The organism is Stenotrophomonas sp. YJH_SMC_53 (assembly GCF_059369995.1).
In genome coordinates, this window is sequence record NZ_JCAFTF010000011.1 from 1 (window position 1) to 55150 (window position 55150).

Below are 55150 nucleotides of genomic sequence, written 5' to 3' on the forward strand. Positions count from 1 at the left end.
CAAGTACTACAACCAAGAGCGAATCAGATTGAAATTGAAGGGACTAAGCCCGGTAAAGTACCGGGAACAGGCCCAAGCAGCCGCCTGACCCCACCGTCCAAGTCTCGGGGGTCACTTCAAGGACGGGTTTACGGCGTCCCCCGCAACCGGGCCCACCCCGCCAACCCACGGAATGCCAGCTTTTGACGTTGCTCTGGCTCAGGCTCCGGCTCCTGCGGGTGCAGGGCTGCAAGCCCTGCAGACACCCCCTCGTGCACAATGGAGCCGACCCCGCCTGGACACCGTCCTGATGTCGAGCAAGCCGCATTCAGAAGCCTGCGAGCGCAACCGCGAACCCATCGCCACCGCACTCGACCCGTGGATGGGCGACCGCCATCGGGTGCTGGAGATCGGCAGTGGTACCGGCCAGCACGCAGCCTTCTTCGCCGAGCGCTGGCCGTGGCTGCGCTGGCAGCCCAGCGACCATCCGGACCATCTGCCTGGCATCGAGGCGTGGCGCGCCGAGGCGGCTCTGCTCAACCTGCTGCCGCCCGTGGCGCTGCAGGTGGAACTGCCGCCGGCAGTGGGCCTGACCCTGCCGGAGGGCAGCTCGTTCGATGCGGCGTTCACTGCCAATACCCTGCACATCATGGGTTGGGAGCACGTGCGGGCGCTGTTCGCCGCGCTGCCGCCGCTGATGCGCCACGGTGCGCTGCTGGCGGTCTACGGCCCGTTCAATTACGGCGGCCGCTACACCAGCGACAGCAACGCGCAGTTCGATGCCTGGCTGAAGGCGCGCGACCCGCGCAGCGGTATCCGCGATAGCGAAGCGGTGCAGGCGCTGGCGGCGGACAACGGGTTCACCCGGTTGGGTGACGTGGCAATGCCGGCCAATAACCGGCTATTGCTGTGGCGGTTGGGGTGATCAGGTAGCGGATTGTTCGAATTGCCGCAGGCAGTGCTGGCAGCTTGCACTGATGCCATCCACTAAACGTTCCAGAACCGGGTGGCGCATGCCCTCTGCCTGCAGTTCCGCAAGCAACGCCCGGGCGATGCCGGGCAGCTGTGTTGCCATGTCGAACAGGCCCGACAGTGCTTTCTGCGGGTCCAGCGTCATTCCATCAGCGGTGGCCTCCCAATCCGCCAGGCGGACATCCCACCAGCGGTAATGGCTGCCGATCTTCATGGCCATCTTGATCTTGCGTTGCTGCAGGTGTGCATAGGGCAGTGCACTTGAGATGTCATACAGCGGGGCAAGGCGAACGTTTCCTTGTGCGCCGATCAGCAGCGAATAGTTCTTGGCATGCGCGTCGGTGCCGCCAATGAGATAGTTGAACTGCAGTGCCTGCAGCAGCCTTTCGACATCCGCTCGCGGCTTGCTGGAATGTTCCCAAAGCACGCGCGCCAGATCGGCCGGCCCCGGTCCGCCTTGGTTCTGGTACTTGATGTGTGGCATGACACCCAGCGCTTGGCAGAAGTCTTCCTGGTGAACGCGTTGCCAACCCTGTGCTGTTCGTACGCGGTCGAAGCGCGTCACCGCAATGGCCTGTGCGTCCTCCATGCAGATCATTTCAGTGGACGCAGCCGACATGCCGAGTTGACTGGCCAGGCGCAGACAGAAGACCTCGTTCTCCACGAATCCGTCATAGTCGCCACTGGGGGGTTTGAGGATATGCGTGGTGGGGATGCGACCGGCCGGAATTGCCCAACCTCCGTCGTCGCGTTGCATCAGGGCGATCTTCGGTTGCGCCCCGGCCAGGCTGAACTGGCCGACATCATCGGGTTGCCGCGCTGCAATCTGGTCCACTCGGATCCGCTGAAGGCGCTGGGCGACCTCATGGAGGGACAGCGCCTCCTGCCGATCGTCCTCACCGGCAAGTACGGCGGCGAGCCGTTCGCGTCGTACGAACTGGACCGCACCGGCACAGTCTTCACCGACATGTGACAGCAATGCGACCGGGTTGCGGGACGAAACTTGGAACCGGGAAGCCCATCGCTGCAGAAGGGCCTCGTTGTCGGGCAGCAGCCCCCACAGGACCGCAGAGAGCGTGGCAGCGGGCGCGCTGTTCTCTGTCAATGGAAGTGCAAGTGACAAGGGATAGGCGCCCGGCGTCTGGCGCCAACTGTCTGCATACCGGAATGTCGGATGGCCATGTGCATCCTGTCCCAGGTATCCAGCCAGTCTGTTGGAAAGGAGTACGTTGAGGTCCATGCGGGAGGCACGATGTCCGGGAGGAAGGGGCTGTCAGACGGCCTTGTGGGGCTTTCTACGCCCCAACGTCATGGCAGTCGCGCGGTGCTCGTCCGGGCGCAGCCCGTTGCCATCCACGATAGTGTCGATATCAGGCAGTTCCAGAGGCATTTCCGACGATGCAGCGGAGGAGGCCATTCCCTCGACAGTGCCCGTAGCCAGTATCAGGCCGAGGACGTTGAGCGTCCGCAGCACCAGTTGCAGCTCCACCCGTGGCTTGCCCTTCTCCATTTCGATGACCCATTGCCGACTGACGCCTACGCGTTCGGCCAGCTGGGCCTGATCCCAACGGAGTGCTTTGCGACGCTGGCGGATGACCAGGCCCAGGTCTCGGGACGTTCGCAGGATGTCCATAGGCGGAATGTATGCGCTCGGCAACATTTAATCAAAAGTCGCCGTTCGATAACATTTCGAGAATGTCATGGAACGGCGACAATTTCTGAAATGTCGACGTTCGCTGGCATGGATCGCCAGCGCTTCCGGCTCTAGATCCTTTCGGGCAGTCGGCCAAGGGCCGGTAGGGCCCTGCTGCCGGTTACGCCACCTGCACGATATGCAGCGCCTTCGGATTGCGCCACTGCGCCAGCAGGGCCGCTTCGCGCGCCTTGGCCTGCTCGAAATGCGCTTCCTTGACATGGCCGAAGCCGCGGATGTGCTCGGGAATGCTGGCAATCTCCACCGCCAGCGACAGACGGTCATCCTCCAGCCCGTCCAGCAGCATCTGCACCGTCGCCTCGTAATCAGCAATCAGCTTGCGCTCCATGCGGCGCTCCTCGGTGCGTCCGAACACATCGAAGCGGCCGCCACGCAGGAACTTCAGCTTCGCCAACAGACCGAAGGCCTTGAACATCCACGGGCCGTATTCCTTCTTCAACAGCCGTCCCTGCTCGTCCTTCTTCGCCAACAGCGGCGGTGCCAGATGGAAGCGCAGCTGGTAGTCGCCCTCGAACTGCTGCTGCAGGCGGCGCTGGAAGTCGCCGCTGGTGTACAGGCGCGCCACTTCGTACTCGTCCTTGTAGGCCATCAGCTTGAACAGGTACCGCGCCACGGTCTCGGTCAGCGCAGTGGAACCGCCGATGCGGTCGGCTTCGGTGGCGCGTACGCGCGCTACCAGGTCACGGTAGCGCTTGGCGTAGGCGGCATCCTGGTACTCGACCAGGAACGCGGCGCGGCGCTCGATCATTTCATCCAGCGAGCGCGACAGGCGGGCGTCGTCCAGCGGCAGGAACGCCACGTCGCCACCGTGCGAGGGCAGGCCACGCAGTTCGCGTTCGTCGCCGGTGTTGCGCGGTGCCGCAGTGGCACCCCATTCATTGCCCTCCCACTCGCCTGGCGGCAGCGGATGCAGCGGGCCCGGGGTGGATTCGGTATCGGTATGGCGGTTGCGCACCAGGCCGGCCGCCTGCTGCACGGCCTGCGGATCGACCACGGCCAGGCGGCCCCAGGCGAACGCCTGCTGGTTCATCGCCACGGCGGCGCCATTGAGCTCGATGGCGCGCATCAGTGAATCGAACGAGAGCGGCACCAGGCCCTGCTGCCAGGCATAGCCGAGGATGAACAGGTTGGCGGCAATGGCGTCGCCCAGCAGCGCGGTGGCCAGCTGGGTGGCATCGAGCAGCAGCGGCTCCTGGCCGCCCAGTGCCACGCGCACGCCGGCGATGATGTCGGCGGCGGGGAACTGCATGTCCGGGCGGGTGGTGAAGGTGCCCGGCATCGCTTCGTAGGTGTTCAGCACCACCTGCGAACGGCCGGCACGCACCTTCGACAGCGCCCAGTAATCGTTGACCACCACCATGTCGCAGCCCAGCACCAGGTCGGCCTCGCCAGCGGCGATACGCACGGCATGGATGTCTTCAGGGCGACGGGCAATGCGGATATGCGTGGTTACCGCGCCGCCCTTCTGCGCCAGGCCGGTCTGGTCGAGCACGGTTGCACCCTTGCCTTCCAGGTGGCCGGCCATGCCCAGCAGCGCACCGATGGTCACCACGCCGGTACCGCCGACGCCGGTGATCAGGATGTTCCAGGGCTGTTCCAGGCTGCCGCGGAGGGTCGGCGCCGGCAGGTTGTCCAGCAGCGTGGACGCATCGCGCTTGCTGCCCTTGCGCGGCTGGCCACCGTGCACGGTGACGAAGCTGGGGCAGAAGCCGTTCACACAGGAATAGTCCTTGTTGCAGTTGGACTGGTCGATCTCGCGCTTGCGTCCGAACTCGGTTTCCTTCGGCAGCACCGACACGCAGAAGCTCTTCTTGCCGCAGTCGCCGCAGCCTTCGCAGACCAGCGAGTTGATCATCACCCGCTTCTGCGGGTCTTCCAGCTTGCCGCGCTTGCGGCGGCGGCGCTTCTCGGTGGCGCAGGTCTGTTCGTAGATCAGGATCGAAACACCCTTCACTTCGCGCAGGCGCTTCTGCACTTCGTCCAGCTCGCTGCGGTCATGGAACTCGACGTCGCTGGGGAAGTGCTCGCGCTGGCCGGTCCACTTGCCGATGTTGTCCGACAGCACCACGATGGTGTGGATGCCTTCGGCACGCATCTGTCGTGCGATGTCCGGCACGCTCAGCGGACCGTCCACCGGCTGTCCACCGGTCATCGCCACCGCATCGTTGTAGAGGATCTTGTAGGTGATGTTGACGCCGGCGGCGACCGCCTGGCGGATCGCCAGCGAGCCGCTGTGGAAGTAGGTGCCGTCGCCCAGGTTCTGGAACACGTGCGGGGTATCGGTGAACGGCGCCTGCCCGGCCCAGGTCACGCCTTCGCCGCCCATGTGGGTGAAGGTGTCGGTGCTGCGGTCCATCCAGGTCACCATGTAATGGCAACCGATGCCGGCCAGCGCACGCGAGCCTTCCGGCACGTTGGTGGAGGTGTTGTGCGGACAGCCCGAGCAGTAATGCGGCACGCGCGGGAAGCTGGCGCGCGGCAACGCAAGCTCGGCTTCCTTCTCCTGCATCCACTGCAGCCGCTGCTCGATCGATGCGTTGTTGAAGAACTTCTGGATGCGGCGGCCGATCACGCCGGCGATGGTGGCCGGGGTCAGCTCGCCGGTGGACGGCAGGATCCATTCGCCGCTCTCGTCGTACTTGCCGACGATGGACGGGCGCTGGCCCCAGCTGGCCGGCCAGTTGAAGAACTGTTCCTTCATCTGGCGCTCGATGAAGGCACGCTTCTCCTCCACCACGATGATGTCTTCCAGGCCCTGCGCGAAGCGGGCGATGCCCTGCGGCTCCAGCGGCCAGGTCATGCCGACCTTGTACACGCGGATGCCGATGTCGGCGCAGGCGGCTTCATCCAGGCCCAGGTACTCCAGCGCCTGCAGCACGTCCAGGTAGCTCTTGCCGGTGGTGACGATGCCCAGCCGCGCGCGCGGCGCGTCCATCACCACCTTGTCGATGCCGTTGGCGCGGGCGAATGCCTGTGCGGCCTTCACCGCATAGCGGTGAAGGCGCATTTCCTGGTCCAGTGGCGGGTCCGGCCAGCGGATGTTGAGACCGCCCGAAGGCATCTCGAAGTCTTCCGGCAGCACGATGCGGCGCGCCATCGGGTCGACCTCGACCGAGGCCGACGATTCGACTGTCTCGGCGATGGTCTTGAAGCCGACCCAGCGCCCGGTATAGCGGCTCATCGCCCAGCCCAGCAGGCCCATGTCGAGGATGTCCTGCACACCGGCCGGATTCAGCACCGGCATCATCGCGCTGACGAACTCGTCCTCGCTGCCATGCGGCAGGGTCGAGCTGCGGCAGGCATGGTCATCGGCGGCCAGTGCCAGCACGCCGCCGTAGCGCGAGGTGCCGGCGGCATTGGCGTGCTTGAACACGTCACCGCAGCGGTCCACGCCCGGGCCCTTGCCGTACCACATGCCGAACACGCCCTGCACGTTGGCGCCGGGGAACAGGTTGGTCTGCTGGGTGCCCCACACCATGGTGGCGCCCAGGTCCTCGTTGAGGCCGGGGGTGAACTTCACCTTGGCTGCGTCGAGGTGTTTGCGTGCGCGCCACAGCTCCAGGTCGAAGCCGCCCAGCGGGCTGCCGCGGTAGCCGCTGACGAAGCCGGCGCTGTCGATGCCTTCGTGCGCGTCGCGCAGGCGCTGCATCAGCGGCAGCTTCACCAGCGCTTGCACGCCACTCAGATAGATCCGCCCCTCGTTGCGGGTGTACTTGTGGTCGAGCGTGTAGTCACGGTCGATCAGGTCGGTGGAGGAGGGCGACGTGAGTTGCGCGGTACTGGTCATGGCTGGCCCGGTCAGGATCGGCTGGCACCGGCCGCGTGCAGGCACGCGGCGGGAAAGGCGCGAATTGTAGCAGCGAGGCCCGGCCGCCCCGGCACTCGCGCCGGCGGCCATGCTGGGGTTAGGATCGGGGAGAGAGAGGGAGGCTGCGGTTGCGGCCTGGGGAGAAGGGATGTCAGTTGCAGGAAAGATCCTGGGCAGCATGTTGCTGGTCTCGGGAACGGCCCCGGTGTGGGCCGCGCCGGCGGTGCCGGCACCACAGGAGTTCTACTTCGACAGCGATGCGGCCGCCGTGCCCATGATCGTGGTCCAGTCCGACGGGGATGCGCTGGTGGCGCAGCTGCTCAAGCAGCGCGAGCGCGGCCGGCGTACCGTGGAGGCCACCGTGCAGCTGGCGTCGGTAGCCATTGCCCAGGGCCGTACCGAACTGGGTGAACAGCTGTATCGCGAAGCGCTGAAGGATGCGCCGGTGCAGGGCAGCCTGGGCCGTGGCGTGCGCTGGAACTACGGCTGGGACCTGCTGCGTCAGGGCCAGCCCGAAGCCGCCCTGGAGCAATGGCAGGCCGCTGCCGGTGGTTCGCTGAGCAAGCCGGGCTGGTTGCCACCGACCTATGCGTTGGCGCTGTGGCGGGCCGGGCAGAAGCAGGAGGCGGTGCAGTGGTACGCCGCCGCAGTGCGTACCGAGCCGACGCAATGGAGCGACAGCAGCCGCTATGCGCAGTTGCTGCCGTTGTGGCGCGACGACGAGCGTGCCTCGCTGGCGGAAGTGCAGCAGGCGTGGGCGGCTGCCCCGCCGGCCTGGCCCTGAGGGAGGGGGTTGCGCCGGGTTGCACCCGGCACCCGCAGAGGCAACGGCCGAAGCAACAGCAACAGCAACAGCAACAGCAGGCTCTGAGCTATCTGTGGCTTGGTCGGGGCGGTCTGGGGCTGCAGGACACGCCGTAAACCCCGCTCCGCGGCCCGGCCCAGCCGCTGGAGGCTGGGCGTTCGGGCGCTTGCGAAGCAGTGCTTCGCAAGCAAAGCGCCCTCACCCATGGGGGCTCGATGGCGCCATTCATGGCGCCAACGGTCCTGCAGCCCCAGACCGCCTCGACCCCGACAGGTTATCGGCGGCGGTGGGTAGATCCACGCCATGCGTGGATGAATCCGCATCGGAATCAACTATTCGATATCTGATCGAAATGCAGCCGAGCGTGGGCTCGGCTCTACAGAAAGCGGCCAGCCGACCGGCTTTTGCTTTTGATCATCTTTTTTCTTCTCCGTGGCCGACGCCCCCGGAAACTGTCAGGGGGCGGGTGGGTAGGCTGCGCAGGGACGTACTTGCAGCGCCCCCTGCGCAGCCTACCCACCCGGCCAACCACGACTGTCGCTTTGAGCGACCAACCACGAGGGGCTGCGCCGTTCGCGGGAAACCTCAATCGTCCGCGGAAACCGTCCGCCCCGACGCCCACGCGCGCAAGGCCTCGACCTGCTCGGCCATCAGCACCGACAGCGGCCTCGTCGCGCGGATCTCGTTCATCAGCAGCTCGGTGTCCAGCGGCCGGCCTTCGGCGTGCGCTGCGTACAGTCCGGCCACGATCGCCTGCTCGATCTCCGCGCCGGAGAAACCATTCGCCGCGGCCGCCAACGCCGGCAGTGCAAAGTCGTCCCCATTGAGCTGGCGTCGCCCCAGATGCAGCCGCAGCAGTTCCACGCGCACTTCGGGGGTGGGCAGGTCGACGAAGAAGATCTCGTCGAAACGGCCCTTGCGCAGCAGCTCGGCCGGCAGTTCGTGCACCTGGTTGGCGGTGGCGACGATGAAGACCGGCGCCTTGCGTTCGGCCATCCAGGTCAGCAGGTAGCCGAGCACGCGGCGCGATACGCCACCGTCCTCGCCACCACTGGCCAGGCCCTTCTCGATCTCGTCCATCCACAACACGCAGGGCGCCAACTGCTCGGCCGAGGCCAGCGCCTGGCGCAGGTTGGCCTCGGTCTCGCCGTGGTACTTGTTGTACAGCGCACCCACGTCCAGGCGCAGCAGCGGTACACCGAAGCCGGCGGCGGTGGCCTTGGCCAGCATCGATTTGCCGCAGCCCTGCACGCCCAGCAGCAACATGCCGCGCGGCGGGTCCAGGCCGGCCGGTGCCGAGCCGGCGATGAAGGCCACCCGGCGCTGGCTGATCCAGCGCTTGAGCCGGTTGGCGCCGGCCACGTCGCCGAAGCGTGCGCTGTCGTGCTCGAAGAACAGGTGGCCGCTGCGGTTGAGCAGCTCGAACTTCAGCCGTGCCAGCTGCGGCAGGTCGTCGTCGCGCAGCGCGCCATCGGCGTAGATCAGCTGGCGGGCGATGCGGCGGGCATCGACCAGGCTCAGGCCCTGCAGGTTCTTCAGGATCTTCTTCACCGCCTCGCTGTCGACCTCGACACGGCGGCCGCCGTGTTCGCGCGCATAGGCGTCGGCCTCCTCGCGCAGCATCTTCAGCAGGGCATTGGCATCGGGCAGGCGCGGGTTGAAGCGCACCGCCAGTGCTTCCAGCTCGGCCGGCAGCTCGACCTTGGCGCCGATCAGCACCAGCACGTGCGGTTCGCTGTGGCGGCGCTGGATCAGGTCGCGCAGTGCGCGCTGGTGGCTGGCATAGCCCAGGTAGGGGTGGAAATCGAGCAGCAGGTAGACACCGCGCTGATCAGCCTGGCGGATCATCTGCAGCGCGGCGCTGGCATCGGGCGGGCCGACCGGCGGATCCTCGCGGTCCAGGTCGATGCGGCGCAGGCCCTCGGTGATGGACCAGCGGTGCAGGGCCCGCCACACGTGCATCAGCGTCTGCCGGAACAGTTCAACGATGCGCCCCTCATCCTGGGTCTCGATCACGATCAGGGGGGTATTGGCGCGGATCAGTGCGCTCAGGTCCTGCAGTTCGCTCATGCCGGTTCGATCCTTCGGGGGCGCCACGATAGCAAAGGCGATGGCCACTGGTTCAGCACGGCGCTACCTCCCGTCACCACCGCCGGTGTACGCTCGGGGCACGTACCCGGAAGCGAGGCTGGCATGAAGACGATCCTGGTGGCCGGTTCCAAGGGCGGGGTGGGCAAGACCACCGTCGCCACCCACCTGGCCGCGTACGCGGCATTGCAGGGCAAGGCCACGGTGATCGCCGATGCCGACCCGCAGGGCTCCAGCACCCGCTGGGCACAACGGCGTGCCGGGCTGGAAAGCGCGGTGCTCCCCATCGATGTGTATCGGAAGAAGCAGTGGGCGCAGAAGCTGCCCGACGGTACCGATACCGTCATCATCGATGCACCCGCCGGTGCGCTGGCCGACGATATCCCCCATTTCCTGGACGCGGCCGACGCCGTGGTGGTGCCGGTGCTGCCCTCGGCGCTGGATATCGAAGCCATCGTCGGCTTCCTCAACAGCCTGGCCCAGAACCCGCGCGTGCACAGCCGCAAGCTGCCGGTAGGGCTGGTCCTCAACCGCACCAAACCCTGGACCCAGACCTCGCAGCAGGCATTGCAGATGCTGGCCGAATGGCCGTACCCGGTGGTCGCGCAGCTGCGTGACAGCCAGAGCTACGTGGTCATGACCGGCCTGGGCCGCAGCCTGTTCGACTATCGCTCCGCCCAGGTGCGCGAACACCAGGCGGACTGGGAACCGCTGCTGTCCTGGCTCAAGCTTTGATGCCTGCCTCACTTCTCCTGCTGCATCCTCTTCTCCATGGAAACCCGCGATGCGTGAACTGATCCTGCTGCGCCATGCCCATGCCGAACCCGCCGTTTCCGGCCAGGCCGACCTCGACCGGCCGCTGTCGCCGGTGGGGCTGGCCGAAGCTGAAGCCGCCGGCAAGTGGTTGAAGGAAAACAACCTGCTGCCGGACTGCGTGCTGTGCTCGCCGTCGCGACGTACCCGTGAGACCCTGGAAGCGGTGATGACGGCCATCGGCTATGTCGAGAAGCGCTTGGAAGACCGGATCTACGAAGCCACCCCGGGCACCCTGGCGGCGCTGGTGGACGAACGTCGCGACCTGGACCGGGTGCTGATCGTGGGCCACAACCCGGGCCTGGAGCAGCTGGTGGCCCTGATGACCGACGGCACCAGCAGCGACTACCGGGGCATGCCGCCGGGCGGCGTGGCCGTCCTCGGCTTCCCGCGCGAGGTCTCGATCGAGCCGGGCGTGGCCAGCCTGAACGCGTTCTGGTGGCCGTGATCCGATGAGCCAGGCGCGGCGCAGCCGCTTCCTGCTGCCCGCGTTGCTGGCGCTTGGCCCGGCCTGGGCCGCTGTGCCCCCACCAACCCCGTTGCCGCCGGTGTCCGCCGAAGCGCCGCGGGTACTGCGCCTGGATACCCAGCGCTCGCGGATCGGTTTCGAGGTGCGGACCCGTTTCGGCCAGCGCATCGAAGGCGTATTCCCGCACTTCGAGGGGCGCATCGAGATCCTGTCCGACGGGCGCCACCAGGTGCACCTGAAGATGTTCACCCGTTCGGTGGAGATCCCTGGCAAGGCGCGCTACACCGGCTGGATGCGCGGCGAAGAGTTCTTCGATGCAGGGCGCCATCCGGTGGTCGAGTTCGACTCGCTGCCGTACTGGCCTGAGACGGTGGAACAGGGGGGCGACATCAACGGCCGGCTGACCCTGCGCGGCGTCAGCCACCCCGAGTCGCTGCGGGTCGAGAAGGCGGAGTGCGCCCGACCCGGCTATGATTGCGATGTCGTCAGCCGCGGTACCGTGCAGCGAGGCCGGTATGGAATGGACAGCTGGCAGCTAGCCCTGAGTGATCGAGTGACCTTCGTATTGCGTGCGCGCCTGAGCGAGGCGCCGAAACCGTGAACCTCCTGCTGCGTATACTGGCGCTGGCAACGGTGTTGCTGGGCAGCGGTTGTGCATCGCTTTCGCATGCCGAGCGCGACCGTGCCGAAGCGATCGCCGTGCAGGCGCGCTCGACCGTGGTCGGCTGCCAGCGCGCCGACCGCTGCGCGCAGGACTCACCGCTGCGTGCGCTGGCCGGCCGGGCGTTCACCGAATCCACCCCCGAACAGCCGCGCCACTACGCCACCCTGCTCGACGAGGGCGAGGGCGCCCTGGTGGCGCGCCTGAACCTGCTGCGCAGCGCCACCCGCAGCATCGACCTGCAGACCTACATCTTCGACAAGGACGACAGTGCCCGGCTGGTCATCGACGAGCTGCTGGCTGCATCGCGGCGCGGGGTGAAGGTGCGCGTGCTGATCGATCAGCTCTCGGCGATCTCCGACCTGCAGATCCTCGGCGCGCTGTCCGGCGCGCACCAGAACTTCCAGCTGCGGGTCTACAACCCGACCTTCGGCAAGGCCCGGCTGAACTACTTCGACTATGCCGGCAGCGTGCTGTGCTGCTTCCGCCGCTTCAACCAGCGCATGCACAACAAGCTGCTGGTGATCGACGATGCGATCGGCGTGGTCGGTGGCCGCAACTACCAGGACGACTATTACGACTGGGACCGCGAGTACAACTTCCGCGACCGCGACGTGCTGATCGCCGGCCCGGAGGCGCGGGCGATGGCCGCCAACTTCGATGCCTTCTGGCATGCCAGGCGCAGCGTGCCGGCCGAGCGCCTGAACGATGTCGGCCGCACCCTGCTGCGCGAGGGCGTGCCGACCCTGCCGCCGGCCAGCTTCCGCCGCCCCGAGCGGGTGCAGCGGGTCAGTGCCGAAGCCAATGACATGGACTTCGTCAGCCGTTCCTTCGTCGATACCGCCTTGCCGGTGGCCTCGGTGCGCTATGTCGCCGACCTGCCGCGCAAGCACCGGCGCGAGAAGGCCGATGCGCCACTGGCGGGCCAGCACGTGACCGAGCCGCAGCTGGATGCGCTGATCGCCGGCGCGCAGGAGGAGGTGATCCTGCAGACGCCGTACCTGGTGTTGTCCAAGCCGGCGCAGAAGCTGTTCCGCGAGCTGCGCAAGCGCCCGCAGCCGCCGCGGGTGGTGGTGTCCAGCAACAGCCTGGCGGCCACCGACAACCCGATCGTGTATGCGCTGTCGTACAAGTACAAGCGGCGCAACATGCGCGAACTGGGCTTCAACATCTTCGAATACAAGCCGTTCCCGCTGGATGCACCGGTCGACTACCGCAACCTGTTGCCTGATCCGATCGCCGCGCCCGGAGGTGACGACGACGGCGGGCGCAATCCGCTGATTGGCGGCAGCGCCGCGGGCAGCAATGCCGGCGACAGCCGCGATCGCGATGAGCACCCGGCACCCACCGGCAAGCAGGGGCCGGTGAACCACCCGCGCACCGGCAGTGCCTACCAGAACGCGCGCGAGCGCCGCCGCGCGGCCGGCAGCGAGGTCGAGACCCGCCTGCTGCGCACCGAGACCCGGCCCTCCTTCCTGGGCAGCAAGGCGGTCAACAAGCCGTTGCCGGTCACCCGCAAGGGCGCGCGCATGGGCCTGCATGCCAAGTCGCTGGTGGTCGACCGCCGCATCGGCGTGGTCGGCACCCACAACTTCGATCCGCGCAGCGAGAACTACAACACCGAAGGTGCGGTGATCATCGACGACCCGGCCTTCGCCGAGCAGCTGGCCGAGAGCATCCTGCGCGATACCCACCCGCAGAACTCGTGGACGGTGGCGCCGCGGGCCAAGCCGCCGGTGCTGTCCGGGCTCAACTACAGCGTCGGCAAGGCCTCCGAAGCACTGCCGATCCTCGACTTCTGGCCGTGGCGCTATGCCACCGACTACGAGTTCAAGCCCGGCCCGGACTGCCCGCAACCGCTGCCGCGGCAGAGCCCGGATTTCCATCGCTGCTACGTGCCCGTCGGTGATTTCCCCGAAGTGAACGTCGGCCCGAAGTGGCTGCTGGTGCGCATGCTGACCGCATTCGGCGCCGGCCTCGTCCCCATTCTCTGAAGGTGCTTGCATGACCCAGGTGTTCCGCGACGCTGTTTCCATCGACCAGCTCAATGCGCTCAGCCGAGGCACGGCCATCGATACCCTGGGCATCGCCTTCACCGCAGCCGGTGATGACTGGCTGCAGGCCACCATGCCGGTCGACGAACGCACCCGCCAGCCGTACGGCATCCTGCACGGCGGCGCCTCGGTGGTGCTGGCCGAAACACTGGGCAGCAGCGCCGGCAACCTCTGCGTGGATACCGCCAAGCAGGTCTGCGTGGGCCTGGAGATCAACGCCAACCACGTTCGCGCCGTGCGCAGCGGCACCGTCACCGGCACTGCGCGTGCGGTGCACGTGGGCCGCAGCACGCAGCTGTGGGAGATCCGCATCGAAGACGAACAGGGCCGGCTGGTGTGCATTTCGCGGCTGACCCTGGCGGTGGTGGCTGCAGGCCACGGCTGAGGCAGATGTCCGGGCTGCCTGCTCCCGCCGTGCTGCCGCTGCGGATCATCGCCAGCGGTGCCTGCCTGCCGCGCCTGCGGGTGCCGTCGCAGCACTTCGACCAGCGCTGGAACAAGCCGGACGGCTGGGTCGAACGGCACAGCGGCGTGGCCAGCCGCGGCCATGCAGCGGCCGATGAGCGGGCCTCCTGGATGGGCGCGCAGGCCGCGCGCCAGGCCCTGCAGCAGGCCGGCCTGGCACCCACCGACATCGACTGCATCCTCTCCGCCTGTGGGGTGATGGAACAGGCCATTCCCTGCCAGGCCGTGCTGGTGCAGCGCGCCCTCGGCCTGGGCGACAGTGGCGTGCCGTCCTTCGACGTCAACGCCACCTGCCTGGGCTTCGTGGTGGCGCTGGAAATGGCCGGCAGCCTGCTGGCGCTGGGCCGCTACCGGCGCGTGCTGATCGTCTGCAGCGACATTCCCAGTGCCGGGCTCGATCCGGATGACCCGCTGACCGCGCCGTTGTTCGGCGATGGTGCGGTGGCGATGCTGGTCGAGCGGGCCGGCGACGGCCAGGCCTCGGCGCTGCTGGCCACCCGCCTGCGCACCTATGGCGACGGTGCCGAACTGTGCCAGGTGCCGACCTGCGGCACCGGCATGCGCCTGTTCGACGATATTGATGCCTACCGCGCGGCCCATCATTTCCAGATGCAGGGCAAGGCGCTGTACCGCGAAGCGGCGCGGCGCCTGCCCGGTTTCCTGCAGGATCTGCTGGACAGTGCCGGCACCAGCCTGGCCGCGTGCGATGTGATCGTGCCGCACCAGGCAAGCGGCCAGGCGCTGGATCACCTGCAACGCGTGCTGGGCCTGCCGCCGCAGCGGCTGGTGCGCATCCTGCGCGAGCACGGCAACCAGCTGGCCGCGTCGCTGCCGATGGCCCTGCACCAGGCCCTGATCGACGGTCGCCTGCCGCGCGGTGGGCAGGCCCTGCTGATCGGTACCGGTGCCGGCCTGGCGCTGGGCGGCGCGGTGCTGCGCTACTGATGGCCAGAGTCCTGGTCACCGGCGCCAGCGGCTTCATCGGCCAGCATGTCGCGCTGGCGTTGGCGGCACAGGGCTGGCAGGTGCGCGGCAGCGGGCGCGATGCGCTTCGGCTGCAGGCGCTGGCCGCGCGCGGTATCGAGGTGGTTGCTGCCGATCTTGCCGAGGATGCCCTGGCGCCGCTGCTGCGGGGCTGCGATGCGGTGGTGCACTGCGCGGCGATGTCGCAACCCTGGGGAACGGCAGCCGCATTCCAGCGGGCGAACGTGCTGGCCACCACGCGCCTGCTGCAGGCCGCGCAGGCGGCCGGTGTTGCCCGCCTGGTCCACTTGGGTTCGCCCAGCATCTATTTCCGCTTCGCCGACCAGTACGGTCTGGATGAACGCTTCCAGCCGCCACGGCGCTGGATCACCGACTACGCGCGCAGCAAATGGGAATCGGAACTGGCCGTGGCCGCTGCCGCGCGGCAGGGACTGCACACCGTGGTGCTGCGCCCGCGTGCGGTGTTCGGGCCCGGCGACCGCGCGATCCTGCCACGCCTGCTGGCGGTGGCGGCCAGCGGCCGCTTCCCGCTGATCCATGGCGGCCGCGCGCTCATTGATGTCACCCCCATCGACGATGCGGTGCAGGCGGTGAGCCTGGCGCTGCAGGCGGACGCGCGCTGCAGCGGGCGCGCCTACAACATCAGCGCCGGCACCCCGCTGCACGTGCATGCGCTGGTCAACGGCCTGTTCGCAGCGATGGACCTGCGGGTGCGCCTGCGGCCGGTGCCGCGAACGTTGGCGTTGGCCGCGGCCGGTGTGGCCGAGACCGTGGCCCGCCTGCGCCCGGGCCGCCCCGAGCCGCGCCTGACCCGCTATGGCGTGGGTGTGCTGGGCTATTCGCAGACCTTGGACATCAGCGCCGCGCGGCGCGATCTCGGCTACGACCCGCGCACCGGCGTGCAGGCCGCGCTGCAGGCCTTCGCCACGCACTGGAAGCAGCACACCTGGACGCAGCACGGGGGCAGCGATGGCACGGCTTGAGTGGGAGCTGATCGAGGCCGGCCACTGCGTGCACCCGCAGCGTGCCGTGCGCCAGGGAGCCAGCTGGCACCGCTGCGAATTCCCGGCGCTGGTGGCGTTGCTGCGGCATCCGCTGCGCGGCCTCATCCTGTTCGACACCGGCTATTCGGACGCGTTCCTGCAGGCCACCGCGCGCTTCCCCGAGCGCCTCTACCGCTGGGTCACGCCAGTGCACCTGGGCCCGGGCCAGAGCGTGCGCGCGCAGCTGCAGCAGCGGGGCATCGGCGCGGCCGACATCGGCCTGGTGGTGCTCTCGCACCTGCATGGTGACCACGTCGGTGGCGTGCTCGATTTCCCCGACGTGCCGCTGCTGTGTTCGCGCGCTGCGTGGCAGGACCAAGCCGCGCGCGGGCGCCTGCGTGCGCTCAGCGTGGGTCTGCTGCCCGCGTTGACCCGCGATGCGGCGCCGCGCATGGGCTGGCTGGAGAGCCTGCCCGAGGTGGACCTGCCGCGTCCCTTCGATGCCTTCGGCCGTGGCCGCGACGTGCTGGGCGACCGCAGCCTGCTGGCGGTGCCGCTGCCCGGCCATGCGGTGGGCCAGCACGGGCTGCTGTTCGAAGCGGGCGATGGCCGCCCGGTGTTCCTGGTGGCCGACGCCGCCTGGTCCAGCGCCGCCATCACCGATGGCGTGCCGCCGCCGTGGCTGGTCACCGCCCTGCTCGGCCACACCGGCACCTACCGGCAGACCCTGCAGCGGCTGCAGCACACCCAGCGCCAGGTCAGCGACCTGCAGCTGGTACCGGCCCATTGCGGGCAATGGCGGCCGGCCGCGACCGCGTAGCGTCGAGCCATGCTCGACGGCTGTTGATGTGGCGCCAGGAGCAGTCGAGCGTGGCTCGACTCTACAAAATGCCAAGGCAAGGCCGGCTCTACGCCCCCCAACAGCCCCGCCAACAGGACACCGTGTTCCCGTCCATGGCCGCGGTCAATAGGACTTATGGCCAGAATCGGCTGGCAGCGGCTGCGGCCCTCCGGTATCGTGCGCGGATGACTTCCCCCACTCCGGCCCCCCGCGGCGGCGTGGCGCGTGTGTGCCGTTACCTGTACCGCGTACCGCTGCTGTTGGTCCACATCATCGTGTTCCTGCCGCTCATCCTGATCGGCATGCTTCGGCCGTGGGGCGAACTGCGCGTGGGCGAGGCGACCCTGGGGGCCAAAGTGGTCAACTGGTGGCAGGGCGGGCTGATGTGGATCTTCGGCTTCCGCCTGGTGCAGATCGGCACGCCGCTGCCCGGCGCCGTGCTGTTCGTCGCCAACCACGTCAGCTGGGTCGACATCTGCATCCTGCACAGCCAGCGCATGATGGGCTTCGTCGCCAAGCGCGAGATCGCCAGCTGGCCGCTGGTCGGCTGGCTGGCCGCGCGTGGCCAGACCATCTTCCACCAGCGCGGCAACACCGAATCGCTCGGTGGCGTGATGCAGGTGATGGCCGATCGCCTGCGCGAAGGCAAGGCGGTGGGCGTGTTCCCGGAAGGGCGCACCCGCGGCGGCCACGAAGTAGGCCCGTTCCATGCCCGCATCTTCCAGGCCGCGGTTGAAACCGGCGTGCCGGTGCAGCCGGTGGCACTGGTGTACGGGCTCAAGGGCGATGCGCAGACCATTGTCGCGTTCGGCCCCGGCGAGAGTTTCTTCGCCAATTTCCTGCGCCTGCTCGGTGAGCCGGCGCGGCGTGCAGAAGTGCACTTCCTGGCACCGATCGGTGCGCAGGACCTGGAAGGCCGTCGGCGCATCGCGGAGACGTCGCGCGCGCGCATCGTGGCGGCCATGAGCACCGAGTGAGGGTGCGGTGGCCCTGATCCCGCCACCCGTCCTGGACGCCGGCACGCCGACGCTGCACGCGGCTGACTACCAGCCCCCGCGCTGGCTGCGCAATCCGCACCTGCAGTCGATGCTCAGCTCCAGCCGCATGCGCCTGCAGCGCGGCCTGCTGCTGCTGGCCGCGACCGGTGCGATCAGCGAAGAACTGATCCTCGACGGCGGTGATGGCGTGCGCCTGCAAGGCTGGCACAGCCACATCGAAGGCCGCGAACCCAAAGGCATGGCCCTGCTGCTGCACGGCTGGGAAGGCAGCGCCGAATCCAGCTACATGCGCATGGCGGCCGCGCGCATGCTCGAACAGGGCTTCGACGTGGTGCGGCTGAATTTCCGCGACCACGGCAATACCCATCATCTCAACCCTGGCATCTTCCACTCCAACCTGATCGACGAAGTGGTGCATGCCGCGGGCGATATCGCCCAGCGCTGGCCGCAGTTGCCGCTGGTGGCCGCCGGTTACTCGCTGGGCGGCAACTTCGTGCTGCGCCTGGCCCTGCGCGCGCCAGCGGCCGGCGTGCCGCTGCTGCGCGTGGCCTCGGTATGCCCGGTGTTGGACCCGGCGCTGACCATGGAGAGCATCGAGAACGGCCCGGCAATGTACGACTGGTACTTCCGCCGCAAGTGGGCCGGTTCACTGCGGCGCAAGCGCGACCTGTTCCCCGAACTGAGCGACTGCGACGACCGCGTACTGAAACTGGACATCCGCGCGCTGACCGCCTGGCTGGTCGAGCGCCACACCAGTTTCGGTTCGTTGCAGGCCTATTTCGATGGCTACTCGATTGCCGGTGATCGCCTGTCCACGTTGCAGGTGCCGGCCGACATCCTGATGGCGCAGGACGACCCGGTGATCCCCTACGCGACCTTCAGCGACTGGCAGCTGCCGCACCAGGCGCATCTGGAAACCGCCAGCTGGGGCGGACACTGTGGCTTCCTGGAAAACTGGCGCGGTGACGGCTTCTCCGAGCGCTGGGTGGCGCAGCGCCTGCAGCGCGTGCTGCAAGGCTGAACCGGCACGGGCGCGCAGGCCGCTACAATGCGGGTTTGCCCTTGAACCGGACCGCCATGCAAGACCAGATCATCCAAGCGTTGCGCCAGAACGAGGCCGACCAGGCCGTGCAGCTGGCCCAGGCGTGGACCCGTGATGAACCCGGCCAGGCCGAGGCCCACCGCTGGCTGGCGCTTGCGCTGCAGCAGCAGGGCAAGGCCGAGGACGCGATGGAGGCCCTGCAGCAGGCGCTGCAGCTGGCCCCGGACAACGCCCAGCTGCACCTGCAGCACGCCGGCCTGCTGCTGGCCCTGCGCCAGTTCGACGGCGCCGGCGAAGCACTGACGCGCACCACCGGGCTGGACCCGAACGCATTCGCCGCGTACCTGATGCAGGCCCACCTGGCGATCGGCCGCAACGATTTCGATGAAGCGCAGCGCCTGTCCACGCTGGCCTCGCGTGTCGAACCGGACCACCCGGAGCTGCTGACCATCGATGGCATGATCGCGCTGCGCCGCGATGATGCCGATCGCGCGCTGACGCTGCTGTCGGCCGCCAACCAGGCCCTGCCCAACGACATCCGCGTGCTTTACGCACTGGGCTTCGCCTACCTGGGCAAGAACATGCTGGCTTTCGCCGAGCAGGCGTTCCGGCGCGTGCTGGAACTGAACCCGACCATCGCCTCATTGCATGGCCTGGTGGTGCAGCTGGCCATGCGCCAGGGCAACCTGGAAGCTGCGGCAGAGGCGATGCAGATCGCGCTGCAGCAGGAAGGCCTGGATACGCCTTCGATGCGCCGCCTGGCCGGCGAACTGGCACTGCGCAGCGGCCAGCCGCTGCAGGCGCTGGAGCACCTGCTGCCGTTGCTGGAATCGCTGCCTGATGACCGCGACGTGCTGCAGCTGCTGCTGATGTCCTGGCAGCGCCTGGGCCGCGAAGACGAGGCCCGCGCACGACTGGATGCCGCCCTGGAGCAGCACCCGCAGCTGCACGACCTGTGGCTGGCACGCCTGGCGGTGGAGGAGGTCGGCAGTGCCACCGCCGCCGCCACGGTCGAGCGCTGGATGGACGCGATGCCGGGCCACCTGCCGGCGCTGGAAGCGCGCCTGCGCCTGCACGACATGGTGGGCGAACACGCCCAGGCCGAAGCGATCGCCGAGCGCATCGTCAGCCTCGAACCGGGCCGCGTCAGCGGCGAAACCCGCCTGGTCGAAGGCCTGCTGCAGCGCGATCCGGCCGCCGCGGTCGCCCGCGTGCAGGCGCTGATCGACATGGCACCGGAAGGCCACCGCGCCGACCTGCGCACCTGGCTGGGTGAGATCCAGGATCGCGCCGGGCAGCACGAAGATGCGCTGCAGACCTGGCTGGCCCTGCAGGCCGACCAGGCCCCGCAGCGCCTGCCGCTGCCGCCGCAGGCCAAGGCACCGCCGAGCTGGCCGGACAAGGGCGAGATCGACGGCGATGCCACCTCCGCGCCGATCTTCCTGTGGGGCGCGCCAGGGTCGGGCGTGGAGCGCGTGGCGACCGGCCTGGCCGCGGCCAGCCCGGTGCTGCGCAGCGACCGCTATACCTCCAACGCACCCGACGACGCGTTCCAGAACTACCACACGCTGCAGGACCTCGCCTCCGGCGTGCTGACCCCGGAGCGGCTGGTGCAGCGCTGGCGCGAACAGCTGCCGTCGCGCGGCGTGCAGGACGACGCGATCATCGACTGGCTGCTGTGGTGGGACAACGCGCTGCTGTGGGCGCTGCGCCCGCAGTTGCCGCAGGGCCGCCTGCTGGTGGTGCTGCGCGACCCGCGCGACATGCTGCTGGACTGGGTGGCCTATGGTGCCGCCGCGCCGCTGGCGATGACCTCGCTGGCCGAAGCCAGCGAATGGCTGGCGCGCGCGCTGGCCCAGGTCGCCGCTTTGCACGAGGACGATCTGTACCCGCAGGTGCTGCTGCGCATCGACCAGATCGGCAACGATCCGCAGGCGATGGCCGAACTGCTGGGCCGACTGTTCGAGCGGCCGATGCCGCCGGCCGCGCAGCTGGGCGCGCCGCGCTTCCCGCCGGGCCACTGGCGCAACTACCGCGACGTGATGAGCGCCGCCTTCGCCAAGCTCACCCCGATCGCGGTGCGCCTGGGTTACCCGGAAGAGTGAGGACACGCCGATGCAACTGAGCAGCCACAGCCTGACCAACGGTGCACCGATCGACCGCGAATTCGCCGCAGGCGATGCGGCGGGCTTCGCACCGGACCGCAATCCGCACCTGGCCTGGAGCGATGTGCCGGAGGGCACCCGTTCGTTCGTGCTGGTATGCGTCGATCCGGACGTGCCGACCGTGCCGGAGACGGTCGGCCGCACCGACATGAGCGTGCCGCGCGACCAGCCCCGCTGTGATTTCGTGCACTGGGTGATGGCCGATATTCCGGCTTCGGTGCGCGAGATTGCCGCAGGCAGCTGCAGCGACGGCTTCGTGGTGAAGGGCAAGACCACGCCGGCCGGGCCGGCCGGCAGCCGCCAGGGCCTGAACGACTTCACCGGCTGGTTCGCCGGCAACCCGGACATGGCCGGTGACTACCTGGGCTACGACGGCCCCTATCCGCCGTTCAACGACGAGCGCATGCATCGCTACTTCTTCCGCGTGTTCGCGCTGGACGTGGCATCGCTGCAGCTGCCGGCACGCTTCACCGCCGCCGACGCGTACCGGGCCATGCACGGCCACGTGCTGGCCGAAGCGACGCTGCACGGTACCTACACCTTGAACCCCGCATTGGCCTGAGCGGGCAATGTGCTTCTGTAGAGCCGAGCCCATGCTCGGCTGCTTTTCCCGATAGACAGCAGCCGAGCATGGGCTCGGCTCTACGACGCACAACGAAGAAGGGCGGCCTTGCGGCCGCCCTTCAAGTGCCAGCCGACTGACAGTCGGCTCTACATCACTTCTCGATGGCCGACTCGACCACCATGTCCAGCACATACGCCTGCGACGGCGCATCGGCCGGCGGGTTCTTCACTTCGTAGCGCTTCACGCGCACTACGTTGCGCACGCCGTCTTCGTGGGTGTAGCCCTCGATGTTGCCGTAGAAGTTCTCGAACTTGCCCGGCTCACCCTGCTTCAGGCCCTTGTCGTCGAACTTCACTTCGCGCACCTGCAGGCACTGGTAGTCCGGGATCAGCGGGTGCGAGCACTTCTCGGTCTTGGCGGCCACTTCCAGGAACACGGTTTCGCCGGCGCCGCCGTAGCGGGTTTCAGCGGTCGGTTCCGGGTTGAACACCAGCACGTCGCCCTTGGCGTTGGTCAGGGTCAGCTTGCCATCGGCATCCTGCTCGGCCTTCAGTTCGCCCTGCAGGCGGCTCGACACGGCTTCGTCCAGCGCCATCAGCGCCTTGTCGGTGCAGGCCATCATGGTCGAGGCCATCGCACTGACCGTCAGCTTGCCGTCGGCCAGGGTGTAGCCGCCGCCCATGCGGTTGCAGGTGTTGCTGACCGACAGGCGGCCATCAGCGAAGTCCAGGGTGACCGGCTTGTCTTCGCGGGCGAACAGCGCGTCGATGCGCTTGCCGTCGGCGCCGGTGGCCTGCTGCAGCAGCCAGTGCTGGCTCTGCAGGCGCTGCGCATCCAGGTGCGCCAGCGTCTGCTGGTCCGCTGCCTTGGTCGCGGCCGGGGCCACGTCGTCGCCGCCATTGCCGGCCGGGGCCGGGGTCTGGCTGCAGGCGGCCATCAGGGCCAGCGGGAGGAGCAGGGTGAGCTTGCGGTTCATGGTGATTCTCCTTGGGGAACCGTGGGGAAAACGGGGTGGGGCCGGCAATGGGGTTACCGTGCGGCCGGCGCTGTTCAGCTGCCGGAAGGCAACCACAGCAGCAACGCGGCGCCCAGCGCGATGCGGTAGATCGCAAAGGCGGTGAACCGGTGCGACTTGATGTAGCCCATCAGCCACTTCACTACGACGAAGCCGGTGATGGCCGCGGCAAGGAAGGCCACGCCCACGTCGGTCCAGTTCTCGCTGCCCAGCTGCCCGGCCTTGGCCATTTCCAGGAAGGTGTAGGCGCTGGCGGCGAACATGGTGGGAATGCCGACCAGGAACACGAACTCGGCGGCAGCGGCGCGACGGCTCAGGCCCAGCAGCATGGCCAGGAAGATCGCCGAGGCCGAGCGCGAGGTACCGGGGAACACGCCGGCCACGACCTGCGCCAGGCCCACGCCGATCGCCACTGTCCAGGTCACCTGGTCGCGGTCGGGCAGGCGCGCGGTGTAGGCCTCCACCAGCAGCATCCAGACGCCACCGATGATCAGTGCCCAGGCCACCGGGCTGACCGTCTCCGGCAGCGACCAGCCGGCCTTGCGCACCACCAGGCCGACCACGGCGGTGACCAGGAACGCAGCGCCCAGCTTGAACACGTACTCACGGTTCTCGCGTTGGTTCAAGCCGGTGGCCAGCTGCAGCAGGCGCTGGCGGAACACCAGCACCACGGCCACGATCGCGCCGGCCTGGATGACGATGTTGAAGAAGTCCGAGCGGGCACCCAGCCAGTGCTGGGCGATGAGCAGGTGGCCGGTGCTGGAGATCGGCAGGAATTCGGTCAAGCCTTCGAGGATGCCCAGCAGCAGGGCGGAGAGCAGGTCGGACATGGACGGTGCGGGCACGCGCGGCGGAAGGAAGAAGGTCGAGAGGATAGACGATCCCTGCTGCACCAAACGGGTGCGTCTGTTGGCGGGCGCACCGGTTTGGTGCGCACCGTTCTGCACCGGCGCGGGGCAGCCATATTGAAATCAACGACTTGCGGGTATCGAAAAGTTGGCACGGTCATTGCTGTACCTCAGCAGGCATTCATCCCCATCCGAGGTCGTACCGATGTCCGTGGAAAACGTTGAGAAGCTGATCAAGGACAACCAGATCGAGTTCGTCGATCTGCGTTTCGTGGATATGCGTGGCGTCGAGCAGCACGTCACCTTCCCGGTCAGCATCGTCGAACCGTCGCTGTTCGAAGAAGGCAAGATGTTCGACGGCAGCTCGATCGCCGGCTGGAAGGGCATCAACGAATCGGACATGGTGCTGCTGCCGGACCCGTCCAGCGCCTACGTGGACCCGTTCTACGCCGATCCGACCATCGTGATCAGCTGCGACATCCTCGATCCGGCCACCATGCAGGCCTATGGCCGCTGCCCGCGCGGCATCGCCAAGCGTGCCGAGGCCTACCTGAAGTCCTCCGGCATCGCCGAAACCGCGTTCTTCGGCCCGGAGCCGGAATTCTTCATCTTCGACTCGGTCCGTTTCGCCAACGAAATGGGCAACACCTTCTTCAAGGTCGACTCGGAAGAAGCGGCGTGGAACAGCGGCGCCAAGTATGACGGCGCCAACAGCGGCTACCGTCCGGGCGTGAAGGGCGGCTACTTCCCGGTTCCGCCGACCGACACCCTGCACGACCTGCGCGCGGAAATGTGCAAGACCCTGGAACAGGTCGGCATCGAAGTGGAAGTGCAGCACCACGAAGTGGCCACTGCGGGCCAGTGCGAGATCGGCACCAAGTTCAGCACCCTGGTGCAGAAGGCCGACGAGCTGCTGCGCATGAAGTACGTCATCAAGAACGTTGCGCACCGCAACGGCAAGACCGTCACCTTCATGCCCAAGCCGATCGTCGGCGACAACGGCAGCGGCATGCATGTGCACCAGTCGCTGTCCAAGGGCGGCACCAACCTGTTCTCCGGTGACGGCTACGGTGGCCTGAGCCAGCTGGCGCTGTGGTACATCGGCGGCATCTTCAAGCACGCCAAGGCCATCAATGCCTTCGCCAACTCGGGCACCAACAGCTACAAGCGCCTGGTGCCGGGCTTCGAGGCGCCGGTGATGCTGGCCTATTCGGCCCGCAACCGTTCGGCCTCGTGCCGCATTCCGTGGGTGTCCAACCCGAAGGCGCGCCGCATCGAAATGCGCTTCCCGGATCCGATCCAGTCCGGCTACCTGACCTTCACCGCGCTGATGATGGCCGGCCTGGACGGCATCAAGAACCAGATCGACCCGGGTGCACCGAGCGACAAGGACCTGTACGACCTGCCGCCGGAGGAAGAGAAGCTGATCCCGCAGGTCTGCTCCTCGCTGGACCAGGCGCTGGAAGCGCTGGACAAGGACCGCGAGTTCCTCAAGGCCGGCGGCGTGATGAGCGATGACTTCATCGACGGCTACATCGCGCTGAAGATGCAGGAAGTGACCAAGTTCCGCGCGGCCACCCACCCGCTGGAATACCAGCTGTACTACGCCAGCTGACCGGGCGCGATGGCGGTGGGTCCCCCCTCCCGCCCGCCGCCATCGCTTCCGTTCTCGCGGCTGGGGAGCCGCAAGGCGGGCGCAGGCCCGCCGTTGTAGAGCGGGTCGCTGGCCCGCTGCAGTACAGCGGACTGCCGGTCCGCTGAAACAGGGGCAAGAGAGACCGGATACGCGACCAGGGCCGCCCTCCCTCCCGCGTCGGTCGTGCAAGGAGAGAGGCACGGCCGTCCCGGCCCTGTACGTGTCCGGTGCAACAGCCACGGTCATCACCTGATGACCCGTGGTTGCCTGATGCCAACGCGCGCTGGCGCGCTGGCCCCATCCACCCTCGGGACATGCGCATGAAACTGATCTCCGCCATCATCCGACCGTTCAAGCTCGACGAGGTCCGCGAGGCCCTGTCCGATGCAGGCGTGTCGGGCATCACCGTGACCGAAGTGAAAGGTTTCGGTCGCCAGAAGGGCCACACCGAGCTGTATCGCGGCGCCGAGTACGTCGTCGATTTCCTGCCCAAGATCAAGATCGAAACGGTGGTCACCGACGAGCGTGCCGACGCGGTGATCGAAGCGATCCAGTCGTCGGCAGGCACCGGCAAGATCGGTGACGGCAAGATCTTCGTCACCGCCGTCGAACAGGTCATCCGCATCCGCACCGGCGAAATCGGTGCCGACGCGCTGTAACCCCCTTCCGGAGACTCCCCCAATGAAGATGCGCCTTCTCACCGGGTGGCAAGCCCGGTTCCACCTGGTGTGCCTGTTGATGCTGCTCAGCGCGCTGGCCGCCGGTGCGTGGCCGGGCAGCGCCCATGCCCAGGCACAGGTGTCGCCGCTGCCGAGCGAAACCGTGGCGGTCGAGCCGCTGCACGATCCGGCCGCCACCGCCGCTGCGCCGGCCGTGGCCGAAGCGGCCGCCGCCTATGATCGTGGCGACGTCGCCTGGATGCTCACCTCCACGTTGCTGGTGCTGCTGATGGTCGTGCCGGGCCTGGCCCTGTTCTACGGCGGGCTGGTGCGTTCGAAGAATGTGCTGTCGGTGCTCAGCCAGATCCTGGTGGTGTTCTCGCTGGTGCTGCTGCTGTGGGTGGCCTACGGCTACAGCGCGGTGTTCAGCGCGGGCAATCCATTCTTCGGTTCGTTCACCGAATTCGCCTTCCTCAAGGGCTTCACGCCCGACTCGGTGGGCAACACGCCGATCAAGGGCCTGCCGGACTACCTGTTCGTCGCCTTCCAGTCGACCTTCGCCGGCATCACCACCGCGCTGATCGTCGGTGCCTTTGCCGAGCGCATCAAGTTCCGTGCGGTACTGCTGTTCTCGGCACTGTGGTTCACCCTCAGCTACATCCCGATGGCGCACATCGTCTGGGGTGGCGGTTACCTGGGTGAACTGGGCGCGATCGACTTCGCCGGTGGCACCGTGGTCCACATCAACGCGGGCGTGGCCGGCCTGGTCGGCGCGTGGTTCGTCGGCAAGCGCCTGGGCTACGGCCAGACCGCGCTGAAGCCGCACAACGTACCGTTTACCTACATCGGCGCCATGCTGCTGTGGGTGGGCTGGTTCGGCTTCAATGCTGGTTCCGCCGCCGCCGCCGATACGGTGGCCTCGCTGGCCTTCCTCAACACCGTGCTGGCCACCGCTGCCGCGGTGCTCGGCTGGACGCTGGTGGAAGCGATCGGCAAGGGCAAGCCGTCGGCACTGGGCGCGGCCTCGGGTGCGGTGGCCGGCCTGGTCGGCATCACCCCGGCCTGCGGCACGGTCGGCCCGCTCGGCGCGATCGTGATCGGCTTCGTCGCCGGCGTGGTCTGCGTGTGGGGCGTGACCGGCCTCAAGCGCCTGCTCAAAGTGGACGACACGGCCGACGTGTTCGGTGTGCATGGTGTCGGCGGCATCGTCGGCGCGATTCTCACCGGCGTGTTCAGTGCACAGTCGCTGGGCGGTACCAAGGCCGATCTGGATATCGCCCATCAGGTGTGGGTGCAGGTGGTCAGCGTCGGCCTGACCGTGGCGTGGTCGGCGGTGATGACCGCGGTCATCCTGCTGGTGGTCAAGGTCGTGGTCGGCCTGCGCGTGACCGAAGAGGCCGAACGCACCGGCCTGGATGTGACTTCGCACGGCGAGTCTGCCTACGAGGCCTGATGCATGACGGGCGGCCCTGCGGGGCCGCCTTTTGCGTTTGGTCGGTGCCAGGCTTGCCTGGCACTGCTCCTGCTCTGGTGGGTGCCGACCGTTGGTCGGCACGGCGGCATGCATCATCGCGCCTGATCGCGCACAATCGGGCCATGCACCCGATCCGCACGTCCCTGATGCTCTCGGCCTGCCTGCTGGTGGCCGCCTGCGCCTCCACGCCGCAGGAAACCCGCAACCCGCTCGCGACCTGGGTGCCGTCACCTAACCAGAACGCGCGCACGCCGGTCATCATCGTCATCCACCACACCGAGCAGAAGTCGGTGCAGCAGAGCCTGCATACGCTGCGTACCGCCAACAGCGGTGGACCGGTCAGTGCACACTACCTGATCGGCGCCGATGGCCATCGCTACCAGCTCGTCGCCGATGAGCGCCGTGCCTGGCATGCCGGCGCCGGGCGCTGGGGCACCATCACTGATCTCAACTCGGCTTCGATCGGCATCGAGCTCGACAACGATGGCCGCAGCCCGTTCAGTGCGGCACAGATCGAATCGCTGATCGTGCTGCTGCGCGACCTCACCACGCGCCTGAACATCCCGCCGCGCCAGGTGATCGGCCATGCCGACCTGGCGCCGACGCGCAAGCAGGATCCGAACCGCTTCTTCCCATGGCAGCAGCTGGCCGAGGCCGGCTTCGGCGTGTGGCCGCGCGCGGCCGACGGCGCGGCACCGGAAGGATTCGACGCGTGGAATGCGCTGGCCCGCTTCGGTTATCCGCTCGACAACCGCGAAGCCACCGTCGCCGCCTTCCACCGCCGGTTCCGTGGCCGCGACGACCTGCCGAAGACGCTGGATGCCGAGGACGCCCGCATCCTGCATTCGTTGCTGCTGCAGATGCCGTGACCCCGCGCATGAACGCTTGACCCCGCGCTGGGTTGCCGCCCAGCGGCCGGCACTCCACCATGGCGGCATGATCGATTCCGCTACCTTCTTCAAGCGCACGCACTGGACCCTGTTGGCAGCGGTGGTGCTCGCAGGCTGTTCCACCACCGCTCCGCGCGCAGGCTCCGAAGCGCCCACGCCGACCTCGCCGCCGGCGGCCACCTACGCCAAGGTCGACTGGAAAGCCCTGCCCGCAGTCTCCGATGCTGATCTGCAGGCCGGCTTCGTGGCTTGGCGCAGCAGCTGCGCCCGCCTGAAGAACGACGCTGTCTGGGCCAAACCCTGCGCCACCGCCGCCGCGGTGTCAGACAAGGACCCGGCCGCGATCCGCCAGTTCCTGCAGCGCGATCTCGATGCCTACGCGCTGCGTGCCGGTGGCCATCAGGCCGACGGGCTGATTACCGGCTACTACGAGCCGATCTACCCCGGCAGTCTTACCCGTACCGATAAGGCCACGGTGCCGGTGTACGGCACGCCGGATGATCTGGTGGTGGTGCAGCTGGAGAGCCTCTACCCGGAACTGAAGGGCAAGCGCCTGCGCGGGCGCGTCGAAGGCAAAGTACTCAAGCCCTATGACGACGCCGGCACCATCGCGGCCAAGGGCGCCAAGGCGCCGGTGCTGGCCTGGCTGACCGACCCGATGGACCTGCAGCTGCTGCAGATCCAGGGCTCGGGCCGGGTGCGCCTGGGCGACGGCACGCAGATTCGGCTGGCCTACGCGGAACAGAACGGCCACCCCTACCGTGCGATCGGCCGTTGGCTGGTGGACCAGGGCCAGCTGAAGAAGGAAGACGTCACCATGGACGCCATCCGCGCCTGGGCACGGGCCAACCCTGCGCGCGTGCCGGAACTGCTGCGCAGCAATCCCAGCTACGTGTTCTTCGTGCGCACCCCGGACAGCCCGGAAGGCCCGCGCGGTTCACTGAATGTGCCGCTCACCGCCGGTTACAGCGTGGCAGTGGACCGCACCGTGGTGCCGCTGGGCAGCCTGCTGTGGCTGTCCACCACGCGCCCGGACGGCAGCCCGGTGGTGCGCCCGGTGGCCGCGCAGGACACCGGCGGCGCCATCGCCGGTGAAGTGCGCGCCGACCTGTACTGGGGCAGCGGCGACGCCGCCGGCAAGCTGGCCGGCGACATGAAGCAGAAGGGCAACATCTGGATGCTGTGGCCGAAGGGCGTGCCCCTGCCGAACTGAACCAGCAGGGGTCGGATCCCTTCCAAAGGAAAGGGCTCTGACCCCGGATGCCTGATAATGGCGCCATTCCGTACTTTCCGGCCGCGCCTGCGGCCAGGGCTCCTGCAATGACCTACGCAAAGCACAACGCAAAATCCGGCGCGAAATCCGCCGCAAAGAAGTACTACAAGCACTGGGCCGAATCGGGCCTGGGCAAGGGCAACGTGCTGATGGAGGCGCGCGGCGAGAAGATCGTGCGGCAGGTGGAAATCTACGGCACCAGGATGGTCTGGGCCGACGAGCATGCCCACAGCGACGACCGCTTCCTGCTGGCCGACCAGCCGGTGTCGTTCCTGGATTTCGACGAGGACGACGAAATCTCCGCGCGTGAATTCGAAGCCGCCTGGAAGAAGGCACGGGAAGCCACCGGCTACCCGGTGTAGTCCCTTCCGGCACCCGCCCTTTTAGCGCCGAGCCTTGCTCGACGCTGCAAAAGCGGGCACATGAAATGTTATATGATTACATTTCATCGCAACCGTCCCTTTCCCATGAAGACTCCCACCCTGGTGGCCGCCCTCGCGGCCGCACCGTTCGCCCCTGAAGCACTCGCACAGTCTGCCGACGCCGCGCTCACCCTCGGCAAGGTGCAGGTACATCAGCACGGCGAAGGCCAGCTCAGTGCGCACCAGGTGCTGACCTCGGTGGACGTCCTGGGTGCAGACCAGATTGAAAACCGCAACGTCTCGCACAGCTGGGAACTGCTCGGGCAGATGCCCGGCATCCAGCTCACCGAAACCCGGCAGGGTGCTGAATCGGGCAAGATCAGCTTCCGCGCCTTCAACGGTGAGGGCTACCTCAATGCCATCAAGACGCTGATCGATGGCATCCCCAGCAACGTCAACAGCGGCAACCAGCGCTTCATCGACATGCTGTTCCCGCTCGACATCAGCTACATCGAAGTAGTGCGCGGTACCAACGATCCGCGCTATGGCCTGCACAACATCGGCGGCAACGTGAACTTCGGTACGCGCCAGGGTGGCAGCTACACCGACGCGCGCCTGGCCTACGGCAGCTACAACACCCGCGATGCGCAGCTGGCAGTCGGCCGTGAAGCCAATGGCTTCGCCCAGAACTATTTCGTCGGCACCCAGGCCAGCGACGGCTACCGCGACCACGACACCTCGAAGAAATATTCGCTGGGCGGCAAGTGGTTCTACGGCTCGCTGGACGACGGCCTGCGCGTGGGACTGACCGCGCGTGCGTACCACCACGAAGCCGACGAACCCGGCTTCATGACCGCCGAGGAACTGCGCACGCATCGCCGTGGCAGCGAGCTGCGCAACGGCAACGATGGCGATGACCGCGACATGCGCCAGATCGCCGTGCACCTTGACCTGAAGCTGTCCGACGCGCTCACCTTCGGCACGCGGCTGTACTACAACCGCTATGAAGACGACCGCCGCGTGACCTTCAGCGACCTGCCCACCGGCAACCTGCCGCGCCAGCGCCGCGTGTGGGACGAGCGGCAGCATGGCCTGCTCAGTACGCTGACCTGGCAGGCCAGCCCCACGCTTACCGTCGAGGGTGGCCTGAACTACGAGCAGCAGGACAACGGCTACCTCCGCGAGCGCTACGCCTACGCCGAACCCACTGATTTCGGCCAGCCCCCGGCGCGGGTGCAGAACAACGATCGCCACAGCTTCGACAACTGGGGTGCCTACGTACAGGCCATCTACCAGCCGGTCGAGGCCTGGAAGATCGTGCCGGCCTACCGCGTCGACCGTTTCAGTGGCCGCACCCACCTGACGAACGGCGTCACCGGCCGCCTGCAGGACTACGGCAGCATCGGCCAGCCCAAGCTGAGCATCATCCACAGCCTGGGCCAGGCCACCCACGTCTACGCGAACTGGGGCCGCACCTTCCAGGTGCTGACCGGCTCCACCGCACCGGCCTACCTCACCCCGGGGCAGGCGCCCTTGCAGCCGTCCACCAACACCGGCATGGAGCTGGGCCTGAAGTTCCAGCCGTTCGCGGGAAGCCAGGCACGCCTGGCGGTGTGGCAGCAGGATGCGGAAAACGAGGTGTCCAACATGCCAGCCACCGGCACCACGGTCACCCTGGGCAAGACCCGCCGGCGCGGCGTGGATGCGCAGCTGAGCCTGCAGCTGGGCGAAGACTGGACGGTGTGGGCGTCGCACGCCTACCAGGAAGCGAAGATCACCCGCGACGACCGCGATGCCAGCATTTCACTGCAGGGCCGCGAAGTGGCCGCCACCCCGCGCCATATCAGCAACCTGGGCGTGGATTACCGCGCCTGTGATGCGCTGCGGTTGGGCCTGCAGGCACGTGCACAGGGCGATTACTACCTGGAAGAGCGTAACGTGGCCGGCAAGTTCGGTGGTTTCGCCGTGCTCGACCTCAGTGCTGCCTATCAGCTCACCCCGCGTTTCAGCGTGGACCTGCAGCTGAAGAACGTGACCGGCCGCGAGTACGCCTACGCCTGGTACGACAGCTTCTTCTGGGACAGCGCCCGCCCGATGTTCTCGCCGGCACCGGGCCGCAGCGTGTTCGTCGGCCTCAACATGAAGCTGTAACCGGCCACGCATGGGGTCGTGGTCGAGCTTGCTCGACCTGCGGCAGGGGGTCAGAGCCCTTTCCAGGCGGAAAGGGATCCGACCCCGGACCCCGCAGCGCATGGGGTCAGATCCCTTTCCGCCTGGAAAGGGCTCTGACCCCGAACCTCGCGTTTTGCACTACATTGGTGCAATGTCCGACCCCGCACCGCCGCCGACTCTTGACGCCCTGGGCACGCCGCTGGCCTGGGCCGGGGCCGATGGCCGCATCATCGGCTGCAACCCGGCCTTCGGGCGCTGGCTGGGCGTCAGCGGGCGCCGCCTGCTGGGCCAGCCACTGGCCGCACTGGAAGTGCAGGGCGAAGCTCTGGCCCACTTCCTGGCCCGCGATGAGCGCGACAGCCTGCGCCTGAACCGGCTGGCGCTGGCGGTGCCCGGCGAAGCGCCGCGCTTCGCCGAGGGCTGGATGAGCCGCCGCGACGATGGTGGCTGGCTGCTGGAGGCGCATCCGGTCGATGAATTCCCCGGGCTGGACCCGACCCAGGCCCTGCCCAGCGCGCTCAGCGCGGCGCTGAAGGGCTTGGCCCACGAGCTGCGCAACCCGCTGGCCGGGTTGAAGGGTGCGGCCCAGCTGCTGGCCCGCCGCGCGGCCCAGCGCGAGGCCAGCGAACGCGAGCTGATCGAGCTGATCGGCTCGGAGATCGAGCGCCTCAACGGCCTGCTTGACCAGCTGTTGTCGCCGGCCCCGGCTGCGCCGCATGCGGAACTGAACATCCATGCCGCGCTCGAGCGCGTGCTGCGCCTGGCCGAGAACGAGGCCGGCTGGGCGGTGCGCCTGCAGCGCGACTACGACCCCAGCATTCCCGAATTCCACGGCGACGCCGACCGCCTCACCCAGGCGGTGTGGAACCTGGTGCGCAACGCGATCCAGGCCGGCGCCGGCAACATCACCCTGCGCACCCGCGTGGAGCATGGCGTGCGCATCGCCGAGCAGCTGCACACGCTGGCGTTGCGCCTGGAGATCGCCGACGACGGCCGTGGCGTGCCGGAGGAACTGGCCGAACACCTGTTCCTGCCGCTGGTCAGTGGCCGCGCCGAAGGCACTGGCCTGGGCCTGGCGCTGGCCCAGCAGGTGGCGCGCGAGCACCGCGGCACGCTGACCTACCGCTCGCGCCCGGGCCATACCGTGTTCACTCTGCTGCTGCCGATCGTCAGTGGCGCCGCCCCGGCCGAGGAGGCCCCGCGCGATGTCTGAGTCTTCTTCGTCCCCGCAGCGCATCTGGGTGGTCGATGACGATCGTGCCGTGCGCTTCGTGCTGTGCACCGCGCTGCGCGAGGCGGGCTACCAGGTTGTCGATTTCGACAGCGCTGCGGCTGCCCTGCAGGCCCTGGGCGAAGGCGCGCCGCCGGCGCTGCTGTTCACCGATGTGCGCATGCCTGGCGACGATGGCCTGGTGCTGTTGGACAAGCTCAAGGCCGCGCTGCCGCAGCTGCCGGTGGTGGTGATGTCGGCCTATACCGATGTCGCCAGCACGGCCGGTGCGTTCCGCGGTGGCGCGCATGAATTCCTGTCCAAGCCGTTCGATCTGGACGATGCGGTGGCACTGGCGCAGCGGGTGTTGCCGGCCGTTGCACCGGCACTCGCGGCACCCACACCTGCGGCGGAAGCGCATAGCGACCAGCCGCCGCAACTGGTGGGTGATACGCCGCCGATGCGCGCGCTGTTCCGCGCCATTGGTCGCCTGGCGCAGGCACCGCTGGCGGTGCTGATCACCGGCGAGACCGGCACCGGCAAGGAGCTGGTGGCCAATGCGCTGCATCGCGAATCACCGCGCGCGCTGGCTCCGTTCGTCGCGCTCAATACCGCTGCAATCCCGTCCGAGCTGCTGGAAAGCGAGTTGTTCGGCCACGAGGCCGGTGCCTTCACCGGTGCGCAGCGCCGCCACATCGGCCGCTTCGAGCAGGCCAACGGTGGCACGCTGTTCCTGGATGAGATCGGCGACATGCCGTTGCCGCTGCAGACCCGCCTGCTGCGTGTGCTGGCGCAGGGTGAGTTCTTCCGCGTCGGTGGCCGCGAGCTGATCCGCGTCGACGTGCGCGTGGTGGCCGCCACCCACCAGGATCTGGAGGGACTGGTCGCGCACGGGAAGTTCCGCGCAGATCTGCTGCACCGCCTGGACGTGGTGCGCCTGCAGCTGCCGCCACTGCGCGAGCGCCGCGAGGACATCGCGCAATTGGCCAGCACCTTCCTGGCTGCCGCCGCACGCAAGCTGGATACGCCGCCGAAGCGCCTGACCGCCGCGGCCCTGCAGGCGCTGCGCGAGCACGACTGGCCGGGCAATGTGCGCGAGCTGGAAAACGTGTGCTGGCGGATGGCCGCGCTGGCCGCCGCCGACACCATCGGCGTGGCCGATGTCGATACCGCGCTGAACCGCGCGCGCGGGCGCCGCAGCAGTACCAGCGCAGCCGATCCGGGGCAGTGGGAAGCGCTGCTGGCCGAATGGGCGCGCCGTCAGCTGGCCGAAGGCGTGGAAGGGCTGCACGCGCAGGTGCGCGAGCGGGTCGACCATGCCCTGCTGGAGGCCGCGCTGCAGATCACCCACGGCCGCCGCGCCGAAGCCGCTGCCCGTCTCGGCCTCGGCCGCAATACCCTTACCCGCAAGCTGGGCGCCGGGCGCCGTCGCGGGGGCCATTGAACGGTCCCTGCACGCGATCCTCGCACCGGCTTGCCGAACCGTTGATCGTTCATGGACGATGCAATGCTTAGTGTCACCTGCAAGGAGTCTTCGATGCGTCTGCCCTTTGCCATCCTGCCGTTGTCCGCCGCCGTGCTGCTGTGTGCCTGTGGCAGTGCGCCGAAGAAGGCCGAACCCACGCCGCCACCGCCGACCGTGGTCAGTGCTGCGAAGCAGGGCGAGGCCAATCTCGCACCGGCCTCGGCCAGCATTGTCAGTGGCCGCATCGCGCTGATGGTGGAGCCCGGTGGCATCCACATCACTGGCCTGGTCGGTGGCCTGCAGCCGATGCAGCAGGCCGGCTTCCACATCCATGAGCGCGGCGACTGCAGTGCGGTGGATGCCAGCAGTGCCGGCAATCACTTCAATCCCGGTGGTGCTGCGCATGGCCGCGCCGGCACCGGCAAGCACCACCTGGGCGACATGGACAATCTGCGTGCCGATGCCCAGGGCCGCGCCAACGTCGATATCCACCTCAAGGGGGTTACCCTTGGCGGAGGCGCCGCCACCGATATCGCCGGACGCGCACTGGTCGTGCATGCCAACGCCGACGACTATCGCAGCCAGCCCGCCGGCAATGCCGGCGTCCGCATCGCCTGTGGCGTGATCCGGGTCGTCCGCTGATCACTGCAGGCATCATCGAGGGAGAGATTCCAATGCGTCTGATCCACACTTCGCTGTTTGCGGCCATCGCCGCGCTGGGCCTGGCGGCCTGCAACCAGCAGCCCGCCGCGCCGCAGACTGAAACCCCGCCGGCCGCGCCGGCCGACGGCGCCACCACCGAGCCGGCTGCAGCCCCGGCACCGGCGGCGGCACCGACGGGCGATGCTTCGGCAACGGCCGAACTGGCACCGACCCAGGGCAACGAGACCAAGGGCAGCGTCACCTTCAAGGTGGTTGATGGCAAGGTCCACGTGACCGGCCAGATCACCGGCCTGAAGCCGGGCAGCGAACATGGCTTCCACATCCACGAGAAGGGCGACTGCAGCGCGCCGGACGGCATGAGCGCCGGCGGCCACTTCAACCCGGGCAAGCAGGATCACGGCAACGTCGCCACCGATCCGCACCACGGCGGCGACATGCCCAACATCAAGGCCGACGACAAGGGCGTGGCCACCATCGACGGCCCGGTGTCGAGCAACGTCAACATCGGCAAGGGTGATGACTTCGACATCATCGGCCGCGGCCTGATCGTCCACGCCGATGCGGACGACTACAAGACCCAGCCGACCGGCAATGCCGGCGCGCGCCTGGCCTGTGCGGTGATCCAGAAGGCCCCGTAAGAAACAAAGAACGCCGGCACAAGCCGGCGTTTTTCTTTGCATCGCTTTCTGTAGAGCCGAGCCCACGCTCGGCTGCTCTTCCGGCGGCCTGAGCCGAGCATGGGCTCGGCGCTACAACACGCGGCGGCCGCTTCCTGTCAGCGCGCCAGCAGTTCGCGCGCGTCCTGGCCGGCCTCGCAGTGCACGAACAGTACCGGCACGCCATGTGCTTCCAGCACCGCGGCCATCTGTCGCTGACGCATCAGGAACTGCTCGTAGATGCCCTTCAGGCGATCGCAGTCGTTCTTGCTGTGGCTGTAGTGCGCGCACCAACCGGCCGGGTCGAACAGCGCCATGCGTGCTTCGCCATGCGTATAGCGCAGCAGCGGCTCGGGCGCGGCATTGAGCCACTCGTCCTCGCCCGGCGCCATGATCGCGGTCTCGATCAGCGGCCACAGTGCGGCCAGGCCCTGGTTGTCGTACTGCATCGACATCATCGCGGCCAGGTCGTTCACGGTGAAATAGCGCGCGTGCTCGATGCGGGCACCGAAGGTGTTCTGCGCCATCAGCGCGGTGTCGGCGTGCGCCATGCCGTTGGCCAGCAAGGTTTCTTCCAGCGCATCGGCGACCGCACTGGTGGTGGCCACGTCGCTGCCGGTCAGCAGGAACGGCACCACGCGCAGGCCACCGCCCACCAGCGTGGCATCGGCCTGGAACGGCAGTGGCACGTCACCTTCGGCATCGGTACCGAAGGCCAGCAGGCGCGGGCCCTGGTTGCGGCCCGGGGCACGCATCTGCAGTTCTTCCAGGCGGCGATGGATCGGCCAGCCCGGACGCAGCACTTCGGCCGGGTCGAAATGCGCGGCGGCGAACACCAGGTCCAGCTCGGCCACCTGTGGCACCAGCTTGGCCAGGTCACGGCCGACGCGTTCGGCCAGTTCACCGGCCTGTTCAGCGCTGAGCACCGCCTGGCGGGGGATTTCGCCGCCGGCCAGTTCCAGGGCCAGCACGCCAAGGGCATTCATCGCGGGGTCGGGTTTGCTCATGGTTCCACGGTTGGCCCATCACAGGGCGGCAGCTACACTTGGCTCCATTATGCCTGCTCCGTCGTGCAGGCCATGTTGCAGACACCCTCATCCATGCCAGGTATCTCCATGCCCAACGCTCGTCCCGTCGCCATCCTCGGTGGCGTCCGCATTCCGTTCTGCCGCCAGAACACCGCGTATTCGGATGTCGGCAACCTCGGCATGTCGGTCCGTACGCTGGGTGCGCTGGTCGAACGGTTCGGCCTGCATGGCCAGCAGCTGGGTGAAGTGGCAATGGGTGCAGTGATCAAGCACTCCAGCGACTGGAACCTGGGCCGCGAAGCCACGCTGTCGTCCGGCCTGTCGCCGCTGACCCCGGGCATCACCCTGCAGCGTGCCTGCGGTACCTCGCTGGACAGCATCATCACCGTGGCCAACAAGATCGCGCTGGGCCAGATCGAATCGGGCATCGGCGGTGGTTCGGACACCACCTCCGACGTGCCGATCGTCTACGGCAAGAAACTGCGTGCACGCCTGCTGGCGGCCAACCGCGCCAAGAGCACCGGCGACAAGATCCGTGCGCTCACCGCCGGCTTCAAGTTCTCCGAGCTCAAGCCCGAGTTCCCGGGCGTGGCCGAGCCGCGCACCGGCAAGAGCATGGGCGACCACTGCGAGGACATGGCGAAGGAGTGGAACATCTCGCGCGACTCGCAGGATGAGTGGGCGGTGTCGTCGCACAAGAAGCTGGCCGCCGCCTACGAGCGTGGCTTCTTCAACGACCTGATCGCACCGTTCCGTGGCGTCGAGCGCGACAACATCCTGCGCCCGGACACCTCGCTGGAAAAGCTGGCCACGCTGAAGCCGGCGTTCGACAAGGTTTCCGGGCGTGGCACGCTCACCGCCGCCAACTCCACCCCGCTGACCGACGGTGCCGCTGCAGTGCTGCTGGCCAGCGAAGAGTGGGCACGCGCGCATGGCCATGAACCCCAGGCTTACCTGCGTGACGCGCACGTGGCCGCGGTGGACTTCGTGCACGGCGAAGGCCTGCTGATGGCACCGACCATCGCGGTGCCGGAGATGCTCAAGCGCAACGGCCTGACCCTGCAGGACTTCGACATCTACGAGATCCACGAAGCCTTTGCCGCGCAGGTGTTGTGCACCCTGCGTGCGTGGGAGAGCGAGGACTACTGCCGCAACCGCCTGGGCCTGGACGCGCCGCTGGGCCGCATCGACCCGGACAAGATCAACCTGCTGGGCTCGTCGCTGGCCACCGGCCACCCGTTCGCCGCTACCGGCGCACGCGTGATCGCCACGGCAGCCAAGCAGCTGGCCGAACGCGGCGGTGGCCGCGCACTGGTGTCGATCTGCACCGCTGGCGGCATGGGCGTGGTGGCGATCGTCGAGCGCTGAGCATCACGGTAGTACCGGCCGCTGGCCGGCAGTGCTGGTACGAAAACGCCGCCCAATGGGCGGCGTTCTTTTTTGCATCGGTGGGTGCCGACCGTTGGTCGGCACGCTTCACGGCAACCTCGGATTACCGAACTCGTCGCGCTCTTCGTTGGCGTCATAAACCGGCGGCTGTGCAACGATGGGCTGCTCCTCCACCGTGGCGCGCAGCGGCGTCTCGGTACCACGCACCAGTTCCACGCTGTCCTCGCCGCGCTGCAGGCGCAGCGCATTGGCCAGGCACTGCGCGGCCAGCGCGTGTTCGCCACGTTGCGCGAACACTTCACCCAGCGCTTCCCACGCCGGTGCACCGGCGCCAGCGGCAATGGCCTCGTGCAGGAACGCATCGGCGGCCTCCCATTGCTGCTGGCCCAGGGCCACGCGGCCCTGTGCCAGGCGCAGGGCGGCCGAGTCATCGTGCACGTTGCGCCAGCGTGCCAGATTGGCCTGGCGGGTGGCCAGGCGCTCGGCGGGCAGGCGGCCATACAGCGCCACCAGATCGTCATTCCAACGCTGGTCCAGTGCCTGTTCCAGCGCCAGCAGCGCCGGCTCATCCCAGTCCAGCGCCACCGCACGGGTGGCATAGGCGCCCACCACGTCCGGGGTGGGGCGCAGCGCCTTCGGGGTGGCCTCCCACTGTGCGGCCAGCGCGTTGACGTCGGCCGCTTCCAGCAGCGCCTGTGCGGCCAGGCGTGCCTCCAGTTCGCTGTTCGCGTCGGCCGGCAGCACCTTGCTCTGGCGCAGCGCACCCAGCTGGCCATACGCTTCGTGGGCGCGGCCGGCCTGTGCCAGCGCTTCGGTACGCAGCCACAGGCCGCGTGGTGGCAGCGGCTGGATCGCCGCTACGTCCAGCGCGTTGATCGCATCGACCGGCAGATCGCGCGCCAGCAGCTGTTCGGCGCGCAGCAGTGCCTGCAGGGTGGCGTCACTTTCACCCAGGCGCTGCAGCAGCGCGTCTCCGGCGGGGCCGTCGGCCCGTGCCTGCGCGCTACGCACGGCAGTGGCCAGTGCCACCGCGCTCACTTCCGGGTCCCTGGCGGCACCGTCCAGCAGCTTCTCCGCACGCTGCCACTGGCCATGCTCGTAGGCCTGCAGGCCGTCGATCAGGCGCACCCGGCCCTGCTTGCGGCGATAGCGGCCCCAGGCACGGAACGGTGCAGCGATCAGGCTCCACAGCAGCCACAGCACCAGCACCGTGATCACTGCCAGCAGCGCTACCTTCGGCAGGTTGCTGTGATAGTCGTAGCCGCCGTAGCGCAGGGTCACTTCGCCGAAGCGGTTCAGGTCATCGGCGCCGAGCCATTGCGCGGCGACCACGCCGATGGCCACGGCCAGCAACAGCACGACCAGGGATTGCAGGGGTTTCATGCGGGCTTACCTCCGGTCGGTCTGGGTGCGCAGTTGTTGCAGGGTGCTGCCAAGAACAGCGTCGCTGGCCTGCAGCGGAAGTTCGCGCAGGGCCTTCAGTTCAGCACGTTGTGCGCGCAGGGCCGGTGAATCCGGCCAGCGCCGCTGTGCCCAGTGCTCCACGCGGTCCAATGCGGTGTTTCGGCCCGGGCGGTCGCCGCGCTCGATCGCGGCACGCGCCAACGTCAGTTCCAGCTGCAGGGCATCGTCGGCGTTGCGCTGTTCGGCGGCAGTCAGTGGGCCGTTCTGGCGGCTCGGGGTGATGTCCACGAACGGTGCCAGCGTGGCCTGCCACCACGGCTTGGCGGTGCTGCTGCCGGTCGTGCCGGTGATCTGCGAGGGCAGGCCCTGCAACGCCCGGGCCACAGCATCCAGACGCTGCAGCGACTGCACGCGCGGGCCACTGCCGAGCGCATCCAGTGCCTCGCGCTCCTGCACCAGCGCCTGGCGCAGGTTCAGGCCGTCGGCGTCGGGCAGATCGGCCAGCGCGGTGGCGGCCTGTGCATACAGGCGGCGTGCGCCGTCCACGTCGTCGGCGTAGTTCAGACGCTGCGCAGCCTGGGTCAACAGCAGCTCGGCCTCGTCGCGCTGCACCGCCTGGCGGCCCTGGTTGGCGCTGTCGGCCAGCTTGGCCAGGTTCTCTTCCAGCAAAGCGCTGCGCTGCGAGAGTCCCAGCATCTCGTCGCGCAGCACGCGGTTGGTGGTCGCCGCGTCCTGCAGGCGCTGGCTGGTCGCACGCTGGTCACGGCGCAGCGCATCCAGCGTGGCCTCCAGGCCCTTCAGCTGTACGGCCGTGGTCTGTGCCTGCGCTTCCTGTTCGCGCTGTTGCTGCTGCCAGACGTACCAGCCGGCATAACCGCCCGCGCCGAGCACGACCACGGCGGCCAGCGGCAGCAGCCAGCGCACGGGTCGACGGGGTGGGGGTGCGGGCGGCGTATCGTTCATCGGGCTTCCTTGTCGGCAACGGCGCCGGTCGGGGTGCCGGCAGGCTGCGTTGTGCACAGCATCACCGTTGCCGACGGCAGCGGCAAGCGTGATCCACGTCCCTGTTCAGGTCGCTGCCGGGACGGTGAGCGTGGCGTGTGCAGCGGCCACCAGCTGCGCAGCGGTGGGGCCGGTGCTGCGTGTGATGCGCTGCAGGCCGAGCGCCTGCGCCTGTTCGCCGAGGCGGTCACTGGCAACCACCACGCGGGCAGACGCCCGCAGGCGCTGCTGCCCGGCCGGCGGAAGCTGTTGCCAGAAATGCTGCAGGGCTTCGCCACTGCTCACGGCCAGCACCCACGGCTGTGCTGAATGCGCCAATCGCGCCAGCGTTCGCGGGGGCAGTCGCAGCAGGCGACGCTGGTAGACATCGGCACGTTCGATCGTGGCGCCCGCCGCCTGCAGCTGCGCGGCAATCAGGCCACGCCCGCCGGGGGCGGTCACCAGGCCGATGCGCAGGCCCTGTACGTCGGCCAGCACCGGCAGCGCCAGCAGCCCCTCGCTGTCCATCCGCTGCGGCGCGTGCACCTCGGTGATGCCGTGTGCCTGCAATGCGCGCGCAGTGCCTTCGCCCACGGTCAGCCACGGGCTGCACTGCACGTCGGCCAGCGGCAGCAGGGACGCGGCTGCGGCAACGGCGGCCGGGCTGGTGAACACCACCCGGTCGCAGTTCAGCGCGCGTTGCAGCTGGCGCACCACAGCCGTGCCATGCAGGCGCTGCAGGCGCCAGGGCGCCAGGGCCAGGACATTCCCGCCCAGCCCGGCAACGGCGCGGCGCAGCGCCACGTTCTGGCCCCGCGGGCGCAGCGAGATCAGGGTCCAGCGTGGGCCGGAACGGGTGGCGCCAGTGGGTATCGTATGGTCGACCATTGCCTGCATTATGCGGGCCCTTCGTTGTCGTGGTCGCTGCTCCGATGTCCGTTGATGCCCTGACTTCCTCGTTGGCCGCCCTGCAGGACGTGCTGGACTGCATGCCGGCGGTCCGCGCCATGCAGATCCAGCTCGACGGCTACGCCGATGGCGTGCTGCGCATCACCGCGCCGCTGGCGGCCAACGTCAATGACAAGGGCAACGCCTTCGGCGGCAGCCTGGCCTCGGTGCTGACCCTGTCCGGCTGGGCGCTGGTCAGCCTGCGCCTGCGCTTGGCCGGGCACGATGCCGAGGTCTATGTGGCCGACAGCAACCTGCGCTACCTGGCGCCTGTCTATGAAGACCTGCACGCCCACGCCGAAGCGGCCGAGGCCACCGGCTGGGATGCCTTCCTGAACACCTTCCGGCAGCGCCGCAAGGCCCGCATCAGCATCATCGCCACCCAGCCCGGTGCCGATGGCAAGCCGGCCGCCGAATTCAGCGGTCGCTTCGTTGCCTTCGCCAAAGGGTAGGATGGCAGGCTGACGTTCCGGGGAAACCACTGATGCGCCGCCTCATCCAGTTCCTGATCTGTTCCCTGCTGCTGGCCAGCGCCGTGGCCTCGGCCGACGACCTCAGCCGCAAGCAGCGCAAGCTGCTGGAAGAGACCCAGATCGCCTACGGGGCGACCATCCGCTGGGGCAGCATGGACGATGCCATCGGCTACCTCGACCCCAAGCTGCGCAAGGAAAAGCCGCCCACCGAGTTCGAGCTCAACCGTTATGCGCAGCTGCGCGTGTCGTCCTATCGCGAGCGCAGCAGCGCCTCGCTGGACGGTGGCCTGGTCGAGCGCCGGGTCGAAATCGGGGTGATCAACCAGAACACCCAGGCCGAGCGCACCGTGGTCGTGGTCGAGCGCTGGCGCTGGGATCCGGAGGCCAAGCGCTGGTGGCAGACCGCCGGCCTGCCGGACCTGTGGAAGGGGCAGTGACGGGCCGCGTCCGGCTTGTGCGACAATCGGCGCCCGCTTAATCGACCCGTGACCTGAGTGAATTACGAAGAGTTGCTGGCCTTTGCAGGCCGAAACCCGATGCTGTCCGCGGCCCTGGTCGGCCTGACCGTGGCCATCATCGTCACCGAGATCCGCCGCCTGTTCCGGGGCTTCAAGGGCATCAAGCCCGCCGAACTGACCCAGCTGATGAACGCGGGCGGCACGGTGGTGGTCGACCTGTCGGCCAGCGGTGACTTCGAGAAGGGCCACATTGCCGGCAGCCGCAATGCCCAGGCCAGTGCCTTCGGCCCGGAAAACAAGCTGGTGGCCAATGCCAAGCAGTCGCCGGTGGTGCTGGTGTGCCGCAGCGGCAACGCTTCGGAAACCGCCGCCAAGGCGCTGAAGAAGGCCGGTTTCGAGAAGGTCTACGTGCTCGACGGCGGCATTCCCGCCTGGCAGCAGGCCGAGCTGCCGCTGGTCAAGGGCCGCAACTGATTGCCGCAGGTGGCGGATCCGGCCTTGTATGGGCCTGATGCCGCCCCCATCGCAGTAATTCGACCATCGTTTTCATTGCATTCATTGGAGTTACTGGAAATGTCCGAAGAGATCACCAACGGCGCCGCTGCGCCGGTCGATGCCGCTACCGGCCCCGCTTTCACCGTCGAGAAGATCTACGTCAAGGACGTCTCCTTCGAGTCGCCGAACGCACCGACCATCTTCAATGACCAGGTGCAGCCGGAGCTGCAGCTGAACCTGAACCAGCAGGTGCAGCGCCTGGGTGAGAACGCCTTCGAAGTCGTGCTGGCCGTGACCCTGACCTGCCAGGCCGGTGAGCGCACCGCCTACGTGGCCGAAGTGAAGCAGGCCGGCGTGTTCGGCCTGGTCGGCCTGGACCCGCAGTCGATCGACGTGCTGCTCGGCACCCAGTGCCCGAACATCCTGTTCCCGTACGTGCGCCAGCTGATCAGCGACCTGATCCAGGCCGGCGGCTTCCCGCCGTTCTTCCTGCAGCCGATCAACTTCGAAGGCCTGTACGCAGAAACCCTGCGCCAGCGCCAGGAGCAGGGCGACGCACCGTCGCTGGCTGACTCCGAGCCGGCCGGCAACGCCTGATTCCTGTCGCGACGTCACGGATGAGCACTCCCGCTGACAAGATCGCCGTGCTGGGCGCCGGTTCCTGGGGAACCGCCCTGGCCAGCCTGCTCGCACGGCACGGTCACCCGACCGTGCTGTGGGGGCGCGACGCGGCCGTGGTCGAGGCCATCGACCAGCGCCACGAGAACCCGCGCTACCTGCCGGGCATCCCGCTGCCGGACAGCCTGCGTGCCACCACCGATCTGGCGTCGGCGGTGCAGGGCGCGGCCTGGATCCTGGTGGTGACGCCGTCGCACGCGTTCGGCGAGACCGTGCGTGCGCTGGCGCCGCTGCGACCGGCCGGTGCCGGCGTGGCCTGGGCCACCAAGGGCTTCGAACCCGGTTCGGGCCGTTTCCTGCATGAAGTGGCGCGCGAAGTGCTGGGTGAGGATGTGCCGCTGGCCGTCGTCACCGGGCCGTCGTTCGCCAAGGAAGTCACCCAGGGCTTGCCGACCGCGATCACCGTGCACGGCGACGTGCCCGAGTTCGCGCAGGCGGTGGCCGAGGCGATGCATGGCCCGGCGTTCCGCGCCTACACCGGCGACGACATGGTCGGTGCCGAGCTGGGCGGCGCGATGAAGAACGTGCTGGCGGTGGCCACCGGCGTGGCCGATGGCATGCAGTTGGGCCTCAACGCCCGTGCCGGCCTGATCACCCGCGGCCTCAACGAAATGCTGCGCCTGGCCGCTGCGATCGGCGCCAAGCCGGAAACGCTGATGGGCCTGGCCGGCCTGGGCGATCTGGTGCTGACCTGCACCGGCGACCTGTCGCGCAACCGCCGCCTGGGCCTGGCCCTGGGCCGTGGCCAGACGCTGCAGGACGCTGTGCGCGAAATCGGCCAGGTGGTCGAGTCGGTGCAGACCGCCGACGAAGTGATGCGACAGGCGCGCCGTCATGGCATCGACCTGCCGATCTCCGACGGTGTGCGTGCCGTGCTGCATGGCGAGCAGACCCCGGAAGAAGGCTTGCGCGCACTGCTGGCGCGGGAACAGAAACCGGAGTATCCGGACACGCTGTTCAAGTGAATCGAAAAACCCCGGCTACGTGCCGGGGTTTTTTTGTGCGCGGCCCATCCACGCATGGCGTGGATCTACGACGGAACCCCCTTCTGGTAGCGGCCAACCTTGGTTGGCGCCCGGTAGCGCCGGGCCATGCCCGGCGGAAACCATCAGCGCGCGCGGGGCGGTGCGTTGCCGTTGTCCATGTCCGAGAAAATCATCCACGGCCCATTCCCCTCACGCTTCAGCGTGAGCGTGAACTTGCCGGTATCGCCCACGTTGTTGCCGTAGCTGTACGCACCGATGATGTAACCGGTGTTCCCTTCCACCGCATACGCCAAGGCACGCAACCGCAACGGACTGCCGCCCTGTCCGGCATATGCAGCCTCGATCGCAGTGCGCCCGCGCACGGGTGGCTGGTTGCTCTGCAGCACAAAGCCATCCTCAGCGAAGAGCGCAGCCAGTGCCCTGGCATCACCCCCGCGCCACGCCTGCTCGTAGTTGCGCAGCACACGGTCCAGCGGTGCGGGCAGGGCTGCGTCCGGGAGAGGCTGCGCAGGCTTCGCGTTTTCTGCATCGTGGGCAATTGCCGGCGATGCCAGCAGCAGGACACTGCAGAAGATCATGGCGAGTCGTGTGCGGCGCATGCGTCCAGGCCCTGGCGATGATGGGAAGGCTTCAGACGCATCCTAGCGCGCCGCTGGTTAGAATCACGCGGCCGCCGATTCGGTGGATGCAGCGCAGATCAGACAAGGACACGCGATGAAGATGCGAATCACAGGGATGGCGATGATGGCCGCGCTGCTGGCAGCCTGCGGACAGGCACCGGAGAAGGCGGCCGAGGCCGCGTCTGCGGCAGCGCCCGCGCCGGCCACCGAAACACCGGCCGCCACAGCCACCGTGGTCGAAAGCGTGCCGTCCATCGAAGACAGCGTGGACCCCGCGGTGTGGGACAGCGAGGGCGAACCGGAAGGCCCGGGCGCCGGCGGCGAACTGACCTGCGCGGACAATCCGCTGGCGACCCACTTCTTCACCCTGGTCGGCGGCAGTACCGTGGACGACTGCGGCCGCAAGGACCCGAAGGTGCTGGCCGCGTTCGATGCGCTGATGAAGGGCACGCAGGACGCCGAATCCACCGACAAGGATATGCCGTCGCTGCGCAAGCGCCTGCTGAGCGGACCCAGCGGCCCTGGCGAGCTGCTGGTGCTGCAGGGCGAGCCGTGGTGGTTCTACACCGCCTGCCAGGCCCACGACTGCCCCGGCACCGCGTTGGCGATGCTGTATTCGCCCGACCAGTCGAAGATGGTCGGCCGTCTTACCGCGCGCTGCCGTGTGTGGTGGCTGGGCGAGCCGACGGCGGAACAACGTGAGCAGATCGAACAGCGCCAGCCACTGCAGAATGCCGCGTTGAAGGAAGACAGCGCGCTCTGCGAGTGATGTGGCGCCGGCGTCACCCGTCCGGCTGCATACGCGCGCTGGCCTGTGCGTTCATCGTCAGGCACGCCATGATCAGCCCTTCCATCACCCGGTCGCCCACGTACTCGGCCTCCGTGCCGTTCTGGCGCACGCGTTCGGCCGCCAGCAGCAGCTCCAGCGTCACACGCTGGCCGGCCAGTGCGCAGTCCGCATCGGCCAGCGCCATGCAACGGCCCGGCATCTGGTGACGCTCCGGCCAGGGTTGGCCATCGGCGGCCGCGCCTTTGCCGATGCGGTGAAGCGTGGCGATGAAGGCGTTCGGGTCGGTCGCAGCCGCGTGCTCTGAGGGCTTACCGCCAGTGGCGGACGAGCGATGCGGATGCAGGCGGGGGAAGTCCGGTGAGGTCATGGCAGTGCTCCGTGCAGGACAGACGGTAACCGCCACATAGAGGTGGCGGGCGGAGACGTGGCTCGAAAACCGGGAGATCACGAACAAGACCGGCAGGCGCAAGGCCTCCACGCTCCGCCCGCCATAGCCGGCAGACGGAATGCCAGCCGGCGCCACGCGGGGTGACGCCGGCTGGCAAGCGCAAACAACGTTCGTGATCTGACGGGTTTTCGAGGCCCGGCCACCCATTTTCCGGCGGCCCACCATCTGTACCGCCGTCGCTGCGCAACGCCAATCAGAAGAGTTGCATTCAACGCTGGATCAAAGACGCTTTTGGCATTTTTGCATGCTGTTAAGCCGTCGCAGACGCAGGTGCCGCAACGTCCGTAGCAGCATGGGGAATATGCGACATGGGTCGAAGTTGATGACGTGGCGTACGGGCACCCCACCAGGCCGATGACGACAGTGCGGGGCGAAGAACGCAAATCGACTTCGGCGCACTCCGGTGTGTCAGTGCTCTTCGCGTCTCTCGTACCAGGCTTGAGTACGGTTCACGATCCGCACCACGGACAGCATGACCGGCACCTCGATCAGCACGCCCACCACCGTCGCCAGCGCCGCCCCCGAATGCACGCCGAACAGTCCCACCGCGGTGGCCACCGCCAGTTCGAAGAAGTTGCTGGCGCCAATCAGTGCTGACGGGCCGGCCACGCAATGTGCCACGCCCAGGCGGCGGTTGAGCAGGTAGGCCAGGCCCGAAGTGAAATAGACCTGGATCAGGATCGGCACGGCAATCAGCGCGATCACCAGCGGTTGCTTCACGATCTGCTGGCCCTGGAACCCGAACAGCAGCACCAGCGTCAGCAGCAGGGCGGACAGCGATAGCGGGCCCAGCCGTCGAAGCGCACGCTGCAGCCCCGTCTCGCCGCTGCGCGAAAGCATCCAGCGCCGAAGCAACGCGGCCACCAGCACGGGCACCACGATGTAGAGGCCAACCGACAACAGCAGGGTGTCCCACGGCACGGTGATCGCCGACAGGCCCAGCAGCAGTGCAACCACCGGCGCATAGGCAACCACCATGATCGCGTCGTTCAACGCCACCTGGCTCAGGGTGAAATTCGCATCGCCACGGCACAGGTTGCTCCACACGAACACCATGGCGGTGCAGGGCGCGGCCGCCAGCAGGATCAACCCGGCGATATAGCTGTCGATCTGCCCCGGCGGCAACCAGTCGGCGAAGGCATGGCGCAGGAACAGCCAGCCCAGCAGCGCCATCGAGAACGGCTTGACCGCCCAGTTGATGAACAACGTGACGCCGATGCCTTTCCAGTGCTGCTGCAACTGGCGCATCGCAGTGAAGTCGACCTTCAGCAGCATCGGGATGATCATCAGCCAGATCAGCACCGCAACCGGCAGGTTGACCTTGGCCACTTCGGCGGAGGCCAGCGCCGCGAAAGCACCGGGCAGGACGTGGCCCAGCAGCGTGCCCATCGCAATGCACAGCCCAACCCACAGCGTCAGGTGTCGCTCGAACAGGTTCATGGCAATGGCGCCGTCACTGCGCGCCGTCGGTCGGCAGCAACTGGCCGATCCGGTCCAGCGCGTGCTGCAGCGTTTCGCGTTCGGACCACGCCGATTCGGGCAGTGCGAGCAGCGCACGCAGGCGCGTTTTCACGATGGCATGGGCCAAAGCGAAGGCTGCGGCCTTGTCGGCATCGCTGCCTGCTACGGCGGCCGGATCAGGCAGGCCCCAGTGGCTGCGGATGAAGTCACCGAACACCACGGGGCAGGCTTCGGCAGCGGCCGCGTCACACACGGTGATCACCAGATCCATCGGGGCCGCATCCACGAACTCATCCCACGACTTGCTGCGCAGACCTTCAACGGGCATTTCTTCGGCCTGCAACTGGGCGAGCGCGAATGGATTGACCTGACCGGTAGGCTGGCTGCCGGCACTGAAGGCGGTGAAGCGATCGCCGCCCCAGGCCCGCAGGGTGGCTTCAGCCAGCACGCTGCGCGCGCTGTTGCCGGTGCAGAGGAACAGGACATTGCGGGTCATGTGGCTTCCGTGGTCAGTGAGTGGCTTGGACATGCACAGCGCGCTGGCCGGGCAGAGACTAGTGAACTCGGCAGAGCTGCGGATCGCCTCCGCTATCTGCGCGCGATCGCATCCGGCATAGCCGTGCCGCGCGAACCATGGGCCTGCCGACGTTGTCAGCAGCACCAGTTCCCTGACCTGCATGCGGCGGGCCATGTCCTCGGCCGCTGACAGCAACGCGCGCCCAAGGCCGGTATTGCGTCGGTCGTCGGACACCACCAGCGAGCGAAGCAGGGCCGACGCGCCGAAGATCTGCAATCCAACGGCACCCACGGGAACGCCGTCGAGGTCTGCGACGAGAAACGCCACCTCGCTGCTTTCCAGATCGGCCACGGGCAACTGCGCCTGCTGCAGAAGGTCGCGGATGGAGCACAGGTCGTCGCGCGTGCCTGCACGAATCACCGGGTCGGGTTTCATCTCAGCACCTGCATGCCGGTTCGCTCACCGCGCACCGTTCATCCAGGGAGCCCGCGCAGCAGTTGTGCGTCAGGTACTGGATCAAGCCGTTCATCGCATCGAAGTTGGCGCGGTAGCAGACGTGGCGGCCTTGGCTCTCGCTCTCCACCAGCCCGGCCTGCACCAGCTCCTTCAGGTGGAAGCTGAGCGTGGCTGGAGGCACCTGCAGGGCCGTGGCGATGTCGCCCGCCATGCGCCCTGCCGGGCCGGCCTCCACCAGCAGCCGGAAGGCAGCCAGACGGGTGGCATGGCCGAGGGCGGTCAGGGCAGCGATTGCATTCGATGTTTCCATATTTCTAGAATAATCGAATGAATAAGCCAATCACAAGCCTGGACCTGCCCAACCTGGTGGAATCGTCATTGCCCCAGCCCAATCATCACCAGCTCGCCGCGGCAGATCTGGGGCCGCCACGCATTCTCCTGCTCTACGGCTCGCTGCGGCCCCAGTCGTTCAGCCGCAAGCTGGCGCTGGAAGCCGAGCGGCTGCTGCGCCACCTGGGGTGCGAAACCCGGGTGTTCGATCCGCATGCGCTGCCGATGCTGGACAGCGTGGACAGGAATCACCCCGAAGTGCAGCGACTGCGCGAATGGTCACAGTGGTCGGAAGGGCAGGTCTGGGTCAGCCCCGAGCGGCATGGCACGGTCACCGGCGTGTTCAAGAACCAGATCGACTGGTTGCCGCTGGAAGATGGCAGCGTGCGGCCGACGCAGGGCAGGACGCTGGCGGTGATGCAGGTGAGCGGCGGCTCGCAGTCGTTCAACACCGTCAACACGTTGCGCGTGCTCGGCCGCTGGATGCGCATGCTGACCATCCCCAACCAGTCGTCGGTGGCCAAGGCCTGGCAGGAATTCGATGACGACGGCCGGATGAAACCCTCGCCGTACTACGATCGGGTGGTGGACGTGATGGAAGAACTGGTGAAGTTCACGCTGCTGACGCGGGGCCGGTCGGACTACCTGGTGGACCGCTACAGCGAGCGCAAGGGCGACGCGCACGCCGCAGCATTGGCGCGGGCTGCAGGGGCTACGGCTTCCTGAGTTCCAGCACGCGCGCTACCTGCTCGCGCGCTGCGCGCCCTTGCTGTTCTCGTCCTTTGCATCGCCACGGCTCTGCGCGAACGCGGGGAAGGTCTTTGCGATCGAATCCTTGTCCGGCAGGATGTAGAACACACCGCCCTTCTGGAACGTGGATTGCACGATCTGCTCGTAGAAGCCGGGCGAAACGTTGATGCAGCCGTGGGTGACGCGGTTGTCGTCCGGCGTCGGCGTCGCCAGTCGTTCGGCGCGCTTTTCCTTCGGGCTGCCCGGTGGCAGCGGATGCATCGACACGGCGGAATCGTAGTCCACCCACAGCACGCGCCCGGCATCGTCGGAGGGGCCATAGGCGCCAATGAAGCGGCCCGCAGGCGTGGTGCGGTCGTGGCCGGGAATCGCGCTCAGGGCAAGCTTGGCGACGCCGGGTGCGGAATGATCGCCGATGGCCGAACCGAACAGTGCCGGCGCGGCGCCGCGCAGCTTGCCGTCGCCGCCGAAGACCAGGACCTGCGCGGCGGCCTTGTCCATGATCGCGAACGGATAACCCTGATTGTCCTTGCTGGCGACCACCCAGCCGGCCAGCTCGATCACTGTTTCGGAGACGCTCTGGTCGGGCGGAAGTTCATCAACGGCGGCCGCCGGTGGTGCGGGTGCGTCCTTGTCCCTGGCGTTGGCTACGCCGCTGCATGCAACGGCCAGTGCCACGGCCAGAGTGGCGTGCAGGGCGCGGTGTGCAGGGGAGGAGGAGGTACGAATGGGACGGCTCCTGGCAATGCAGATCTGAGGTGGAAGGACGCCAGTGGCCGGCGAGGGCCACTGGTTCCCGATACACAGGTGGATCAATTCAAACAGTGAGGGAGCGATCAGCCGCGCGGCTTGCGTCCGACGGGTGCCCTTTCAAGCTGCTGCACGCGGCCTTCGATCTGGTCCAGGCGCTGGTTGGCCTGCTGTGCCGACTGGTTGGCGGACTCGGCACTCTGTGCAGCGCCCTGCACCTTTACATCGAGCTGATCGAGGCGCGAGTTGATGGTTGCGAACTCGTCCTTGTAGGTGGCACAAGCGCCAAGGCTCACGGTGGCGATGAGCGCGACAGCAAGTGCGCGGGCTGTCTTCATGTGTTGCGGGTTCAGGTTCATTGCACTCCCTCCTTCGTCTGGGGAAGCTGGAATATAGCGGCGTTTGTTCCCCACGCTGACAAGCGCTTTCAGCTGAAATTGGAAGACGTGGAAGGATTGTGAAATGTATTCATCAGCAAAGCTTAACGAGTGAGATCAGGCGAGCTGATGTGCACAGAGGCGATGGCCTTGTGGTTGCTCGAATCGCCCAATTCATCAGCCTGAAGACGGCCTCATTCCTTCCCGTTTTCCACTGGCCCACACGCCGGGCGCCATTCACTTGCGGCAATCAGTGCCGGCGCACTTTCCGGACGCACCGCTAGCAGCGTGGCGACGGCACCGGCTTTATCATCGGCGCGGGCAACGTAGTCAGCGGCAATGCGGTAGCCGATCCAGTAGCCAAGATCGCCGCGGCGCGTTTCGTCGCCGGCTCCGTTGTAGAGCCATTGCGTCAGATCAGTACCGGCGCTGTCCCGGGCGAACTGGCGTTCCAGGGCGCATTCGCGGCCCTGCGTCCAACGACGCAGATGCGCGTTGGCCGGTTGCCCCGAGATCAGTTCGCCCACGTACTCGGCGCCGCCTTCAAGCAACGTCTGATAGAGCAGGGTGGGCTGCGCGACATCGACGCTCGCACCGGGCTGCTGCACGTGCACGTACTCATGGGCGATCAGGTGCACGAAACGATCGCCGATGTCGGGCTGCATCCAGTCGGCGTTGCACAGCGCCTCCAGTCCGATCGCCACGCCGTCGGGCGTGGTGACACCGCCGCTGTTTCCCCGACCCACCAGCACGGTGACCGGCGGAAAACGTGCGGAGGGAAGCAGCGTGCCCAACCGATCGAGTGCCTTGGCAACCCGCTCGCGGATCTCCGGCAGCGCCGTCGCACAGGTACGGGCTTTGGCAAACAGCGCAGGTTTGTGCTGGATCGCATCGGCAAGACGATCCATCGAGCCGATACGGCTGTCAGTGAAGCTGCGTAGTGCATCCGTACCCGCATGCAGATAGCCGCGCTGCAGATCGTCGGCACTTGGCTTCCCTCCGCTTGCATCCAGCACGCTGAAGAAGCGCGCGACATCGTCGGTCTGAATCACGATGCGCCCGGAAGGGCGGGTACGCTCGGCTGCGTTGGCTACCTGCAGCATCATCGGCAGGGCGAAGAGCAGCAAAGCCCGCACTGTGCACCGGGCATGAAGCGGAAACAGCAGTGACGCGATGGATGCGTGCGGCATGAGGAGTTCCCTGAACGCCAGCCTTATTTATACACCAGTCAGTTCAATATTCAGGGTCGATTAGACCCCCTAACGGATAATTCACACCTGTCGACCGCCTCCTCTCTCTCCCCCTCCCGGGAGGCGGCCGACGAAACCAAAATAATTAAAGGTGTGTCCCGATGAACAAGAATTCGCTGCTCGCCCTGGGTCTTCTGGCTGCCCTGCCGTTCGCTGCATCGGCAACCGATGGCCTGTCGTACAACTACGTTGAAGGCGGCTATGTGAACACCGATGCCAAGGGCGGCGACGCCGATGGCTGGAAGGTGAAGGGTTCCGTGGCGGTGCACCCGAACTTCCACATCTTCGGCGACTACAGCGCGCAGGAGACCGACAAGTTCAAGAACGACGTCGACCAGTGGCGCATCGGTGCCGGCTACAACTACGGCATCGCACCGAACACCGACCTGGTGGCCCGTGTCGCGTACCAGAAGTTCGACATGAAGCACGGCCTGGACTTCAACGGCTACTCGACCGAAGTCGGCGTGCGTACCGCGTTCAACCCGTACGTGGAAGGCTACGTGATGGCCGGCTACGAGGACTACGCCAAGAAGCACGGTATCAACCCGGACGGCGAGTTCTACGGCCGCGTCGGCGCCACCGCCAAGTTCAACCAGAACTGGGGCCTGAGTGGCGAAGTGAAGCTGGCCAAGGCCGGCGACCGCGAGTGGTTCGTGGGCCCGCGCTTCACCTGGTAACAAACGCCTGTCGTTAGAGCGTGTTGTGCTGGCGTGTGACTCTCTCTCTCTCCCACACGCCAACCGAAGCCCGGCCTCGCGCCGGGCTTCTTCTTTTCTGTGCATCCGGTAGAGTGCAGGGCCGCAGGGCGGTCCTGCAGAGCCTGGCGCGGCGGATTCCAGCGCAATCACGATCAAGGGACATGATGAAGATGAAGGCGATCACTGCTGTGGCAGCACTGCTGCTGCTGCTGGGAACGGCGCAGGCGCGTTCGAGCGCCGAATGGAATCTGAAAGGCGCCAACCGTTCGGAAGGCGGGGTTGTGCTGACCCTGGTGAGCAAGACGCCCGAACTGACACCAGCCAACCGGCAGGCGGCCGAACAGACCGCAACGCGCCAGTGTGCAACCTGGGGCCTTCCCGCTGCCGAACTGAACGGTGAGATCGAGCGTGCGTGCGATGGGCGCAGCCGTTTCGGCAAGTGCAAGCGGTGGCAGTTCACCATGCCCTTGCAGTGCAGTGCCGCGGTTTCACAGTGACGTCGTGTCGTTTGCCGCAGGGCATGGGGGTGCCCCGACGAGGTGTTCGACTGGCTGCGCGAACGCGGTCTGCCAAGCGGTCGCTGCCAGCGTATCGCCCGGAGTGGGCCGCAGCAGTTCCATGTAGCGCAGGAATGCACGGTGCTGCGCGCTGGACGGAACGAGAACCGCTCCGTCCCCGGTCAGGCGGTTCCGCTATGATCCCGGCACGTCGCCATTGACGATGCACCCGCCTCAAGCCAGCAGGAACTGCCGTGAATTCCCAGCCCGCCCAGATCACCGCTCTCAATCACACGCTCGACAACGAGCCGCAGCAGATCACCGCGCCACTGACCCATTCGGCGGCGTTCCTGGTGCTGAAGGTGAAGGACGACGAGGCGTCGATCGCCAAGGCGCGGGAGGTGCTGGCCAGCACCGATGATCTGATCAAGAACACCGCCATCCGCGAGATCGAGCGCACTTTCACCTGCAACGTGGCCATCGGTCATCGCGTGTGGCAGCCGCTGGTGGGCACCACGCCGCCGCGCGAGCTGAAGCCGTTCCGCGAGATCAAGGGCGCGACCCACACGGCCGTGTCCACGCCGGGCGACCTGCTGTATCACATCCGCGCACGCACCATGGACCTGATCGTGGCGTTCGAGCGTAACCTGCTGATGGCCTTCGGTGATGCGGTCGAGACGGTCGATGACGTGGCCGGCTTCCGCTACTTCGATGGCCGCGACCTGCTCGACTTCGTCGACGGCACCGCCAACCCGGAAGGACTGTCGCTGCCGGAAGCCACCATTGTTGGCGATGAAGACCCCGAACATGCCGGCGGCAGCTACGTGGTGGTGCAGAAGTACCTGCACAACCTCGATGCCTGGCGCGCGCAGAAGACCGAGGCGCAGGAAGCGATCATCGGCCGTACCAAGCACGACAACATCGAGCTGGACGATGCGCCGGCCGATGCGCAGAAGTCGCACAAGACGCTGTGCACCATCGAAGACGCCGATGGCGAGCACGAAATCCTGCGTGACAACATGCCGTTCGCCAACCCGGGCCGTGGCGAGTACGGCACCTACTTCATCGGCTACACGCGTCGCCTGTGGGTGATCGAGAAGATGCTCGAGCGCATGTTCATCGGCAATCCCGCGCCGCTGCACGACCGCATCCTCGACTTCTCCACCGCCACCACCGGCGTGACCTTCTTCGCGCCGTCGCGCAAGGTGCTGGCCGACCTGGGCGAGTGATCGCGCCGGGCCATCACGGCCCGCCATCCGCCTGTCATCTATGGCGCCGACCATGGCGCGCTGGATGGGAGTGCAGGAGGCTGGCGATGGTCATGGCAGGGAACAGGACCGGCGTACGCCGCTGGTGGCGGCCACTTGCCGCGTTGTTCGGGGCATTGGCACTGGGGAGTGCCAGCGTTTCCGCGCAGGAGGCTCCCGCACACTGGATGGCCTACGCCACCGCCGTGGGTGGCCAGCTGCAGCAGCGCCTGCAGCAGGAGCAGGACCCGCAGGCGCAGCGCGTGCTGGAATGGCTGCAGGCACACCCGGACACGCCCACGCCGCTGCCGGTGAGCGTGTGGATCGCGGCGGATGGCCATATCTCGAAACTGGAATTCGACAGCCTGGGTGACGCCCGGGTCGACGCCG

General features: G+C 67.6%; 56 protein-coding genes and 1 pseudogene (1 of these 57 cut by a window edge). 38 read left to right on the forward strand and 19 right to left on the reverse strand.

The features are described 5' to 3' along the window. Both AC5P7X_RS16300 and AC5P7X_RS16305 read left to right on the forward strand, forming a co-directional pair. Positions 1-88 (forward strand): IS3 family transposase (locus AC5P7X_RS16300; protein WP_253135857.1); only part of this gene is annotated, 88 nt, incomplete at its 5' end. 201 nt (positions 89-289) lie between these two features. Beyond that, the gene (locus AC5P7X_RS16305) at positions 290-904 is read left to right on the forward strand and encodes a DUF938 domain-containing protein (protein WP_053499940.1); all 615 of its coding nucleotides are present in this window, start codon (positions 290-292) and stop codon (positions 902-904) included. Here AC5P7X_RS16305 and AC5P7X_RS16310 read toward each other — a convergent pair whose 3' ends face one another. From AC5P7X_RS16310 to AC5P7X_RS16320, 3 genes are all read right to left on the reverse strand, one after another. After that, positions 905-2191, reverse strand: coding sequence for a type II toxin-antitoxin system HipA family toxin (locus tag AC5P7X_RS16310; protein ID WP_053499942.1), 1287 nt, complete (start codon positions 2189-2191; stop codon positions 905-907). It lies immediately after the preceding gene. 33 nt (positions 2192-2224) lie between these two features. Continuing rightward, the gene (locus AC5P7X_RS16315) at positions 2225-2584 is read right to left on the reverse strand and encodes a helix-turn-helix transcriptional regulator (RefSeq protein WP_070488755.1); all 360 of its coding nucleotides are present in this window, start codon (positions 2582-2584) and stop codon (positions 2225-2227) included. A 181-nt stretch (positions 2585-2765) separates the two neighbouring features. Then, on the reverse strand, positions 2766-6452 hold the full coding sequence (locus AC5P7X_RS16320) for an indolepyruvate ferredoxin oxidoreductase family protein (RefSeq protein WP_329841826.1): 3687 nt from the start codon (positions 6450-6452) through the stop codon (positions 2766-2768). Between the two features lie 169 nt (positions 6453-6621). Here AC5P7X_RS16320 and AC5P7X_RS16325 point away from each other — a divergent pair, with 169 nt between their 5' ends. Further along, a complete protein-coding gene (locus AC5P7X_RS16325) occupies positions 6622-7257 on the forward strand; it encodes a tetratricopeptide repeat protein (protein WP_014035497.1) in 636 nt (211 codons plus the stop codon). 606 nt (positions 7258-7863) lie between these two features. Here AC5P7X_RS16325 and AC5P7X_RS16330 read toward each other — a convergent pair. After that, on the reverse strand, positions 7864-9348 hold the full coding sequence (locus AC5P7X_RS16330; RefSeq protein ID WP_005420987.1) for an AAA family ATPase: 1485 nt from the start codon (positions 9346-9348) through the stop codon (positions 7864-7866). A 123-nt stretch (positions 9349-9471) separates the two neighbouring features. Here AC5P7X_RS16330 and AC5P7X_RS16335 point away from each other — a divergent pair, with 123 nt between their 5' ends. From AC5P7X_RS16335 to AC5P7X_RS16390, 12 genes are all read left to right on the forward strand, one after another. After that, complete coding sequence (locus tag AC5P7X_RS16335) at positions 9472-10101, forward strand: nucleotide-binding protein (RefSeq protein WP_005420986.1); 630 nt, start codon at positions 9472-9474, stop codon at positions 10099-10101. A gap of 49 nt (positions 10102-10150) precedes the next feature. Then, the gene (locus AC5P7X_RS16340) at positions 10151-10627 is read left to right on the forward strand and encodes a SixA phosphatase family protein (protein ID WP_005420985.1); all 477 of its coding nucleotides are present in this window, start codon (positions 10151-10153) and stop codon (positions 10625-10627) included. A 4-nt stretch (positions 10628-10631) separates the two neighbouring features. Next, the gene (locus AC5P7X_RS16345) at positions 10632-11249 is read left to right on the forward strand and encodes a YceI family protein (protein ID WP_005420984.1); all 618 of its coding nucleotides are present in this window, start codon (positions 10632-10634) and stop codon (positions 11247-11249) included. Beyond that, positions 11246-13303: a phospholipase D family protein gene (locus AC5P7X_RS16350; RefSeq protein WP_053499946.1), complete on the forward strand. Its 2058-nt coding sequence runs from the start codon at positions 11246-11248 to the stop codon at positions 13301-13303. Before AC5P7X_RS16345 ends, AC5P7X_RS16350 begins: the two co-directional genes overlap by 4 nt. A 10-nt stretch (positions 13304-13313) precedes the next feature. Continuing rightward, positions 13314-13748 (forward strand): hotdog fold thioesterase, encoded by a 435-nt coding sequence (locus tag AC5P7X_RS16355; RefSeq protein WP_005420982.1) that lies wholly within the window; start codon positions 13314-13316, stop codon positions 13746-13748. Between the two features lie 5 nt (positions 13749-13753). Continuing rightward, positions 13754-14773, forward strand: coding sequence for a 3-oxoacyl-[acyl-carrier-protein] synthase III C-terminal domain-containing protein (locus AC5P7X_RS16360; RefSeq protein WP_005420980.1), 1020 nt, complete (start codon positions 13754-13756; stop codon positions 14771-14773). Then, on the forward strand, positions 14773-15795 hold the full coding sequence (locus tag AC5P7X_RS16365) for an NAD-dependent epimerase/dehydratase family protein (RefSeq protein WP_053499948.1): 1023 nt from the start codon (positions 14773-14775) through the stop codon (positions 15793-15795). Before AC5P7X_RS16360 ends, AC5P7X_RS16365 begins: the two co-directional genes overlap by 1 nt. Next, positions 15782-16615, forward strand: a complete 834-nt coding sequence (locus tag AC5P7X_RS16370) for an MBL fold metallo-hydrolase (RefSeq protein ID WP_053499950.1) — start codon at positions 15782-15784, stop codon at positions 16613-16615. Before AC5P7X_RS16365 ends, AC5P7X_RS16370 begins: the two co-directional genes overlap by 14 nt. A 206-nt stretch (positions 16616-16821) precedes the next feature. Then, positions 16822-17613 (forward strand): lysophospholipid acyltransferase family protein, encoded by a 792-nt coding sequence (locus tag AC5P7X_RS16375; RefSeq protein WP_053499952.1) that lies wholly within the window; start codon positions 16822-16824, stop codon positions 17611-17613. 52 nt (positions 17614-17665) lie between these two features. Continuing rightward, a complete protein-coding gene (locus tag AC5P7X_RS16380) occupies positions 17666-18655 on the forward strand; it encodes a YheT family hydrolase (RefSeq protein ID WP_050562730.1) in 990 nt (329 codons plus the stop codon). Between the two features lie 56 nt (positions 18656-18711). Further along, on the forward strand, positions 18712-20781 hold the full coding sequence (locus AC5P7X_RS16385; RefSeq protein ID WP_005420971.1) for a tetratricopeptide repeat protein: 2070 nt from the start codon (positions 18712-18714) through the stop codon (positions 20779-20781). Between the two features lie 10 nt (positions 20782-20791). Further along, positions 20792-21403: a YbhB/YbcL family Raf kinase inhibitor-like protein gene (locus tag AC5P7X_RS16390; protein WP_053499954.1), complete on the forward strand. Its 612-nt coding sequence runs from the start codon at positions 20792-20794 to the stop codon at positions 21401-21403. Positions 21404-21557: 154 nt separating this feature from the next. Here AC5P7X_RS16390 and AC5P7X_RS16395 read toward each other — a convergent pair whose 3' ends face one another. Both AC5P7X_RS16395 and AC5P7X_RS16400 read right to left on the reverse strand, forming a co-directional pair. Beyond that, positions 21558-22382: an META and DUF4377 domain-containing protein gene (locus tag AC5P7X_RS16395; protein WP_005420968.1), complete on the reverse strand. Its 825-nt coding sequence runs from the start codon at positions 22380-22382 to the stop codon at positions 21558-21560. A gap of 74 nt (positions 22383-22456) precedes the next feature. Continuing rightward, a complete protein-coding gene (locus AC5P7X_RS16400) occupies positions 22457-23251 on the reverse strand; it encodes an undecaprenyl-diphosphate phosphatase (RefSeq protein ID WP_053499956.1) in 795 nt (264 codons plus the stop codon). A gap of 223 nt (positions 23252-23474) precedes the next feature. Between AC5P7X_RS16400 and glnA the strand changes: the two genes are divergently transcribed. The 11 genes from glnA to AC5P7X_RS16455 all read left to right on the forward strand — a co-directional run bounded on the left by glnA (position 23475) and on the right by AC5P7X_RS16455 (position 35711). After that, the gene (gene glnA / locus AC5P7X_RS16405; protein WP_005420964.1) at positions 23475-24884 is read left to right on the forward strand and encodes a type I glutamate--ammonia ligase; all 1410 of its coding nucleotides are present in this window, start codon (positions 23475-23477) and stop codon (positions 24882-24884) included. 341 nt (positions 24885-25225) lie between these two features. Continuing rightward, positions 25226-25564, forward strand: coding sequence for a P-II family nitrogen regulator (locus tag AC5P7X_RS16410; protein WP_004134334.1), 339 nt, complete (start codon positions 25226-25228; stop codon positions 25562-25564). Between the two features lie 22 nt (positions 25565-25586). Beyond that, on the forward strand, positions 25587-27017 hold the full coding sequence (amt, locus tag AC5P7X_RS16415) for an ammonium transporter (RefSeq protein WP_095378437.1): 1431 nt from the start codon (positions 25587-25589) through the stop codon (positions 27015-27017). Between the two features lie 143 nt (positions 27018-27160). After that, the gene (locus AC5P7X_RS16420; protein WP_253135092.1) at positions 27161-27907 is read left to right on the forward strand and encodes an N-acetylmuramoyl-L-alanine amidase; all 747 of its coding nucleotides are present in this window, start codon (positions 27161-27163) and stop codon (positions 27905-27907) included. A gap of 67 nt (positions 27908-27974) precedes the next feature. Continuing rightward, positions 27975-29141, forward strand: coding sequence for a murein transglycosylase A (gene mltA, locus AC5P7X_RS16425; RefSeq protein WP_372485012.1), 1167 nt, complete (start codon positions 27975-27977; stop codon positions 29139-29141). 107 nt (positions 29142-29248) lie between these two features. Further along, the gene (locus AC5P7X_RS16430; RefSeq protein WP_053497806.1) at positions 29249-29563 is read left to right on the forward strand and encodes a hypothetical protein; all 315 of its coding nucleotides are present in this window, start codon (positions 29249-29251) and stop codon (positions 29561-29563) included. A gap of 105 nt (positions 29564-29668) precedes the next feature. Further along, positions 29669-31714 carry a TonB-dependent receptor gene (locus AC5P7X_RS16435; protein WP_495215155.1) on the forward strand — a complete coding sequence of 682 codons (2046 nt, stop codon included), beginning with the start codon at positions 29669-29671 and terminating at the stop codon, positions 31712-31714. A gap of 172 nt (positions 31715-31886) precedes the next feature. Beyond that, positions 31887-32948: a two-component system sensor histidine kinase NtrB gene (locus AC5P7X_RS16440; RefSeq protein WP_053497820.1), complete on the forward strand. Its 1062-nt coding sequence runs from the start codon at positions 31887-31889 to the stop codon at positions 32946-32948. Continuing rightward, positions 32941-34389 carry a nitrogen regulation protein NR(I) gene (gene ntrC / locus AC5P7X_RS16445; RefSeq protein ID WP_495215156.1) on the forward strand — a complete coding sequence of 483 codons (1449 nt, stop codon included), beginning with the start codon at positions 32941-32943 and terminating at the stop codon, positions 34387-34389. Before AC5P7X_RS16440 ends, ntrC begins: the two co-directional genes overlap by 8 nt. Positions 34390-34482: 93 nt before the next feature. Further along, positions 34483-35052, forward strand: a complete 570-nt coding sequence (locus AC5P7X_RS16450; RefSeq protein WP_495215158.1) for a superoxide dismutase family protein — start codon at positions 34483-34485, stop codon at positions 35050-35052. A gap of 32 nt (positions 35053-35084) precedes the next feature. Continuing rightward, a complete protein-coding gene (locus AC5P7X_RS16455) occupies positions 35085-35711 on the forward strand; it encodes a superoxide dismutase family protein (protein ID WP_053497798.1) in 627 nt (208 codons plus the stop codon). 137 nt (positions 35712-35848) lie between these two features. On the opposite strand, the gene AC5P7X_RS16460 is transcribed toward AC5P7X_RS16455, so the two are convergent. Then, positions 35849-36736, reverse strand: a complete 888-nt coding sequence (locus tag AC5P7X_RS16460; protein ID WP_065178704.1) for a hypothetical protein — start codon at positions 36734-36736, stop codon at positions 35849-35851. 93 nt (positions 36737-36829) lie between these two features. Here AC5P7X_RS16460 and AC5P7X_RS16465 point away from each other — a divergent pair, with 93 nt between their 5' ends. Next, on the forward strand, positions 36830-38125 hold the full coding sequence (locus AC5P7X_RS16465; protein ID WP_005420942.1) for an acetyl-CoA C-acetyltransferase: 1296 nt from the start codon (positions 36830-36832) through the stop codon (positions 38123-38125). Positions 38126-38233: 108 nt separating this feature from the next. On the opposite strand, the gene AC5P7X_RS16470 is transcribed toward AC5P7X_RS16465, so the two are convergent. The 3 genes from AC5P7X_RS16470 to AC5P7X_RS16480 all read right to left on the reverse strand — a co-directional run bounded on the left by AC5P7X_RS16470 (position 38234) and on the right by AC5P7X_RS16480 (position 41428). Next, a complete protein-coding gene (locus AC5P7X_RS16470; protein ID WP_495215159.1) occupies positions 38234-39529 on the reverse strand; it encodes a heme biosynthesis HemY N-terminal domain-containing protein in 1296 nt (431 codons plus the stop codon). Positions 39530-39535: 6 nt separating this feature from the next. Continuing rightward, positions 39536-40513, reverse strand: coding sequence for a uroporphyrinogen-III C-methyltransferase (locus AC5P7X_RS16475; protein ID WP_053497792.1), 978 nt, complete (start codon positions 40511-40513; stop codon positions 39536-39538). A gap of 105 nt (positions 40514-40618) precedes the next feature. Beyond that, complete coding sequence (locus tag AC5P7X_RS16480; RefSeq protein WP_171958025.1) at positions 40619-41428, reverse strand: uroporphyrinogen-III synthase; 810 nt, start codon at positions 41426-41428, stop codon at positions 40619-40621. A 35-nt stretch (positions 41429-41463) separates the two neighbouring features. On the opposite strand from AC5P7X_RS16480, the gene AC5P7X_RS16485 reads away from it, so the two are divergent. The 5 genes from AC5P7X_RS16485 to AC5P7X_RS16505 all read left to right on the forward strand — a co-directional run bounded on the left by AC5P7X_RS16485 (position 41464) and on the right by AC5P7X_RS16505 (position 44548). Next, positions 41464-41931: a YiiD C-terminal domain-containing protein gene (locus AC5P7X_RS16485; protein ID WP_005407593.1), complete on the forward strand. Its 468-nt coding sequence runs from the start codon at positions 41464-41466 to the stop codon at positions 41929-41931. A gap of 32 nt (positions 41932-41963) precedes the next feature. Beyond that, positions 41964-42389 (forward strand): hypothetical protein, encoded by a 426-nt coding sequence (locus tag AC5P7X_RS16490; RefSeq protein WP_014035526.1) that lies wholly within the window; start codon positions 41964-41966, stop codon positions 42387-42389. 57 nt (positions 42390-42446) lie between these two features. Continuing rightward, positions 42447-42884 carry a rhodanese-like domain-containing protein gene (locus AC5P7X_RS16495; RefSeq protein ID WP_053497787.1) on the forward strand — a complete coding sequence of 146 codons (438 nt, stop codon included), beginning with the start codon at positions 42447-42449 and terminating at the stop codon, positions 42882-42884. A gap of 99 nt (positions 42885-42983) precedes the next feature. Further along, on the forward strand, positions 42984-43502 hold the full coding sequence (secB, locus tag AC5P7X_RS16500; RefSeq protein WP_005407596.1) for a protein-export chaperone SecB: 519 nt from the start codon (positions 42984-42986) through the stop codon (positions 43500-43502). Positions 43503-43522: 20 nt separating this feature from the next. Further along, positions 43523-44548, forward strand: coding sequence for an NAD(P)H-dependent glycerol-3-phosphate dehydrogenase (locus AC5P7X_RS16505; RefSeq protein WP_053497785.1), 1026 nt, complete (start codon positions 43523-43525; stop codon positions 44546-44548). Between the two features lie 143 nt (positions 44549-44691). Here AC5P7X_RS16505 and AC5P7X_RS16510 read toward each other — a convergent pair whose 3' ends face one another. Next, the gene (locus tag AC5P7X_RS16510) at positions 44692-45147 is read right to left on the reverse strand and encodes a YybH family protein (protein ID WP_346607761.1); all 456 of its coding nucleotides are present in this window, start codon (positions 45145-45147) and stop codon (positions 44692-44694) included. A gap of 136 nt (positions 45148-45283) precedes the next feature. On the opposite strand from AC5P7X_RS16510, the gene AC5P7X_RS16515 reads away from it, so the two are divergent. Continuing rightward, complete coding sequence (locus AC5P7X_RS16515) at positions 45284-45958, forward strand: Ivy family c-type lysozyme inhibitor (protein ID WP_495215162.1); 675 nt, start codon at positions 45284-45286, stop codon at positions 45956-45958. A gap of 13 nt (positions 45959-45971) precedes the next feature. Here the strand turns inward: AC5P7X_RS16515 and AC5P7X_RS16520 are convergent, their stop codons facing one another. From AC5P7X_RS16520 to AC5P7X_RS16540, 5 genes and pseudogenes are all read right to left on the reverse strand, one after another. After that, positions 45972-46346, reverse strand: coding sequence for a hypothetical protein (locus AC5P7X_RS16520; RefSeq protein WP_495215185.1), 375 nt, complete (start codon positions 46344-46346; stop codon positions 45972-45974). Between the two features lie 489 nt (positions 46347-46835). Beyond that, on the reverse strand, positions 46836-47867 hold the full coding sequence (gene arsB, locus AC5P7X_RS16525) for an ACR3 family arsenite efflux transporter (RefSeq protein ID WP_495215164.1): 1032 nt from the start codon (positions 47865-47867) through the stop codon (positions 46836-46838). A gap of 13 nt (positions 47868-47880) precedes the next feature. Next, positions 47881-48384, reverse strand: a complete 504-nt coding sequence (locus AC5P7X_RS16530; protein ID WP_495215186.1) for an arsenate reductase ArsC — start codon at positions 48382-48384, stop codon at positions 47881-47883. 36 nt (positions 48385-48420) lie between these two features. Further along, positions 48421-48840 (reverse strand): annotated as a pseudogene (gene arsN2 / locus AC5P7X_RS16535) (arsenic resistance N-acetyltransferase ArsN2); the annotation flags it as partial. A gap of 1 nt (position 48841) precedes the next feature. After that, complete coding sequence (locus AC5P7X_RS16540) at positions 48842-49171, reverse strand: ArsR/SmtB family transcription factor (RefSeq protein WP_495215165.1); 330 nt, start codon at positions 49169-49171, stop codon at positions 48842-48844. A gap of 17 nt (positions 49172-49188) precedes the next feature. Between AC5P7X_RS16540 and arsH the strand changes: the two genes are divergently transcribed. After that, positions 49189-49917: an arsenical resistance protein ArsH gene (gene arsH, locus AC5P7X_RS16545; RefSeq protein ID WP_495215167.1), complete on the forward strand. Its 729-nt coding sequence runs from the start codon at positions 49189-49191 to the stop codon at positions 49915-49917. A 15-nt stretch (positions 49918-49932) separates the two neighbouring features. Here the strand turns inward: arsH and AC5P7X_RS16550 are convergent, their stop codons facing one another. From AC5P7X_RS16550 to AC5P7X_RS16560, 3 genes are all read right to left on the reverse strand, one after another. After that, positions 49933-50619, reverse strand: coding sequence for a L,D-transpeptidase (locus tag AC5P7X_RS16550; protein WP_053497771.1), 687 nt, complete (start codon positions 50617-50619; stop codon positions 49933-49935). Between the two features lie 158 nt (positions 50620-50777). Then, the gene (locus AC5P7X_RS16555; RefSeq protein ID WP_005420910.1) at positions 50778-51050 is read right to left on the reverse strand and encodes a hypothetical protein; all 273 of its coding nucleotides are present in this window, start codon (positions 51048-51050) and stop codon (positions 50778-50780) included. Between the two features lie 212 nt (positions 51051-51262). Continuing rightward, on the reverse strand, positions 51263-52258 hold the full coding sequence (locus AC5P7X_RS16560) for a DUF2268 domain-containing putative Zn-dependent protease (RefSeq protein ID WP_495215168.1): 996 nt from the start codon (positions 52256-52258) through the stop codon (positions 51263-51265). 161 nt (positions 52259-52419) lie between these two features. On the opposite strand from AC5P7X_RS16560, the gene AC5P7X_RS16565 reads away from it, so the two are divergent. The 4 genes from AC5P7X_RS16565 to AC5P7X_RS16580 form a co-directional block, all read left to right on the forward strand. Further along, on the forward strand, positions 52420-52995 hold the full coding sequence (locus tag AC5P7X_RS16565) for an OmpO family porin (RefSeq protein ID WP_053497769.1): 576 nt from the start codon (positions 52420-52422) through the stop codon (positions 52993-52995). A 209-nt stretch (positions 52996-53204) separates the two neighbouring features. Beyond that, entirely contained in the window at positions 53205-53513 is a 309-nt protein-coding gene (gene yecR / locus AC5P7X_RS16570) for a YecR family lipoprotein (RefSeq protein WP_495215170.1), read from the forward strand. A gap of 254 nt (positions 53514-53767) precedes the next feature. Then, positions 53768-54742 (forward strand): Dyp-type peroxidase, encoded by a 975-nt coding sequence (locus tag AC5P7X_RS16575; protein ID WP_495215171.1) that lies wholly within the window; start codon positions 53768-53770, stop codon positions 54740-54742. Positions 54743-54828: 86 nt separating this feature from the next. Beyond that, positions 54829-55150, forward strand: partial view of a hypothetical protein gene (locus AC5P7X_RS16580; RefSeq protein WP_495215172.1) — the 5' portion only. It continues 95 nt past the right edge of the window; only the first 322 of its 417 coding nucleotides appear in the window; the start codon lies at positions 54829-54831; the stop codon falls past the right edge of the window.

Excerpts from the sequence above, each read along its gene's own strand:
- AC5P7X_RS16340 (WP_005420985.1), top strand. The coding sequence starts at position 10,151 with ATGCGTGAACTGATCCTGCTGCGCCATGCCCATGCCGAACCCGCCGTT.
- AC5P7X_RS16470 (WP_495215159.1), bottom strand. The coding sequence starts at position 39,529 with ATGAAACCCCTGCAATCCCTGGTCGTGCTGTTGCTGGCCGTGGCCATC.
- AC5P7X_RS16510 (WP_346607761.1), bottom strand. The coding sequence starts at position 45,147 with ATGATCTTCTGCAGTGTCCTGCTGCTGGCATCGCCGGCAATTGCCCAC.
- AC5P7X_RS16330 (WP_005420987.1), bottom strand. The coding sequence starts at position 9,348 with ATGAGCGAACTGCAGGACCTGAGCGCACTGATCCGCGCCAATACCCCC.
- AC5P7X_RS16485 (WP_005407593.1), top strand. The coding sequence starts at position 41,464 with ATGTCCGTTGATGCCCTGACTTCCTCGTTGGCCGCCCTGCAGGACGTG.
- AC5P7X_RS16430 (WP_053497806.1), top strand. The coding sequence starts at position 29,249 with ATGACCTACGCAAAGCACAACGCAAAATCCGGCGCGAAATCCGCCGCA.
- AC5P7X_RS16460 (WP_065178704.1), bottom strand. The coding sequence starts at position 36,736 with ATGAGCAAACCCGACCCCGCGATGAATGCCCTTGGCGTGCTGGCCCTG.
- AC5P7X_RS16375 (WP_053499952.1), top strand. The coding sequence starts at position 16,822 with ATGACTTCCCCCACTCCGGCCCCCCGCGGCGGCGTGGCGCGTGTGTGC.
- AC5P7X_RS16565 (WP_053497769.1), top strand. The coding sequence starts at position 52,420 with ATGAACAAGAATTCGCTGCTCGCCCTGGGTCTTCTGGCTGCCCTGCCG.
- amt (WP_095378437.1), top strand. The coding sequence starts at position 25,587 with ATGAAGATGCGCCTTCTCACCGGGTGGCAAGCCCGGTTCCACCTGGTG.
- AC5P7X_RS16400 (WP_053499956.1), bottom strand. The coding sequence starts at position 23,251 with ATGTCCGACCTGCTCTCCGCCCTGCTGCTGGGCATCCTCGAAGGCTTG.
- AC5P7X_RS16530 (WP_495215186.1), bottom strand. The coding sequence starts at position 48,384 with ATGACCCGCAATGTCCTGTTCCTCTGCACCGGCAACAGCGCGCGCAGC.
- AC5P7X_RS16315 (WP_070488755.1), bottom strand. The coding sequence starts at position 2,584 with ATGGACATCCTGCGAACGTCCCGAGACCTGGGCCTGGTCATCCGCCAG.
- AC5P7X_RS16335 (WP_005420986.1), top strand. The coding sequence starts at position 9,472 with ATGAAGACGATCCTGGTGGCCGGTTCCAAGGGCGGGGTGGGCAAGACC.
- AC5P7X_RS16555 (WP_005420910.1), bottom strand. The coding sequence starts at position 51,050 with ATGAACCTGAACCCGCAACACATGAAGACAGCCCGCGCACTTGCTGTC.
- AC5P7X_RS16515 (WP_495215162.1), top strand. The coding sequence starts at position 45,284 with ATGAAGATGCGAATCACAGGGATGGCGATGATGGCCGCGCTGCTGGCA.
- AC5P7X_RS16305 (WP_053499940.1), top strand. The coding sequence starts at position 290 with ATGTCGAGCAAGCCGCATTCAGAAGCCTGCGAGCGCAACCGCGAACCC.
- AC5P7X_RS16440 (WP_053497820.1), top strand. The coding sequence starts at position 31,887 with ATGTCCGACCCCGCACCGCCGCCGACTCTTGACGCCCTGGGCACGCCG.
- AC5P7X_RS16480 (WP_171958025.1), bottom strand. The coding sequence starts at position 41,428 with ATGCAGGCAATGGTCGACCATACGATACCCACTGGCGCCACCCGTTCC.
- AC5P7X_RS16310 (WP_053499942.1), bottom strand. The coding sequence starts at position 2,191 with ATGGACCTCAACGTACTCCTTTCCAACAGACTGGCTGGATACCTGGGA.
- AC5P7X_RS16385 (WP_005420971.1), top strand. The coding sequence starts at position 18,712 with ATGCAAGACCAGATCATCCAAGCGTTGCGCCAGAACGAGGCCGACCAG.
- AC5P7X_RS16390 (WP_053499954.1), top strand. The coding sequence starts at position 20,792 with ATGCAACTGAGCAGCCACAGCCTGACCAACGGTGCACCGATCGACCGC.
- AC5P7X_RS16355 (WP_005420982.1), top strand. The coding sequence starts at position 13,314 with ATGACCCAGGTGTTCCGCGACGCTGTTTCCATCGACCAGCTCAATGCG.
- AC5P7X_RS16455 (WP_053497798.1), top strand. The coding sequence starts at position 35,085 with ATGCGTCTGATCCACACTTCGCTGTTTGCGGCCATCGCCGCGCTGGGC.
- AC5P7X_RS16475 (WP_053497792.1), bottom strand. The coding sequence starts at position 40,513 with ATGAACGATACGCCGCCCGCACCCCCACCCCGTCGACCCGTGCGCTGG.
- arsB (WP_495215164.1), bottom strand. The coding sequence starts at position 47,867 with ATGAACCTGTTCGAGCGACACCTGACGCTGTGGGTTGGGCTGTGCATT.
- AC5P7X_RS16370 (WP_053499950.1), top strand. The coding sequence starts at position 15,782 with ATGGCACGGCTTGAGTGGGAGCTGATCGAGGCCGGCCACTGCGTGCAC.
- AC5P7X_RS16465 (WP_005420942.1), top strand. The coding sequence starts at position 36,830 with ATGCCAGGTATCTCCATGCCCAACGCTCGTCCCGTCGCCATCCTCGGT.
- ntrC (WP_495215156.1), top strand. The coding sequence starts at position 32,941 with ATGTCTGAGTCTTCTTCGTCCCCGCAGCGCATCTGGGTGGTCGATGAC.
- AC5P7X_RS16320 (WP_329841826.1), bottom strand. The coding sequence starts at position 6,452 with ATGACCAGTACCGCGCAACTCACGTCGCCCTCCTCCACCGACCTGATC.
- AC5P7X_RS16450 (WP_495215158.1), top strand. The coding sequence starts at position 34,483 with ATGCGTCTGCCCTTTGCCATCCTGCCGTTGTCCGCCGCCGTGCTGCTG.
- arsH (WP_495215167.1), top strand. The coding sequence starts at position 49,189 with ATGAATAAGCCAATCACAAGCCTGGACCTGCCCAACCTGGTGGAATCG.
- AC5P7X_RS16540 (WP_495215165.1), bottom strand. The coding sequence starts at position 49,171 with ATGGAAACATCGAATGCAATCGCTGCCCTGACCGCCCTCGGCCATGCC.
- AC5P7X_RS16520 (WP_495215185.1), bottom strand. The coding sequence starts at position 46,346 with ATGACCTCACCGGACTTCCCCCGCCTGCATCCGCATCGCTCGTCCGCC.
- AC5P7X_RS16420 (WP_253135092.1), top strand. The coding sequence starts at position 27,161 with ATGCACCCGATCCGCACGTCCCTGATGCTCTCGGCCTGCCTGCTGGTG.
- AC5P7X_RS16345 (WP_005420984.1), top strand. The coding sequence starts at position 10,632 with ATGAGCCAGGCGCGGCGCAGCCGCTTCCTGCTGCCCGCGTTGCTGGCG.
- mltA (WP_372485012.1), top strand. The coding sequence starts at position 27,975 with ATGATCGATTCCGCTACCTTCTTCAAGCGCACGCACTGGACCCTGTTG.
- AC5P7X_RS16325 (WP_014035497.1), top strand. The coding sequence starts at position 6,622 with ATGTCAGTTGCAGGAAAGATCCTGGGCAGCATGTTGCTGGTCTCGGGA.
- AC5P7X_RS16360 (WP_005420980.1), top strand. The coding sequence starts at position 13,754 with ATGTCCGGGCTGCCTGCTCCCGCCGTGCTGCCGCTGCGGATCATCGCC.
- AC5P7X_RS16505 (WP_053497785.1), top strand. The coding sequence starts at position 43,523 with ATGAGCACTCCCGCTGACAAGATCGCCGTGCTGGGCGCCGGTTCCTGG.
- AC5P7X_RS16490 (WP_014035526.1), top strand. The coding sequence starts at position 41,964 with ATGCGCCGCCTCATCCAGTTCCTGATCTGTTCCCTGCTGCTGGCCAGC.
- AC5P7X_RS16410 (WP_004134334.1), top strand. The coding sequence starts at position 25,226 with ATGAAACTGATCTCCGCCATCATCCGACCGTTCAAGCTCGACGAGGTC.
- AC5P7X_RS16395 (WP_005420968.1), bottom strand. The coding sequence starts at position 22,382 with ATGAACCGCAAGCTCACCCTGCTCCTCCCGCTGGCCCTGATGGCCGCC.
- glnA (WP_005420964.1), top strand. The coding sequence starts at position 23,475 with ATGTCCGTGGAAAACGTTGAGAAGCTGATCAAGGACAACCAGATCGAG.
- AC5P7X_RS16560 (WP_495215168.1), bottom strand. The coding sequence starts at position 52,258 with ATGCCGCACGCATCCATCGCGTCACTGCTGTTTCCGCTTCATGCCCGG.
- AC5P7X_RS16365 (WP_053499948.1), top strand. The coding sequence starts at position 14,773 with ATGGCCAGAGTCCTGGTCACCGGCGCCAGCGGCTTCATCGGCCAGCAT.
- secB (WP_005407596.1), top strand. The coding sequence starts at position 42,984 with ATGTCCGAAGAGATCACCAACGGCGCCGCTGCGCCGGTCGATGCCGCT.
- AC5P7X_RS16435 (WP_495215155.1), top strand. The coding sequence starts at position 29,669 with ATGAAGACTCCCACCCTGGTGGCCGCCCTCGCGGCCGCACCGTTCGCC.